This window comes from Aeromonas sp. FDAARGOS 1410 (genome assembly GCF_019048745.1).
GTDB lineage: Bacteria > Pseudomonadota > Gammaproteobacteria > Enterobacterales > Aeromonadaceae > Aeromonas > Aeromonas jandaei.
The window spans coordinates 707,139-755,000 of record NZ_CP077401.1 but is presented as its reverse complement, the minus strand read 5'-3'; the positions used below and the strand labels follow the sequence as shown (position 1 = coordinate 755,000).

Below are 47,862 nucleotides of genomic sequence, written 5' to 3'. Positions count from 1 at the left end.
CGCTGACCAGCAACCTCAAGGGCAGCTTTGATACGCGCTTGCTTCTTAGCCTTCTCACGAACGCAGATCACGTCCTCAGGGGAAACCTGGAAAGAAGGAATGTTCACAACGCGGCCGTTTACCATGATGGCCTTGTGGCTCACCAGCTGACGAGATTCAGCGCGGGTAGCACCGAAGCCCATGCGGTATACGACGTTGTCCAGACGACCTTCCAGCAGCTGCAACAGGTTTTCACCGGTGTTACCCTTTTGACGGGCAGCGTCGCGGTAGTAGTTGCGGAACTGTTTTTCCAATACGCCGTAGATACGACGAACTTTTTGTTTCTCGCGCAGTTGCACACCGTAGTCGGACAGACGCGGCTTACGAGCGCCGTGCTGACCAGGAGCGGTGTCAATCTTGCACTTAGAATCAATCGCGCGAACACCAGACTTCAGGAAGAGGTCTGTGCCCTCACGACGGCTAAGCTTAAGCTTAGGACCGATATATCTTGCCATCTTCTTTCTCCAACAATCCTAGACCAAGTAGCTACCAGCGTTACACGCGGCGCTTCTTGGGAGGACGACAACCGTTGTGCGGGATCGGAGTCACATCAGTAATGTTAGTGATGCGGAAACCAGCCGCGTTCAGGGCGCGGATGGAAGACTCACGACCGGGACCCGGACCTTTGACCATGACTTCCAGGTTCTTGACGCCATATTCTTTGGCCATCTCACCAGCGCGTTCAGCAGCTACCTGAGCAGCGAACGGGGTGGACTTACGAGAACCACGGAAACCGGAACCACCAGAAGTAGCCCAAGACAGAGCGTTGCCCTGACGGTCAGTAATGGTCACGATTGTGTTGTTGAAAGATGCATGAACGTGCGCAATACCGTCGCTCACTTGCTTTTTAACGCGCTTGCGAGCACGAGTCGGAGTTTTAGCCATTTTCTACCTTCCCGTTACTTCTTGATAGCCTTGCGCGGACCCTTACGGGTACGAGCGTTGGTCTTGGTACGTTGACCACGAACAGGCAGGCTACGACGGTGACGCAAACCACGGTAGCAACCCAGATCCATCAAACGCTTGATGTTCATGGAAATCTGACGACGCAGGTCACCTTCAACGGTGAATTTACCTACTTGTTCACGCAGACTCTCGATCTGAGCTTCGTCCAGGTCTTTAATTTTCACATTCTCAGCGATACCGGCTGCGGCACAGATGGCCTTGGAGCGGGTACGACCGACGCCATAAATAGCAGTCAAAGCGATGACTGCATGCTTATGGTCAGGAATGTTAATGCCAGCGATACGGGCCACTATTCACTCCTACATATAGTAGATTACGACCACCACAAAGCCCGTGAGCGGATACGTGGCGGTCAACCAATACACAACAAAAGTTGGCTGGCTATATTAGCCAGCACAACTATTTGTTGCAAGTACTAACCGTAAAAAATTAGCCTTGACGCTGTTTATGCTTAGGCTCGCTGCAAATCACACGCACCACACCGTGACGCTTGATGATTTTGCAGTTACGGCAGATTGCCTTAACGGAAGCACGAACTTTCATTGCTTAACTCCGTAACTACGCCGACCTTTAGCGGCCGTAGCCCTTCAGGTTGGCCTTCCTCAGGACATCACCATATTGATGAGACATCATATGGGTCTGAACCTGAGCCATGAAGTCCATGATAACCACCACGATAATCAGCAGCGAGGTGCCACCGAAGTAGAACTGTACGTTCCAGGCAGTCATCAAGAACTGGGGTACCAGACAGATAAAGGTTATATAGAGAGCACCTGCCAATGTCAGGCGAGTCATAACCTTATCGATATAACGTGCTGTCTGCTCGCCCGGGCGAATCCCCGGGATAAAGGCTCCACTCTTCTTCAGGTTATCTGCTGTCTCGCGGGGGTTGAACACCAGCGCGGTATAGAAGAAGCAGAAGAAGATAATGGCTGCTGCATAGAGCATCTCGTAAAGCGGCTGACCCGGCTGCAGGACCATAGAGACCTGTTGCAGGATGTCGGCTACTTTACCCTCGCCCTGACCAAACCAAGAGGTAATGGTCCCCGGGAAGAGGATGATGCTGGATGCGAAAATCGCAGGAATCACACCGGCCATGTTGACTTTCAACGGCAGGTGCGTGCTTTGCGCGGCGAATACCTGGCGGCCTTGTTGACGCTTGGCATAGTTAACGACGATACGACGCTGACCACGCTCCACGAACACCACAAAGTAAGTCACTGCGAAAACAATCAAGCCCAGCAACAACAACAGCAGGATGTGCAATTCCCCTTGACGTGCCTGTTCGGCCGTAGCGCCAATGGCATGCGGCAGACCGGCAACGATACCTGTGAAAATAATCAACGAGATACCATTACCAATCCCACGCTCGGTAATCTGCTCACCCAACCACATCAAGAACATGGTACCGGTGACCAGACTCACAACCGCTGTGAAATAGAAGCCCAGACCCGGATTAGTCACGAGTCCATGCATCATATTCGGCAGACCGGTTGCAATACCAATGGCCTGGAAAGTTCCCAAAACCAGCGTGCCCCAACGGGTATATTGGCTAATCTTGCGACGGCCGGATTCACCCTCTTTCTTGAGTTCAGCAAGAGCGGGATGAACCACAGTCAGCAGCTGGATAATGATCGACGCCGAAATGTACGGCATGATCCCCAACGCAAGAATAGAAGCACGCGAGAGTGCACCACCACTGAACATGTTGAACATCTCAATGATGGTGCCCTTCTGTTGCTGGAACAACTCGGCCAGTACGGCGGCGTCAATACCAGGAATCGGCACATAAGAGCCTGCACGGAAAACGATAATCGCCCCGAGAACGAAGAGCAGACGGCTCTTCAGTTCACTCAGACCACCCTGTGCTTTAACATCCAATCCTGGTTTCTTAGCCATTGTACTGATTATTCCTCGATTTTACCGCCAGCGGCCTCGATGGCTGCGCGTGCACCTTTGGTGACGGACAGACCACGAACGGTCACAGCACGGTCAATGTTGCCAGACAGAACAACTTTAGCGAACACGATGTTTTTAGTAATAACACCGGCTTGCTTCAGAGTGCTCACGTCGACCACATCACCTTCTACCAGGGCGATTTCGTTCAGGCGCACTTCGGCAGAAACCAAAGATTTGCGAGAGAAGAAACCGAACTTCGGCAGACGGATTTTCAAAGGCATCTGGCCGCCTTCGAAACCGTTGCGAACTTTGCCGCCACCGGAACGAGAGGTTTGGCCTTTAACACCACGACCACCAGTCTTGCCCAGGCCGGAGCCGATACCACGGCCACGACGATGTTTTTCAGGCTTGGAACCAGCGGCCGGAGACAGAGTGTTCAGACGCATGCTTAGCCCTCCACCTTAACCATGTAATAAACCTGGTTGATCATACCGCGTACGCAGGGAGTATCTTCCAGCTCAACGGTGTGACCAATGCGACGCAGACCCAGACCACGCAGAGTCGCCTTGTGCTTGGGCAGACGGCCGATAGAGCTGCGAGTTTGAGTTACTTTTACAGTGTTAGCCATGTCGCATTACCCCAGAATTTCTTCAACGCGCAGACCACGCTTGGCAGCGATCTGTTCCGGTGATTGACCGTGAACCAGAGCGTCTACAGTTGCGCGAACAACGTTGATTGGGTTGGTGGAACCGTAGGTCTTAGCCAGCACGTTGTGGATACCAGCAACTTCCAGAACAGCACGCATAGCGCCGCCTGCGATGATACCAGTACCTTGAGAGGCCGGCTTCATGAACACGGTGGAACCAGAGTGAACACCTTTCACCGGGTGGTGCAGGGTGCCGTTGTTCAGCTCAACCTTGTTCAGGTTACGCTTGGCCTGTTCCATTGCTTTTTGAATAGCAGCCGGAACTTCACGGGCTTTACCGTAACCGTAACCTACACGGCCGTTACCATCACCCACCACGGTCAACGCGGTGAAGGACATGATACGACCACCTTTAACAGTTTTCGAAACACGGTTTACTGCAATCAGCTTTTCTTGCAGTTCGCCGGCTTGAGATTCGACTTTAGCCATCTTCGACTCCTAGCTTAGAACTGAAGACCAGCGTCACGTGCAGCAGCTGCCAGAGCAGCGATACGGCCGTGATACTTGAAACCGGAACGATCGAAAGATACGTTCTGAACGCCTTTGGCAATAGCACGCTCAGCGATAGCTTTACCTACAGCGGTAGCAGCATCTGCGTTACCGGTGTATTTCAGAGCTTCACTGATGGCTTTCTCTACTGTGGAAGCAGAGGCCAGAACTTCGGAACCGTTGGCTGCAATAACCTGCGCATAGATATGACGCGGGGTACGGTGAACAACCAGACGGGTAGCTCCCAGTTCCTGCATCTTTTTCCGAGCACGAGTAGCACGACGGAGACGAGCTGCTTTCTTGTCCATAGTGTTACCTTACTTCTTCTTAGCTTCTTTAGTACGCACTTGCTCGTTGGCATAGCGTACACCCTTGCCCTTGTAGGGCTCCGGAGCGCGGTAAGCACGGATATCGGCGGCGACTTGGCCAACCAGCTGCTTGTCAACGCCACGCAGAACGATTTCGGTCTGGGACGGGCACTCAGCGGTTACACCAGCCGGCAGCTCATGCTCTACCGGGTGAGAGAAGCCCAGAGCCAGAGCGACAGCATTGCCCTTGATGGAGGCTTTGTAACCTACACCAACCAGCTGCAGCTTGCGCTCGAAGCCTTGGGTAACACCGATTACCATGTTGTTGACCAATGCACGGGCAGTACCGGCCTGAGCGTCAGCACCAGCGATGCCGTCGCGCGGGGCGAACTTCAGTACATTGTCTTCTTTGGTCACTTCTACACCGGCGTGAATAGAACGAACCAGGGAACCTTTACCACCTTTGATGGACAGTTCCTGACCGTTCAGAGTCACTTCTACGCCAGCAGGAATAGTGACGGGTGCCTTAGCAACGCGAGACATTTCCGACCTCCTATTAAGCGACGTAGCAGATGATCTCACCACCCATGCTTGCTTTGCGAGCAGCACGGTCGGTCATCACACCTTTAGACGTGGACACGATAGCAACACCGAGACCGCCCATAACTTTCGGCAGATCAGTAGTGCGCTTGTAAATACGCAGGCCGGGACGGCTCACGCGTTGGATCAGTTCTACAACCGGCTTGCCCTGGAAATATTTCAGTTCAATTTCCAGTTCCGGCTTCACGTCACCAGCTACGGTGTAGCCAGCGATGTAACCTTCTTCTTTCAGCACTTTGGCAATAGCCACTTTCAGCTTGGAAGAAGGCATGGAAACCGCAACTTTGCTCGCCGCCTGACCGTTACGGATGCGGGTCAGCATATCCGCGATCGGATCTTGCATGCTCATAGTCTAACTCCCGAGATTCTTTACCAAGAGGCCTTTTTCAGGCCCGGAATTTCGCCCTTCATGGCATGCTCACGCACCTTGATGCGAGACAGGCCAAACTTGCGCAGGAAACCGTGCGGACGACCAGTAATGTTGCAACGGTTACGCTGACGGGACGGACTGGAATCACGGGGCAGCTGTTGCAGTTGCAGAACAGCATCCCAACGCGCTTCTTCAGAAGCGTTCATATCAACGATGATAGCTTTGAGCTCGGCACGCTTGGTCGCGTACTTGGCTACCAGCTTGGCACGCTTTGCTTCGCGCGCTTTCATGGATGTTTTAGCCATAACCCTAACCTTACTTGCGGAATGGGAAGTTAAAGGCAGCCAGCAGAGCACGGCCTTCTTCATCGGTATTCGCGGAAGTGGTGATGGTGATATCCAGACCACGGACGCGATCGACTTTGTCATAGTCGATTTCCGGGAAGATGATCTGCTCACGCACGCCCATGGAGTAGTTACCACGACCGTCGAACGCTTTAGCGTTCAGGCCACGGAAGTCACGGATACGCGGTACGGAGATGCAGATCAGCCGTTCCAGGAACTCCCACATACGCTCGCCACGCAGGGTTACTTTACAACCTATCGGGTAGCCTTCACGAATCTTGAAGCCCGCAACAGATTTGCGAGCTTTGGTGATCAGCGGCTTCTGACCGGAAATGGCAGCCATATCGGCAGCAGCATTTTCCAGCAATTTCTTGTCAGAGATCGCTTCACCAACACCCATGTTCAGGGTGATTTTCTCGATCCGAGGGACTTGCATGATAGTCTTGTAACCGAACTGCTTGGTCAGTTCACTTACTACATCGGATTTGTAGTAATCATGCAGTTTCGCCATCGTTAAACTCCAATTACTTCACAAGTTCGCCGGTGGATTTGAAGAAACGAACTTTTTTGCCGTCTTCAATCCGGAAACCAACGCGGTCAGCTTTGCCAGTGGCAGAGTTGAACAGCGCTACGTTAGATACATCGATGGGGGCTTCTTTGGTGACGATACCGCCAGCCTGACCCAGTGCGGGTACCGGCTTCTGGTGTTTCTTCACCTGGTTGATGCCTTCCACGATTACCTTACCTTTAGCAATCAGAACTTGAGTGACTTTGCCACGCTTGCCCTTGTCTTTGCCGGTAAGAACAATCACTTCGTCTTCGCGACGGATTTTAGCTGCCATCGTTCGACTCCTTACAGTACTTCGGGTGCCAGGGACACAATCTTCATGAACTTCTCATTACGCAGTTCACGGGTCACCGGGCCAAAAATACGAGTACCGATCGGCTGTTGGTTGTTGTTAAGCAACACAGCCGCATTGTTGTCGAAACGGATGACTGAGCCGTCCGGACGACGAACGCCTTTACGGGTGCGTACGACCACCGCGTTATACACATCACCTTTCTTCACTTTACCGCGAGGAATAGCTTCCTTGATGGAAACTTTGATGATGTCGCCGATGCCGGCGTAACGGCGGTGCGAACCACCCAGAACCTTAATACACATTACACTGCGAGCGCCGGAGTTGTCGGCAACACCCAGCATACTTTGCATCTGGATCATCTTAGTGCTCCGCTTTGTTTACTTCTTATCCCTTTCGGGATCTGGCTGCCTTCAAAAGGCGCGAAACTATAACACAGGATTTTTAGAAAAGGTAGCCTAAAAAACAAACGGCCCCTGAAAGGGGCCGTTTGGGCTAAAAAGTACCGATTAGGCCTTTTCTACAACGGCAACCAGGGTCCAGGACTTGGTCTTGGACAGCGGGCGGCACTCGCGGATTTCCACGAGGTCACCAGCTTTGCACTCGTTGTTTTCATCATGTACGTGCAGCTTGGTAGTGCGCTTGATGATCTTACCGTAGATCGGGTGCTTTACCTTGCGCTCGATGGCAACAGTGATGGACTTGTCCATCTTGTCGCTGATTACACGACCCTGCAGAGTACGGATTTTGTCAGTCATTACGCACCTGCCTTCTCAGTCAGTACAGTCTTGATACGTGCGACGTCACGACGCACTTGTTTCAGAGTGTGAGTCTGAGCCAGTTGGCCGGTGGAAGCTTGCATGCGCATGTTGAATTGCTCACGCAGCAGGCCCAGCAGCTCCTGGTTCAGTTCTTCGACGCTCTTTTGACGCAGATCTTGGGCTTTCATCACATCACCGTCTTAATTACGAAAGTGGTCTGAACAGACAGCTTGGCTGCGGCCAGGGCGAACGCTTCACGCGCCAGAGCCTCAGGTACACCGTCCATCTCGTACAGAACCTTGCCAGGCTGGATCGGGCAAACCCAGTATTCCACGTTACCCTTACCTTTACCCATACGAACTTCGAGGGGCTTTTCGGTAATCGGCTTGTCCGGGAACACACGGATCCAGATCTTACCCTGACGCTTAACGTGACGGGTCATGGCACGACGGGCTGCTTCGATTTGACGAGCAGTCAGCTGACCACGAGATGTCGCCTTCAGGCCAAAGGTACCGAAGGATACTTCGTTACCAGAGGTGGCCAGACCGCGGTTACGACCTTTGTGGGTCTTGCGGAATTTAGTACGCTTTGGTTGCAACATTTACCGAATCTCCTTACTTGGCAGCGCGGCGCTTGTTGTCACGCTTGGGCTTCGCAGGAGCTTGCTCTTGAGCAGCGGCAGCGTTGACAGCAGCCAGACCGCCCAGAACTTCGCCCTTGAAGATCCAAACTTTAACGCCGATCACACCGTAAGTGGTGTGGGCTTCAGAAGTTGCGTAGTCGATGTCGGCACGCAGGGTGTGCAACGGCACACGACCTTCACGGTACCATTCGGTACGCGCGATTTCAGCGCCGCCCAGACGACCGGAAACTTCCACTTTGATGCCCTTGGCACCCAGGCGCATTGCGTTCTGTACGGCGCGCTTCATAGCACGACGGAACATTACACGACGCTCCAGCTGGGAAGTGATGCTGTCGGCAACCAGTTTGCCATCCAGCTCCGGCTTGCGGACTTCGGAAATGTTGATCTGAGCAGGCACGCCAGCAATAGTGGCTACAGCTTTGCGCAGCTTCTCAACGTCTTCGCCTTTCTTACCGATCACAACACCCGGACGAGCGGTGTGAATGGTCACACGGATGCTCTTGGCCGGACGCTCGATGGTGATCTTGGACAAGGACGCGTTTTTCAGTTCCTTGGTCAGGAACTGGCGTACTTGAAAATCGCTGTACAGGTTGTCAGCGAAGTCTTTGGTGTTCGCGAACCAGGTAGAATTCCAAGGCTTGGTAATACCCAGGCGAATGCCATTAGGATGTACTTTCTGACCCATTGCTTATCTCCCAGCCTTAGCGTCGGATACCACTACGGTGATGTGAGCGGTACGCTTGAGGATACGATCCGCGCGACCTTTGGCACGAGGACGGATGCGCTTCATGGAGGGACCTTCGTCGACCATGATAGTAGCAACACGCAGGGCGTCGATGTCGGCGCCTTCGTTGTGCTCAGCGTTTGCAATGGCAGATTCCAGCACTTTCTTCACCAGAACAGCAGCCTTTTTCGGGCTGAAGGTCAGGATGTTCAGAGCCTTGTCTACGGACAGACCACGTACTTGATCGGCTACCAGACGAGCTTTCTGGGCAGAAGTACGGGCATAACGGTGTTTAGCGATAGCTTCCATCATTTATCCCTTAGCGCTTCTTAGCCTTCTTATCAGCAGCATGGCCGCGATAAGTACGAGTCGGTGCGAATTCACCCAGTTTGTGACCGATCATTTCTTCGGTAACGAAAACCGGAACGTGCTGACGACCATTATGGACAGCGATGGTCAAACCGATCATGTTCGGGATGATCATTGAACGACGGGACCAGGTTTTAACCGGCTTTTTATCCCCGCTTTCCACCGCTTTCTCTACCTTCTTCAGCAAGTGCAGGTCAATAAATGGACCCTTCTTGAGAGAACGTGGCATGGTGATTCCTCTATGTTAACAATTACTTGTTACGACGACGTACGATGTACTTGTCGGTACGCTTGTTCTTACGGGTCTTGAAGCCTTTAGCCTTCTGGCCCCATGGGGACACAGGCTGCATGCCCTTGTTACGACCCTCACCACCACCGTGCGGGTGGTCAACCGGGTTCATCGCCATACCGCGAACGGTCGGACGAATACCACGCCAGCGGTTTGCACCGGCTTTACCCAGTTGACGCAGCATGTGCTCGGAGTTACCGACTTCGCCGATGGTAGCGCGGCATTCGGCCAGAACTTTACGTACTTCGCCGGAACGCAGACGCAGAGTTACATAGTTACCTTCACGAGCCAGGATCTGGATGAAAGTACCAGCGGAACGAGCCAGCTGGGCACCTTTACCAGGCTTCATCTCAACAGCGTGAACGGTAGAACCGACCGGGATGTTGCGCATCGGCAGGGTGTTACCTACCTTGATTGCGGCATCAGCACCAGAAGCGATTGCATCACCAGCTTTCAGGCCTTTCGGAGCCAGGATGTAACGACGCTCACCGTCTGCATACAGCACCAGGGCGATGTTTGCGGTACGGTTCGGATCGTATTCCAGGCGCTCAACTTTAGCCGGGATACCGTCTTTGTCGCGCTTGAAGTCGATCAGACGGTAGTGCTGCTTGTGACCACCGCCGATGTGGCGAGTGGTGATGCGGCCGTTGTTGTTACGACCACCGGTTTTGTCTTTCTTGTCCAGCAGAGCTGCAAAGGGCTTACCCTTGTACAGTTCCTGGTTGACGATCTTGACGACGTGGCGGCGGCCCGGAGAAGTAGGCTTGCACTTAACGATTGCCATTTTTCAGAACTCCTCTTACTCGGCTGCGCCCATGAAGTCGATATCCTGACCAGCTTTCAGGGTCACATAAGCCTTTTTCCAATCGGAACGACGGCCTACGCGTGCACCTGCGCGCTTGGTCTTACCCTTCATGTTCAGGGTACGGACGGTCTCAACTTCGACCTCGAACAGTTTCGCAACTGCAGCTTTGACTTCCGCCTTGGTGGCATCAACAGCAACTTTGAACACGATAGTGTTCTGCTTTTCTGCAACCATGGTGCTCTTTTCAGAGATGTGCGGAGCCTTCAGAACTTTCAGCAGACGCTCTTCACGGATCATGCCAGCATCTCCTCGATTTGCTTAACTGCGTCAGCAGTCATCAGAACCTTGTCGAAAGCGATCAGGCTGACCGGGTCGATACCGGCAACGTCACGCACGTCAACTTTGTACAGGTTGCGAGCAGCCAGGAACAGGTTCTCATCGACTTCAGCAGTCACGATCAGAACGTCAGTCAGTTCCATTTCTTTCAGCTTGGCGATCAGTTCTTTGGTCTTCGGAGCTTCGATGCCGAACTTCTCAACAACGATCAGGCGCTCTTGACGTACCAGCTCGGACAGAATGCTACGGATAGCGCCGCGGTACATCTTCTTGTTTACTTTCTGGCTGTGATCTTGCGGCTTAGCAGCAAAAGTCACACCACCGGAACGCCAAATGGGCGAACGGATGGAGCCAGCACGGGCACGACCAGTACCCTTCTGACGCCACGGCTTTTTGCCGCCACCAGACACTTCAGAGCGAGTCAGCTGCGCACGAGTACCCTGACGGGCACCAGCGGCATAAGCAACGACAACCTGGTGAACCAGAGCTTCGTTGAATTCGCGCCCGAAGGTAGTCTCGGAAACTTCAAGAGCGCTCTTGGCGTCTTTCATTACCAATTCCATTACTATCTCCTCAGACGTTACGCTTTGACGGCAGGTTTAACGATCACGTTGCCGTTGGTTGCACCCGGTACTGCACCTTTGATGAGCAGCAGGTTGCGTTCAGCGTCAACACGAACCAGTTCCAGGTTCTGAGTCGTTACACGCTCAGCACCCATGTGACCAGCCATCTTTTTGCCCTTGAATACACGGCCCGGGGTCTGGTTTTGACCGATGGAGCCAGGTACACGGTGGGACAGAGAGTTACCGTGGGTCATATCCTGGGTACGGAAGTTCCAGCGCTTAACAGTACCGGCAAAACCTTTACCCTTGGATGTGCCGGTAACGTCTACCAGCTTAACGTCAGCGAGAAGATCTACTTTCAGCTCGCTACCAACAGTGAAAGTTTCACCGTTGTTCAGGCGGAATTCCCACAGACCGCGACCGGCTTCTACACCAGCTTTGGCGAAGTGGCCAGCTTCCGGCTTGGTTACGCGGCTAGCTTTCTTGGAGCCAGTGGTAACCTGAATAGCGTTGTAGCCGTCGGTTTCTACAGATTTGACCTGAGTTACACGGTTAGCTTCAACTTCGATAACAGTCACCGGGATAGAAACGCCATCTTCAGTGAAGATGCGAGTCATACCCACTTTGCGACCTACAAGACCGATTGTCATTGTTATCAACCTCTTTCCGTAATTAACCCAGGCTGATCTGGACGTCTACACCAGCTGCCAGATCCAGACGCATCAGGGCGTCTACGGTCTTGTCAGTCGGCTCAACGATGTCTACCAGACGCTTGTGAGTGCGGATCTCGTACTGATCACGCGCGTCTTTGTTGACGTGCGGGGAGATCAGAACGGTGAAACGCTCTTTGCGAGTCGGCAGCGGGATAGGACCGCGAACCTGCGCGCCAGTGCGCTTAGCAGTTTCAACGATTTCCGCAGTGGACTGATCAATCAGACGATGATCAAAAGCCTTCAGGCGGATACGGATTCTTTGGTTCTGCATTGACAGAGCTCCAATAGATAAAAGAACATAAATCAACACCGCCCGACCGAGATTTCTCCCGCCAGAGGTGTGATTTTTCACGTTTCTCCCCATATCGGGGAGACTGTATGGCTGGTTCCCACAAAGGGGACACTCAGCAAGCAGACATATCGTCTGGCTGGCCTCATGGGCAAGCGGAGGGGATTATACGGATTTTTCAAATTTGCGCAAGTGAAGGCGAACAGATTGTGCGCAATTTTATGTGACAGATGGATCTCGCACTCACCACCTCTCCTCCCCTGCCGGCAGCACTGACGACAAGCCGGCAAGCAGACTGATAGACTGGGCTCCGCCTTCGTCAATGGAACGACTTCCACATGCTCAAAGATCAAAAGAAAGCCTATCAATATGGCCTTTGTGCCGTTGCGCTCTGGTCGACGGTCGCCAGTGCCTTCAAGATATCGCTCACCTACTTTGAACCGGTGCAACTACTGCTGGTCGCGGCGTTTACCTCGACACTGACACTGACAGCCATCGTGGCCAAGCAGGGTAAACTGGGTCTGCTGGGCAGCTACATCAAGGCACGCCCGCTTTACTATCTGGCGCTGGGTGTACTCAATCCCTTCCTCTATTACCTGCTGCTGTTCAAGGCCTATGACCTGCTGCCTGCCCAGCAGGCGCAGACCCTCAACTACACCTGGGCCATCACCCTCAGTCTGCTGGCCGTTCCCTTCCTCGGTCAGAAACTGCGTCGTCGCGATGGCGTCGCCATCGTGCTTGGCTACTTTGGCGCGTTGGTGATCGCCACCAAGGGGGATATATTCGGCCTGCAGTTCGACAGCCCGCTCGGCGTAACGCTGGCACTGGTGTCGACTCTGATCTGGGCCAGCTACTGGATCCTCAATACCCGCAATCAGGGGGATCCCGTTGTCAGCTTGCTGCTTGGTTTCATCATCAGCCTACCCTTTATCGTCGTTGCGACCTGGCTGCTTTCCGATTTTGCCATGACAGCCTGGCAGGGATGGGCAGGTGCCATCTATGTAGGGCTGTTCGAGATGGGTTTCGGTTTCGTGCTCTGGTTGATGGCGCTGCGCCACGCTACCAACACAGCCCCCATCAGCAACCTTATCTTCATCTCGCCGTTTGCCTCGCTGGTGCTGCTCAACTTGCTGATCGGCGAAACCATTCACCCCGCCACCCCGATCGGGCTGGCCCTGATCGTCGCGGCCCTGCTTATCCAGCAGCTGAAATATGGCAAGCGCTATCGCAATACCGCCAAGCCACAAGCCTGACCAAGCAGAAGGGGCGTATCTCTCGATACGCCCCTTCTCTCAATCCATCCACTCCTGCGGCTGGTTCTTGGGTAACCGCAGCTCGACCAGCAAGCCACCCAGCTCGGATCGTCCCAACCTGATGGTGCCGTGATGCTGGGCCATGATCTTGGCTACGATGGCCAGTCCCAAGCCGCTCCCTCCCACGGTGCGAGCCACATTCCCCTGAGTAAAGGGCTTGAGTACCCGGGTGTAGTCCTGCTCCGGGATACCCGGGCCATCATCGGACAAGCGCAGGCGAACCCAGTGACCATCGTCTTTCAGCTCGGCATGCAGGCTGCCTGCCCCATAGCGTAGCGAGTTGCCTGCCAGATTGGTCAGCACCCGCCGCATGCTGATAGGGTTGCAAACGACCCTTACCGCATCCTTCGGCAGGGCAAGGTCAACTTCGAGCCCCTGTTCGGCGTGCATCAGCAAAGTGTCGTGTACCAGCTGGGTCAAATCGGCCGGTGAAAACTGCTGACCTTCATCGGGACGGATGTAGTCGATGAACTGGTCGATGATGGCATTCGATTCATCGATATCGGAGTTGATACTCTCCTTGAGGTACTCGTCCCCCGACGACATCATCTCGGTCGCGAGGCGAATGCGGGTCAGCGGGGTGCGCAGATCGTGGGAAACCCCCGCCATCATCATGTTGCGCTCCTCGATCAGGCTCTTGATGGAGTGCGACATATGGTTGAAGGTGCGGGTCAGACGGCGTACTTCACGGGACCCCTGCTCGCCCAGCGCCTCGGGGAACTCCCCTTTGGCCACCGCAACGGCCCCCTCCTCCAGATCCTCCAGCGGACGAACCAGCTGACGGGCAAAACGCCAGGCGGCAAAGAGGGTGATCACCAGCAGCACGCTCATATAGAGGATAAGCGGCTCGATATCGTCATCTTCAATCTCGGTCAGCGGGATCCTGACCCAGGTCTTGTTGGCCTGGGGAGGCTGGATCCAGATGATGTAGTGATCCTGGATCTCGACCCGCACCTTGGTCTTGCCACCAAGCTCGCGACTGATGTTCTCTTCCAGATAGGCATAGGGCTTGGAGTCGTTGAGTCCATGCTGCTCCGCTTCGCTCTGGGTGTAGATATCGCTGCCGGTCGCCACATAGACCAGCGCCTCGGCGTCATCGCTCAGCGCCAGCTGATTGCTCTCGACCGGAAAGATGAGTTTGACCTGATTGGCCAGCAGGTGACTGATCTGCTTGACCGTCGGGGCCAGCAGATAGTTGTAGAAGGTAACGTAGGAGACTGCTTGATAGACGATCAGCACGGCCGCCAAAAACCAGAGCATGCGTGAAAACATGCTCCCGACTTTTTTCATGCTCTTTCACCATCAGGCACAAAGACGTAGCCCAGACCCCAGACAGTCTGCAGATAACGCGGCTGGGTCGGATCCTGCTCCAGCAGACGGCGCAGGCGCGACACCTGCACATCGATGCTGCGCTCGGTGGCGGTGTATTCGCGGCCTCGGGCCAGATTCATCAGCTTGTCGCGGGAGAGCGGCTCGCGCGGGTGGCTCACCAGCACCTTGAGCACGGCAAATTCACCACTGGTCAGCGCCATCGGCTCGCCATCGCGGCTCAGCTCGCGGGTCGCGAGATTGAGCTGATAAACCCCGAAGTTGACCACCTTCTCGGCGGCGGAAGGAGCACCGGGCAACTCGACGGTATGACGGCGCAGCACGGCACGGATCCGGGCCAGCAGCTCGCGCGGATTGAACGGCTTGGGCAGGTAATCATCCGCCCCCATCTCGAGCCCGACGATGCGATCGACATCATCCCCTTTGGCAGTCAACATCAAGACTGGGATCTGGTTGCCCCCTTCGCGCAGACGACGGCAGATGGAGAGACCATCTTCGCCGGGCAACATCAGGTCGAGCACCATCAGGCTGAAGTTTTCACGGGTCAGCAGACGATCGGCCTGCTCGCCGTTGGCAACGCCACGCACCACGAACCCCTGTTCGGTGAGGTAGCGCTCCAGCAGGGAGCGTAATTTCAGATCGTCGTCCACCACCAGGACCTTGTATTGCTGCTGACTCATTGGATTGCCTCATCGCCTTAATCTGCCTCCAATACTAGGGCGGGGCACTGCGGGAGCAAAGCATAAATATGTTACCGGTTATTGCTTGATGGTTGCGGAAGCGGAAGTCAATCGAACGAAAATCGTATTGGCCATATCTTGTCGCAGCCACCCGGATACCATGATTTCACTCGACAGCAGAGGGACAAAAGCTAATATTCCCGTGCAGTTAGCACCACCTCTCTATCAGACCAGGTCAGAGATCATCATGAAGACAAAGCTGATCACCCGCGAAGGTTACAACAAACTGAAGGAAGAGCTCGATTTCCTGTGGCGTCAGGAGCGACCCGAGACCACCCGCAAGGTAGCTTGGGCGGCCAGCCTCGGTGATCGCAGCGAGAATGCCGACTACCAGTACAACAAGAAGCGGTTGCGGGAGATCGACCGGCGGGTTCGTTACCTGCGCAAGTGTCTGGAAGAGCTGGGGATTGTCGATTACGCCCCCGCTCAGGAGGGCAAGGTCTTCTTCGGTGCCTGGGTCGAGGTGGAGAACGACGAGGGCGAGACCAAGCGCTTTCGCATCGTCGGCTATGACGAGATCTTCGAGCGCAAGGATTACATCTCCATCGACTCCCCCATGGCCCGCGCCCTGCTCAAGAAAGAGGTGGGCGACGAAGCCATCGTGCGCACGCCAGTCGGTGACGTCTGCTGGTATGTCAACGACATCAGTTACCCGCGCTAGCCCGTCTCCGATGCCAGCCATGTGGTTGGCATCCCCTCCTGCGCGCCCTATAGTGCTGGCACTTGGCGCCATTGAGCCAGACCCGACCACAGAGGTTCTTAACAGAAACCATGACACAGACTATCGAACATCTGATCGCAGCCGAGCTCAATGCTCGCCCGCAACAAGTCGAAGCCGCTGTACGCCTGCTGGATGAAGGCGCGACCGTGCCCTTCATCGCCCGTTACCGCAAAGAGGTGACCGGCGGTCTGGACGACAGCCAGCTGCGTACCTTGGAGAGCCGCCTCGGCTACCTGCGCGAACTGGCGGATCGCCGCCAGGTGATCCTGCGCTCCATCGAGGAGCAGGGCAAACTGACCCCCGAGCTGACCCGCGAGCTGAACGAAGCCGACAGCAAGACCCGGCTGGAAGACCTCTATCTCCCCTACAAACCCAAACGCCGCACCAAGGGGCAGATGGCCATCGAGGCGGGGCTGGAACCGCTGGCAGACCTGCTGCTGAGCGATCCGATGAAAGAGCCCGAGCAGGAGGCGGTTCGCTTCCTCAACGCCGAGCAGGGGATCACCGACAGTAAAGCGGCTCTCGATGGCGCACGCTACATCCTGATGGAGCGCTTTGCCGAGCAGGCCGACCTGCTGGAGAAGCTGCGCGACTACCTGTGGCAAAACGCTACCCTGCGCGCCCGCGTGGTGGCTGGCAAGGAGCAGGAAGGGGCCAAGTTCAAGGACTACTTCGAGCACGACGAACCGCTGCACAAGGCCCCCTCCCACCGGGTGCTGGCCATGCTGCGCGGTCGCAACGAGGGTGTGCTCAATCTGGCGCTGGTCGCGGGTGACGATGAGGGTGCCAGCCCTTGCGAAGGGATTATTGCCCATCACCTCAAGCTCAACCTGCAAAATCGCCCGGCCGACAAGTGGCTGCAAGGGGTAGTGAGCTGGACCTGGAAGATCAAGCTATCGCTCCAGATGGAGACCGAACTGATCGGTCGCATCCGCGAGTCAGCAGAGGACGAGGCGATCAAGGTATTTGCCATGAACCTCAAGGATCTGCTGATGGCGGCTCCGGCCGGCATGCGTTGCACCATGGGGCTGGATCCCGGCATCCGTACCGGCGTCAAGGTGGCCGTGGTCGATGCCACCGGCAAGCTGGTCGATACCGCGACCATCTATCCGTTCGAACCCAAACGCCAGATTGACCAGAGCCTCAAGACCCTGAGCGAGCTGTGCCAGAAGCACAAGGTCGAACTCATCAGCATTGGCAACGGCACCGCCTCGCGGGAGACCGACCGCCTGGTGAGCGATCTGTTCGAACGCTATCCGGCCGCCAAGGCTCAGAAAATTGTAGTAAGCGAAGCGGGAGCCTCGGTCTATTCCGCCTCCGAACTCGCCTCTCTGGAGTTCCCGGATCTCGACGTCTCACTGCGCGGCGCCGTCTCCATCGCCCGCCGTCTGCAGGATCCGCTGGCCGAGCTGGTCAAGATCGATCCCAAGAGCATAGGTGTGGGTCAGTACCAGCACGATGTCGGTCAGAGCCAGTTAGCCCGCCGGCTCGATGCCGTGGTCGAGGATTGCGTAAACGCGGTCGGGGTGGATGTGAACACCGCTTCGGTCGCCCTGCTCAACCGGGTATCCGGCCTCTCCCAGACCCTGGCCCAGAACATCGTCGCCTACCGTGACGAACACGGCGCCTTCCAGAATCGTCAGCAACTACTGAAAGTGACCCGGCTCGGCCCCAAGGCGTTCGAACAGTGTGCCGGCTTCCTGCGCATTCGCGGTGGCAGCAACCCGCTGGACGGCTCGGCGGTACACCCGGAATCCTACCCTGTGGTAGAGCGGATCCTCGCCAGGCTGGAACAGACCGTGGATAGCCTGCTCGGTAACAGCAGCCTGCTACGCACTCTCAAACCCGCCGACTATACAGACGAGCAGTTCGGTGTACCCACCGTCACCGACATCATAGGCGAACTGGACAAGCCGGGCCGCGACCCGCGCCCCGAGTTCAAAACCGCGACCTTCAAGGAAGGGGTGGAGAAAATCAGCGATCTGGTGCCCGAGATGGTGCTGGAGGGGGTGGTCACCAACGTCACCAACTTTGGCGCCTTCGTCGATATCGGCGTCCATCAGGACGGGCTGGTGCACATCTCTTCCCTCACTGACCGCTTCGTCAAAGATCCCCGCGAGGTGGTCAAGGCGGGCGACATCGTCCGGGTGAAGGTGCTGGAAGTGGACGTGCCGCGCAAGCGGATCAGCCTGACCATGCGCCTTGACGAAAAGGCCGGTCAGCCTGCACGCAAACCGGCCGAGCCGCGCCACTCCGGTAACACCAAGCCGAAACAGGCGCCCCGGCAGAGTGCTCCGACCGAGGGAGCCATGGGCAACGCCTTCGCGGCAGCCCTCTCCAAGCTGAAGAAATAAGCGCCCCAGAAATGCAAAAAGCCCCGCGAGGGGCTTTTTTGTCACTGTTACTCAGCGTTATTGGGCCAGTGCGGCCAGAATGGCGTCAGCCTCCTGATGGGCTGCCAATACTTCCCGCAGCCGGTTGAAGGCCTTGCAGGCCTCCTGCGGGTATTTGCCGTAGGAGACCACCCCTGTGTGGCTCCAGCCTGCAGCAAGCATCACTTTCTTCTTGAAACTGGTGCCCTCGGTGCCACCACCACCCAGCTGCATCAGAAATTGCTCCATCTGCAGATGGGCCGGCGGTACACGGGAGAAGGTAGTGAAATCTTCCGGTTTGACTTCATCGAAATGCATGACAGCTCCTGTAAAAATAGGATGGGCCTGATCTTCAGGTTAGTTGCAAAAATGGGGTGTGCTGCCGAAAGTTGCTGGCACTGCGTCAGATGCGCAGACTAAGTGACTGGTTTGCAGCCGGGCTCACAGACTGCTGATAGCGGTTGGCGATCACCTGATTGCGCTTGTCCATGTAAGCGCTCAGCACCCCGTCCGCACTATTGCTGCGTTCGGCTATCAGCTCTTTGCGTGCTTTGGCTTCACTGGCAGCGGCACTGCGCGCGACCGACAGATCCTGAGCTGATGGCTCGGCAGGGGCCAGCGCTGCCGAACGGATTTGCTGCATCTTGGTGATGGTGGCAGCAGGATCACCGGGCACTGCGCTGGTGTCTATCTGGACTTCACCACCGGTCGCATAGCGCTTGCCATCCGGCCCCTGAGTAAACTGGTAGGTCGGCATTCCCGCATAGCTACCGCCGGCAGAGTGGTGCGCCTGTTCATGGGTGCGCACCTCCTGATCCCGATCGACCAGATCCTGAACCTGTTGCTCGTGCCGCCTTTGCTGTTCCTGATCTTTATTATTCGGGTCTTGTTGCTTGCGCTGACCATCCTCCCCCGTCGCCTCGACAAAACGGTGGTCGAGGGGGTTTTGCACTGTGGATTGGTTACCTTCCCGGCTGCTCTGGGTGGCAGGGTTGGTGTTGGTCGCCTGACCGGCTTTGGATTTCTCTTTCTGGGAGCCGACTTCAGATTCGGCAACGGAAGCCTGGCTCGAGCGAGCCTGCGGGATCAGTTCTGCCCGGCGATTATCCGTCCGGGCCGCTTCCACCTGAGGTTGCAGCTGTGTCGGGATAAGAGGGGGCAGACTGACATTGATGTTCATCTCACACCCGGATGTCGATCAGGGTTCCCATCATGTCGCTGGCAGTCTTCATCACCTTGGCGGACGCTCCGGCTTGCAGCTCGGCAGACTTGAGGTTTATGAGCTCGTCCGGCACTTGCACCTGATCCCCGCTTGGCGTGTTGAGACGGGCAAGCTGGCCGGATGCCCGATCGGCAACCTGCTCGGCTCGCTGGAATCCCAGCAGGCCACTGTTAAAGGCGGATTCAATACGCATGGCGTTACTCCTCTGATCACAGCCTAATTATCCGCCAGACCAGAGGATTAATGAAGCTTTGCGGCTATTTTTTAGCCAACAAAATCTCGAAGGATTTCAATGAATTCGTCAGGATGAGAAATAAAAGGTGCATGTGAGGCCTTGCTGAAGGTGACACTTCGACTAGCGGGATAGCGTTCATCCAGCAGAGGAATGGCTGCTTTGGGCACCAGTGAATCCAGCCGACCATAGATGCGCAGCCAGGGCAACGCCAGGGATACCAGGTCATCGCGCAGATCAATATCAGCCAGCAAACCGAGCCCCGCCTCCAGTGCTGCGAACTCGGGAGCAGGTCGTTCCGCAAGCCAGTGGCGCAACTGGCGGATGTCATCCCGGGCATGTTCGCTGCCCATCGCCTGGATCGCCAGAAAGCGCTCTATGGTCTGGCGAAAATCCCCTGCCAGCATCTGGTTGAAACCGGTCAGCACCTTGGGGGCAATTCCGGGCCACTCGTCCCGTGCCATAAAGCAGGGGGAGCTGGCCACGGTGACAAGGGAGTGCAACCGCTCGGGATGAGTCAGCGCCAGCTGGCTCGCCACCAGACCTCCGAGTGACCACCCCACCAGATGACACTTCTCTGGCAACACGGTGGCGACCTGCTCCGCCAGCCATGGCAGGTTATAGTCGACCCCCTCGGCCAACGGGCTGTTGCCAAAGCCGGGCAGATCCACCAGATGAACCCGGTAATGTACCGCCAGCTGCTGGGCGATGCCGTGCCACACTGCGCCGTTCATTCCCCATCCGTGCAACAGCACCAGATCGGGTCCCTGACCAAACTGCTCTACCGATACGCTCATCTAGACTCAAGATCCCTGTTCATGCTCTTGGGGTCAGCATGTTAAAGCGCCTGCTTGCCAAAGCAAGTCCACTGTTCGGCAGCCACGCCGACTGGCAGGGAAGCTGCCTGCTCTGTCGGCAGCCTTGTGATGAGGAACCTTTGCTATGCAGCTGGTGTCGACAGTCCCTGCATCAGCCACAGCAGCGCTGTCGACTCTGCGCAGCACCGCTGCCGGAAGAGATACAGACCGGGGTAGTGTGTGGCCGCTGCCAACGCAGGCCACCGCCATGGGAGAGACTCCAGGTGATCGGTGACTATCAGACACCCTACCCGGCCCTGATCCCGCGCCTGAAGTATTCGGGGCAAATCCTGCTGGCCCCCCTGTTGGCCCGCTTGCTGGCAGATCATCTCGATTGCGATGACCTGCCGGAGGCGATTATTCCAGTCCCCCTGCACTGGTGGCGTCAGTGGTGGCGCGGCTTCAACCAGGCGGAGGAGATCGCCAGTCACCTGAGCCAGCTAACCGGAATTCCTTGCGATAACCGGCTGCTGCGCAGGATCAGAGCGACGCCACAGCAGACCAAGCTCAGCGCAGGGCAGAGACGGCGCAATCTGCGCGGCGCATTTCACATTGCGCCACACCACTATCGCCATATCGCCCTGCTCGATGACGTGGTTACCACCGGCGCCACCGCCGGCCAGCTCACCCGCCTGCTTCATGAGAGCGGGGTCACAAAGGTGGAGGTCTGGGCCATCTGCCGCACCCAGAGGCATCTCAAGTAGCCATCGGCATGCTACCCAAGCCTTGCTAACCGCGTTATCATGAATACCCTAGTCGTACACTCAGGTTTATGAGGATAGTGATGATCAGCATTTCCGACGCCGCCCAGGCCCATTTCCGTAAACTGCTGGAAAAACAGCCTGATGGCACCAATATCCGGGTGTTTGTGGTCAATCCGGGAACCCAGAATGCCGAGTGTGGCGTATCGTATTGCCCACCCGATGCCGTGGATCCGGAAGATCAGCACCTGCCTTTCAGCGGTTTCGACTGCATGGTCGATCCCCTGAGCGCCCCCTTCCTGGTGGATGCCACCATCGATTTCGTGACCGATCAGATGGGCTCCCAGCTCACCCTGAAGGCGCCGAACGCCAAGATGCGCAAGGTTGCCGACGATGCACCGCTGATCGAGCGCATCGAGTACACTCTCATCTCCGAGGTGAACCCCATGCTGGCCGGTCACGGCGGCAAGGTGACCCTGACCGAGCTGACTGAAGATGGCTACGCCATTCTGCAGTTTGGCGGCGGTTGCAACGGCTGCTCCATGGTCGATTACACCCTGAAAGAGGGTATCGAGAAGCAGCTGCTGGAGAAATTCCCGGGCGAACTCAAGGGTGTCAAAGACGCCACCGAGCACCAGCGCGGCGACCACTCCTACTACTGATTTGTTGCCCTTGCGGCGCAAAGAAAAGGCCCCGCCATCCGGCGGGGCCTTTTGCATGGGCAATCGGCAGATTACTCGTCCTTCTTGTCGCGCGACAGCAGGGCGATGGCGGCCTCTTTCGGGTTTTTCCCCTCGTAGAGCACCTTGAAGATCTGTTCGCAGATGGGCATCTCGACGCCGCAGCGCGCCGCCAGCAGATGCACCTCCTTGGTGTTGCGATACCCTTCCACCACCTGACCGATCTCGGTCATGGCGGTATCGACATCTTTACCGGCGCCAAGCGCCAGTCCGAAGCGACGGTTGCGCGACTGGTTATCGGTACAGGTGAGCACCAGATCCCCGAGCCCGGCCATCCCCATAAAGGTTTTGGCATCGGCGCCGAGCGCGGCGCCCAGACGTTGCATCTCCACCAGACCCCGGGTGATGAGCGCGGTTCTGGCATTGGCGCCAAAACCCAACCCGTCGGAGAGACCGGCACCGATAGCGATGACGTTCTTCACTGCCCCACCCAGTTGCAGACCGACGAAATCCGGATTGGTATAGACCCGGAACGAGCGGCCACAGTGCAGCAGATGGGAGAGATCATCGGCGAAATCATCGTGAGTCGAGGCGACCGAGATGGCGGTCGGCATACCGGCAGCCAGCTCCTTGGCGAAGGTGGGGCCGGAGATGACCGCCAGCGGCATCTCGTCACCCAGCACCTCGCGGGCCACATCCTGCAGCAGGCGGCCGCTGTCAGGCTCCAGCCCCTTGGTGGCCCAGGCGATACGGGTATCGGGGCGCAGGAAGGGTTTGACCTGAGTCAGCACCTGGCCGAATACGTGGCTCGGCACGACCAGCAGCAGCACGGGGGCAGCCTGTACCGCACGTTGCAGATCCGCAGTCAGCTGCAGATCGGCAGGAAAAGGGACATCCGGCAAAAATGCCTTGTTGCAGCGATCCTGTTCCAGCTCGGCGACATGGGCGGGGTCATGACCCCACAGCAGGGTCGGATGACCGTTGCGCGCCAGAGAAATGGCAAGGGCGGAGCCGTAAGACCCCGCCCCCAGGACCGAGATAGCGATCTGGTCAGCCATTATCAGGCTTCCGCAGTCGCCTGCTGGGCCTGAGCTTGCGCCATGTGCTGGGCAAACAGCGCATCGAAGTTGACCGGTGCCAGGTTCAGCTGCGGGAAGGAACCCTTGCTCACCATGTTGGCCACGGCTTCGCGGGCATACGGGAACAGGATGTTCGGGCAAAAAGCAGCCAGGCAGTGGGCCAGTTGCGGCTCCGGCAGGTTGCCGATGGTGAAGATACCGGCTTGCTGAACTTCGCACAGGAAGGCAGTTTCGGTTTCCAGCTTGCAGGTGACGGTCAGGGTCAGCACCACTTCGTAGACGCTGTCAGCCAGGATGTTGGTCTTGGTGTCCATATCCAGCTTGACGTCCGGCTGCCACTCTTTCTGGAAGATGTGCGGGGTGTTGGGCGCTTCGAAAGAGACATCCTTGGTGTAGACACGCTGGATGTGGAATTCCGGTTGTACTTCCTGGTTGTTGATCTCGTCAGCCATTTCGTTTGCTTCCTTTTATATGGATAAGTGGGCACAGGCCCTGCTTGAATCAGCGTTAATCAGCGCTTCTTGGTGACCGGCAGATTTTCTGCACGCCACTGGGCCATGCCACCGCCGAGCACATATACCTGCTGGAATCCGGCCTTGCTCAGTTGACGACCTGCGCCGCCCGCAGTCATTCCCGACTCGCACACCACTATGATGGGGGCATCTTTATGCTTTTCAACCGGACCCAGGTTATTGCTCTGGATCTGGGTGAGGGGCAGGTGCTGGGCACCGGCCAGATGGCCCTTGGCGTACTCTTCCTGACTGCGAATATCCACCACGGTGGCGTTTTCACGGTTGATCAACAGGGTCGCGGTGTGGTTGTTGACGGTTTTTACCGGAGAAAAACGGGCACGCACAGTGGTGTAAACCAGAGTGCCTGCCAGGCCGAACCAGGCTGCGGTCAGCAGCGGGTTGCGAGCCGCGAAATCCAAATACTCTTGCATCTTCTACTATCCAGGGATCAAGACAAGGGCCCGAGTATACATGGGGGAATAGCCAAGATCAGCCATCTTGGCGGGAAAGCGCGAGCAGGCTCCCATCACGATTCGGTATGTTGCGCCCCTGAAACGGCGCTGTGCGGAGCCGATGGGGTCGCCCTTGGCTATCAGGTGACTATTTCGGCAGATGTAGTAATATTACGCTAGTTTCATTTCCCGCATTTTTTCCAATCCGAGAGGACATAGTCTTATGTCAACAGCTAAGAAACCTTTGGTTCTGGTCATCATGGACGGTTGGGGCTACAGCACCAAGCAGGAGTTCAACGCCGTCGCTGCCGCCAAGACTCCCAACCTCGATCGTCTGGCCCGTGATTACACCAGCACCCTGATCTCCGGCTCCGGCCTGGACGTCGGTCTGCCGGATGGCCAGATGGGCAACTCCGAAGTGGGCCACGTCAACATCGGTGCCGGTCGCATCGTCTATCAGGAGCTGACCCGCATCTCCAAAGACATTCAGGACGGCCCCTTCTTCGAGAACGTGGAGCTGGCCAAGGCTGTTGACGCTGCCGTGAGCAACGGCAAAGCCGTTCACATCATGGGTCTGATGTCTCCGGGTGGCGTACACAGCCACGAAGAGCACATCATGGGCATGATCGAGATGGCCGCCAAACGTGGCGCCGAGAAGATCTACTTCCACGCCTTCCTGGATGGCCGCGACGTACCGCCGCGCTCCGCCCAGTCCTCCATAGAGCTGTTCGACGCCCTGTTTGCCAAGCTGGGCAAGGGCCGTTTCGCCTCCATGATCGGCCGTTACTACGCCATGGACCGCGACAACCGTTGGGATCGCGTGCAGCAAGCCTATGACCTGATGACCCAGGGCAAGGGCGAGTTCACCGCCGAAAGCGCCACCGAAGCGCTGGCTGCCGCCTATGCTCGCGACGAGAACGACGAGTTCGTCAAGGCCACCCGTATCGGTGAAGCTGCCCCGATGGTTGACGGCGATGCTTTGATTTTCATGAACTTCCGTGCCGACCGCGCCCGTGAAATCACCCGTGCCTTCGTTGACAGCGACTTCACCGGCTTCGCCCGTGCTGCCCAGCCGAAGCTGAACTTCGTGATGCTGACCGAATACGCGGCCGACATCAAAACCGCCTGTGCCTACCCGCCGACCGCTCTGGTCAACACCCTGGGTGAGTGGCTGGCCAAGCAGGGCAAGACCCAGCTGCGCATCTCCGAAACCGAGAAGTACGCTCACGTCACCTTCTTCTTCAACGGTGGCGAAGAGGCCTGCTTCACTGGCGAAGATCGCGAAATCGTCGCCAGCCCGAAAGTGGCTACCTATGACCTGCAGCCGGAGATGAGCTCCGAAGAGCTGACCGACAAGCTGGTTGCTGCCATCAAGAGCGGCAAGTACGACGTCATCATCTGTAACTACCCGAATGGCGACATGGTTGGTCACACCGGTGTGTTCGATGCCGCCGTCAAAGCCTGTGAAGCCGTTGACCACTGCATCGGTCGCGTTACCGACGCCCTGGCCGAAGTGGGTGGCGAGTGCCTCATCACTGCCGACCACGGCAACGCCGAGAAGATGATGGACGAAGAGACTGGTCAGGCTCACACCGCCCACACCAATCTGCCGGTTCCGCTCATCTACTTCGGTCGTAAAGCCGAGGTTGCCGAAGGTGGCAAACTGTCCGATCTGGCCCCCACCATGCTGACCCTGATGGGTCTGCCGGTGCCGCCGGAAATGACTGGCAAGCCCCTGATGATTCTGAAATAATCCTTCCCCATGCGGGGATGCGAAGTTATTTCACCAAAAACCAGTCGCGTCGGCCTGTTGGCCGGCGCGCTGTTTTTTTGCCTGTCGTTTGGCGCCAGCAAACCGGTTTTGGCCGCCAATCAGCAGCTGGGCGCCATGCAGTCCCAGATCAAGGAACAACAGCAGACCATCAAGCTCAGCAAGCAGGAGCTGGCCAAGCTCAACGCCCAGCTCAAAGCTGACGAGCAGGCCATCTCGGCCGCTGCCGCCAAGCTCGATGAAACCAGACAGCAACTCAAGCAAAACCAGCAGAAGCTGGCCAATCTGCAAAAAGACAAGCTGGCGCTGGAGCAACAAGCCAAACATCAGAAGCAGCTGCTGGCCAAGCAGGCGGAAAGCGCCTTCACCGCCGGCAGTCACGATTACCTCAAACTGCTGCTCAATCAGCAGGATCCGGCCAAACTGAGCCGCTCCCTCGACTACTACGACTACCTCAACAAGGCGCGCATCGAAGCCATCGAGGCGCTGCGTGCCACCCGTGACAAGCTGGCGAAAAACCAGCAAGCCACCAAAGAGACCGAAAGCAAGCTGCAAGCCCTGCTGAGTGAACAGCAGGAGCACCACCAGACCCTGCTGGCCAGCCAGCAGAGCCGGGCCAAGGTGCGCAACCAGCTGCAGCAGTCGGTCGAGGATGACGAACAGAAGCTGACCCAGCTGGTCAAGGCGGAGAAAGCGCTGAAGGCCCGACTGGAAGAGCTGCGTCGCAAACGGGAAGAGCAGGAGCGCCGCGAACGGGCCGAACGGGAGCGGCTGGCCAAGCTGAAGGCGGAACAGGAGCGTCAGCGCCGTCTGGCGGAACAGCGCCGTGCCGAACAGCAGCGTCAGGATCAGGCGAGCCAGCAGGAGGTCGCCAGCACCAAGCCGGAGCGCGGTTCCGGCATCAGCAGCGCCGGCCACTACACCGGGCTCAAAACCAACGGCAGCCTGCGCTGGCCGGTACAGGGGCCGATCCTCATCGCCTACGGCTCGCCGCGCACCGCCGAACTGAAGTGGAAAGGCACCCTGATCGGCGCCAGCGAAGGAACCCAGGTCAAGGCGGTCGCCCCGGGTCAGGTGGTTTACGCCGACTGGCTCGACGGCTTCGGTATGCTGCTGGTGATCGACCACGGCAGCGGCTACATGAGCCTCTACGGTCACAACCAGTCGCTGCTGCGTCAGGTGGGCCAGAATGTGGAACAGGGCGAACCGGTGGCGCTGGTCGGCGACAGCGGCGGACAGGACAGGCCCGGCCTCTACTTCGAGATCCGCTATCAGGGCGAGGCGATCAACCCGACCAAGTGGCTGGGCAAGCGCTCGTAACGCCGCGCACCAGCCCACATCAGCCAAAAGCCTGCCCTGCGCAGGCTTTTGTCAATCAAGGGGAAAAAGCTCCTCCCCTCTTTGGTGAAAAATTACATATTTTTCAGTCAGCTCAGGGGAAGACGATCAAACCGACCTGCTCCAGCAGTGTCTGCTGCTGATCCTCGTTAATCATCACCCCCTGCAGATCGATCCGGCGCAGATCCAGCCCCGGCAGATCGCACTGGCGCAGGTCGCAACCCTGCAGGCTGAAGCTGCTCCAGTCGATCTGGCCAAACTCGGAACCACTGAGGTCAGACCCTGCCAGCGAGGCGCCGAACAGGTTGGCCCCCTGCCAGCGGTTGCCACTGAGCTCGCACTTCTCCAGCAGGCAGCCTTCGAAACTGGCATAGCTGAAGTTGTTACCGGTCAGGTGCGCCTCGCAGAAGTAGCTTTTGGCGGTGATCCGGTTGGCAAAGCTGGCGTGGGCAAAGTTGATGCCTACCGCCTGACAGTCGCGCAGCTCCAGCCCCAGACACTGGCTGCGACTGCAATCGACCATGGTGAGATCGCAGCGCAGAAAGCTCGCCTCACGCAGATCGCAACCCTGCATCAGACAGCTCTGCTCGCTCTCCCGATCGTAGAAGCTGCAATCGACGAAGCGGCTCTCGCCAAGATCGAGCCAGGAGAAGTCACAGCCGATAAAACGACACTCCGAGAAGTGCTCCCCCTCCACCTCCTCCTGCGTGAAACGCACCTGTGCGAACTGCTTGCCTTTTACCATCGGAAATCTGCCTCTTTACGGTTTCATATGCTGACTTTCGCCGCCAAAAACGGTAATGTTACAAGTAACATTCATCCTGGATACCGTCATGAGCCCCACTCGCAAGCGCCGCCCCACCCTGCAGGATATCGCCGACCTGACCGGGGTCACCAAGATGACCGTCAGCCGCTATCTGCGCGATCCGCAGACCGTAGCCGAGGGCACCCGCGAGCGGATCGCCGCGGCGGTGGAGGAGCTGGGCTATATCCCCAACCGGGCGCCGGACATTCTCTCCAACGCGACCAGCAGGGCGATCGGTATCCTGATCCCTTCCCTCTCCAACCAGGTCTTCTCGGCGGTGATCCACGGCATCGAAGCGGTGACCCGACCGGCGGGCTACCAGACCCTGCTCGCCCACTACGGCTACAGCCCGGAGCGGGAGGAGGAGCAGATCGCCTCGCTGCTCTCCTACAACGTGGATGGCCTGATCCTCTCCGACAGCCGCCACACCGAGCGCACCCGCAAGATGATCGCCACTGCCGGCATTCCGGTGGTGGAGACCATGGATCTCCCCCCCGACCCCATCGACATGGTGGTCGGCATGGATCACAAGGCGGCCGCCCGGGCCATGGTATCAGAGATGCTGCGCCGGGGCCGACGTCAGGTGGTCTATCTCGGCGCCCGTCTCGACGTGCGGACCCAGCTGCGGATGGAGGGCTACTATCAGGCGATGCAGGACTTCGGCCTCACCGGCCAGCACCTGCTGACCGAGCAATCCTCCACCTTTACCCTCGGCGGAGAACTGCTCGATCAGGCGCTGGCGCGCTACCCCGACCTCGACGGCATCTTCTGCACCAACGATGACCTGGCCGTCGGCGCCCTGCTGCAGTGTCAGAGCCGCTGGATCCCGGTGCCGCAACAGATTGCCATCGCCGGTAGCAACGCCCTCGACATCGGTCATGCAATGACCCCCAAGCTGGCCAGTATCGTCACCCCCCGCGAAGAGATCGGCCGCGAAGCGGCCACCATGCTGCTCGCCCGCCTCGGCGGCAAACCGCCAGCCGAGAGCCGCAAGGATATGGGCTTCACCCTCTATGAGGGGGAAAGCCTCGGCTGATCCCTTGCCATCATGGCGCGTTGGCCCGTCATGATGGCGCATCCTGCCACCACTTCTCACCATCCTCTGCTCTATGCTGGCCCGGCATTCCAGCCACATGTCAGGAGCAGAAGATGAACAACACCGAACGATTGCAAGCCTGCCTGCAGCGCGTTGTCTGCGATCCCCGCTTTACCCTGGCCGAGCTCGACCAGTGGTTCACCCCGGATTACTGCCAGCAGGTGAACGGCGAGCAGCTCGACTACGCCGCCTTTCGCCAGCACATCGCGGCGCTCAGAGATCATCTGGCCGAAGCCACCATCGAGTTTGTCGCCACCATCGCGCAAGGGGACAGGGTGCACTCGACCCATGTGGTACGAGCCACCCGCCACGATGACGCCCCGCTGGTCTGCAAGGTGAGCGGTCTCTTCACCTTTCGCGACGGCAAGATCTGCCAAACCGACGAGGTGACCTGCCTGTTGAGCGGCAGCGAGCAGGATGCCGACATAGGTTCACGACGCTGAGTCGCGCCGGGCGAAACGCTGGAGCGCGCGGGAGAAGGCGGCGGGGTCTTCGTAACCGAGCAGGTCGGCAATCTGCGCCGATGTGAACCCCTGATACTGCAACTGGCGGGCCCGCCCCATCACCACCTGCTCGCGCCACTGGCGGAAGGTACAGCCCAGCTGCTGGAGGAAAAGCCGGTTGAGGGTGCGCAGCGAAGCGCCGCAATCCATGGCCAGCTCGGCAAGCGTGGTGTTGATGGAGGGCGCCTGACAGAAGCGCTCCAGCACCCGCAGCAGGCGCGGGTCGAGGTTGGCCGCCAGCGCAGGCTGGGCCGCTTGCGGGGCAGCTCGCGCCAACTCGTCGCCAATCACCGTCAGATAGGCCTCCCGCTCGGCCCCCTCCCCCAGCTCGCCGAGGCGGGCAAAGAGGCCGGCCAGCAGCGGTGTCACCTGGCGCAGACCAAAAGGGGCTGATACGGACGATGGGGTATAGACAAGCGAGAGGCGAGAGTGGCGCAGCACGCGAAATTCGTGCTCCCAGCCCGCCGGAATAAAGCAGAGCTGGCCGGCAACCAGCAACTCGCTGGCAGCACCGCCGGTGATAACGCCGCCACCGTCGTGCATGTAGCAATACTGGGCCTGCGGATGGCTGTGCAGCGGAGTGAAGTGCCCTTGCGGGCAGGAGCGATGGAGAAAGGACATATCGGCCAGCCGGATAAGAAACCGACCACGACCATAAGGGAGCAGACGGCCCCCTGTAAATGGCTTTTCCGCCGTCAGAATGGCCAAAAGAAGCAGGCCACCCGAGGGTGGCCTGTTCGATTTATCTACACGACTTGTGCTTAGCGTTTAACCAATTCAACCGCTTCGCGGGAGAGGCGAGTCACCTCTTCCCAGTTACCGCTCTTGACCGCATCGGCCGGCAGCATCCAGGAGCCGCCGACGGTGGCCACGCACTTGAGTGCCAGATAGTCGGCCACGTTTTTCGGGCCGATACCGCCGGTCGGGCAGAACTTCACTTGGGGCAGCGGCGCGGCAATGGCAGAGAGCGCCTTGGTGCCGCCGTTCGCTTCGGCCGGGAAGAACTTCAGGTGGTCGTAGCCCGCTTCCAGCGCCTGCATCACTTCAGACGGAGTAGCCACGCCCGGGATCAGCGGTGCAGTGCTCTTGGCGGCGTGAGCCAGCAGACCCGGGGTCATCCCCGGGGAGATGACGAAGCGGGCACCGGCAGCAACGGCGGCGTCAAACTGCTCGCAGTTGAGCACGGTACCGGCACCGACCATGGCATCCGGCATCGCCTTGGCGATGAGGGCGATGGCATCGAGCGCCACCGGGGTGCGCAGGGTGATTTCGAAGACAGAGATGCCGCCGTCGAGCAGCGCCTTGGCCATCGGCAGGGCCTGATCCAGCTCGTTGATAACCATCACGGGTACCAGCGGGGAGGCGGCAAACACCTCGGCCGGGGTCACTTTCCAGTTCTGCATAGCTCTTCCTTAGTCAAAGATGGTGGCGCCACACTCGGCGCTCGATACCGCGCGACGCATCACGCTGAACAGTTCACGGCCCCACCCCTCTTGTTCCGGAGTGAGGTCAATCTCGGCCTGGGTACGGCCACTCAAATCGGTCAGGCAGTCGAGGCTGCCGTTTACCGCGTCAACCCGCAGCAGATCGCCATCGGCAAGCAGGCCGATGGCCCCGCCGTGCAGCGCTTCCGGGGTGACGTGGATGGCGGCCGGGATCTTGCCGGAAGCACCGGAGAGACGGCCGTCGGTGACCAGCGCCACCTTGTAACCCGCCTTCTGCAGGTTGCCGAGCACCGGCATCAGCTTGTGCAGCTCCGGCATGCCGTTGGCGGCCGGGCCATTGTGGCGCACCACGATCACGGCGTCCTGATTGAGATCGCCCGCCTTGTAGGCCGCTTCCACCGCATGCTGGGAGGAGAAGACCCGCGCTGGCGCTTCAATCACCCGATACTCGGGAGCCACGGCGGAGACCTTGACCACGGCGCGGCCCAGATTGCCTGCCAGCAGCTTGGTGCCGCCGGTGGCCTGGAATCGGCTACCGGAAGGCGACAGCACGCTCGCATCGCCGCTCTCGCCGACCTGCTGCCATACCAGCTGGCCATCAACCAGTGCCGGACGGCTGAGGTAATCCTGCATCTCGCCAAAGACCGGAGTGGCGTCCATGTGGATCAGCCCCTCTTCGGCCAGACGGCGCATCAGGCCGGGCACGCCGCCCGCCTGTTCGAAGGCGTTGACGTCGGCCGGGCCGTTCGGGTACATGCGAACCAAGAGCGGCACCACGTCGGAGAGATCGCTGATGTCATCCCAGGTCAGCACCAGACCGGCCGCACGAGCCAGCGCCACCATGTGGATGCTGTGGTTGGTGCTGCCGCCGGAGGCGAGCAGGGCCACCAGACCGTTGACCAGCGAGCGCTCGTCCAGCACTTCGCTCAACGGGCGATAGGCCGGGGAACCCGGGATCATGGCGCTGATGCGGCGGGCCGCCTCAATGGTCAGAGCATGGCGCAGTTCGCTGTGCGGGTGGACGAAAGCTGAGCCCGGCAGCATCAGGCCCATGGCCTCGAACACCAGCTGGTTGGTGTTGGCAGTGCCGTAGAAGGTGCAGGTGCCCGCCGCGTGGTAGGCGCCGCACTCCATCTGCAGCAGGGCGTCGCGGCCCACTTCACCGGCGGCGTACTGCTGGCGAACCTTCACCTTCTCGTCATTGCTGATACCGCTCGCCATCGGGCCGGCAGGAACAAACGCCGTCGGCAGATGGGCGTGGGAGAGGGCCCCCATGATCTGGCCCGGGGCGATCTTGTCGCAGATGCCGAGCAGCAGGGTGGCATCGAAAGTGTTGTGAGAGAGCGACAGCGCGGTTGCCTGAGCGATCAGGTCGCGGGAGAAGAGGGACATGTCCATTCCCGGCTGACCCTGGGTCACGCCGTCGCACATGGCGGGCACGCCGCCAGCAACCTGAGCACTGTGGCCAAGCTCGGCCAGCGCGCCCTTGATGATATCCGGATAGCCCTGATAGGGCTGATGGGCGCTCAGCATGTCGTTGTAGGCGGTGACGATGCCGACGTTGGCGCGGGTCATGTCGAGGATGCGACCCTTCTCGTCACTGCTGCAGGCGGCCACGGCGTGGGCCAGGTTGCCGCAGGCCAATGCGGCGCGGGTCTTGCCCTGCTCGGCCTGACGCTGGATGCGGGCCATAAAGGCCTGACGGCGGGCGGCACTGCGCTCGCGAATGCGGGCAGTGACGTCGGAAATTACCTTATGAATCATTGGGCTTGCTCCAATGCTGTGACGGCGCGGTCAACCACCTGTTCGAAGGTGCCGTCGATATCGATGTGGAATACACCGGCTTCGCCATCCGGGCGCTCCAGAGTATCGAACTGACTTTGTACCATGCTTTCGCGCATGAAGTGGCCCTTGCGGGCACGCATCCGCTCGAGGATCAGCGGCTGGCTGCCGTCGAGGAAGATGAAGCTGACCGACTCGTTGCCTTCGCGGATCTGGTCGCGGTACTTCTTCTTGAGGGCGGAACAGACGATGATGCCGGTCTCGTTCTTCTGCTCGAGACTGTAGGCGGCGTCGCGGATCCGCTCCAACCAGGGGGCGCGATCCTCATCGTTGAGGGGGTTGCCGCCAGCCATCTTCTGAATGTTGGCCTTGGGGTGGAGATCATCACCATCGATGAACTTGGCGCCCAGCGCTTCTGCCACTTTGAGGCCCACGCTGGATTTACCGCTGCCACATACACCCATCACGATAATGCACTTACCCGCCATAATTTGACCTCTGTCCCACTTTTCAAAAAACCAGCTGTTGATGGGTTCTAATCTAGCACGTTACCGGTAACATGTTACCGGTAACGATTAAAAATGTGAAGTCTGCCACAGACTGAGCAAACCCATAGTCACCTGGGCATATGATGTTGAGCCCTTGCCATAAATCTAAATAAATCATAAAGATATGGTTTGTCGACGGATCGACAGGGTGTCACTACCGAACTTGGATTAAGGAACGCATAACAATGTCTGACCTCTCCCTGATCATGACGGCCGCCGGCTCGATCGTGCTGCTGCTCTTCCTGGTGATGAAGGCTCGTCTGCACGCCGTCGTCTCCCTCATTCTGGTCTCCATGGTGGCCGGTCTTGCCGCCGGCATGAACCCGGCAGACATCGCCGCCACCATCCAGAAAGGGATGGGCGGCACCCTCGGCTTCGTCGCCGTGGTGGTGGCGCTGGGTGCCATGTTTGGCAAGGTGATGGAAGTGACCGGCGCTCTCGACCGGGTGGCTCACACCCTGCTCGGCAAGTTCGGCGTCAAGCGCGCCAACTGGGCCATGGCCCTGACCGGCTTTGTCTGCGCCCTGCCGCTCTTCTTTGACGTGGCCGTGGTGCTGCTGATCGGTGTCGCCTTCGCCATTGTCCGTCGCGGCGGCGGCAGTGTGGTGAAGATCGGTATCGCCCTGCTGGCGGGTATCGCCACCTGTCAGGCCTTCCTGATCCCGGCGCCGGGCCCGATCCTGGTGGCTTCTCAGCTGGGTGCCGACTTCGGCTACATGATCCTGTTCGGCCTGATCGCCGCCGTACCGGCGCTGATCCTGGCTGGCCCGCTGTTCGGTGACTTCATCAGCAAGATCGTCGATGTGCCGCTGCCTGCCGATGCCCAGAACAGCGTCCACGATGACAGCAAATCTCTGCCCTCCTTCGGGCTGGCCATGGGTCTGATCGGCCTGCCGCTGCTGATGATCGGCCTCAAAACCATCGTCGGCCGCTTCGTCGAGGCGGGCTCTACCCTGCACAACTGGCTGGAGTTCATCGGTCACCCCTTCACCGCCATCATGGTCGCCTGTCTGGCCGCCTTCTATCTGCTGGGTATTCGCCGCGGCATGTCCCGTGACGAGGTGATGAGCGTCTGCAACAGCGCCATCCAGCCGGCCGGCGTCATCATTCTGGTTACAGGTGCCGGTGGCGTCTTCAAGCAGGTGTTGGTTGATTCCGGCGTGGGTGCCGCCCTTGGCAACATGCTGGCCGACTCCGGTCTGCCCATCGTCGCACTGGCCTTCATTCTGGCCGCCGCGGTACGGGTGATTCAGGGCTCCGCCACCGTCGCCATGCTGACCGCCTGTGGTCTGGTGCTGCCGATGCTGGAGCCGCTCGGCCTGAACGGTGCCCAGCTGGCTGCCGTCACCATCGCTATCGGCGGCGGTGCCATCGTGCTCTCCCACGTCAACGACTCCGGTTTCTGGCTGGCCAACCGCTACCTCGGCCTCTCCGAGAAGCAGACCCTGCAGACCTGGACCGTGATGGAGACCATCATCGGCACCACCGGCGGCGTGATGGCGATGATCATTTACAGCTTCCTCTGATCACTGCCGATACGCACAAAAAAGGCCTCACTTGTGAGGCCTTTTTCATCTTTCTGACGATTCTTTCTTTGGCTGAGAGGGCGAGATTGCTAGAATCGCCTATTCATCGCTCCGAGTGGAACGCTTAACCCAGTGATTTCAGGTCTCTCTATGCATTCATCGGCCCATTATCGACAACTGCTGACACGCCTGCCCCAGATCGCCGTCGCGGCAGACCAGTTTGAAGTGCTCTACAGCGCCAAGGATTTCAAGCGCCGCATTCTTGCACTCATTGCCAGTGCTACCCAGCGCATCTATCTGGTCGCGCTCTATCTGCAGGATGACGACGCGGGTCGCGAGATCCTCACCGCCCTCTACGAGGCCAAGCAGCGCAACCCGGCTCTCGACGTCAAGGTGTTCGTCGACTTCCACCGTGCCCAGCGCGGCCTGATCGGCAAGGGCAAGCAGGGTGGCAACCACCTGATGTATCAGGAGATTGCTGCCCGCTACGAGCACAAGATCGAAATCTACGGCGTACCGGTGAAGGGGCGCGAGCTGCTCGGCGTGCTGCACCTCAAGGGCTTCATCTTTGACGATGCGGTGCTCTACTCCGGTGCCAGCCTCAACGACATCTACCTGCACCAGCAGGATCGCTACCGCTTCGACCGCTATCACCAGATCATCAGCCCGGAGCTGGCCCGCAGCATGGTCAACTACGTGGATGACCTGTTCGTGAAGAGCGACGCCGTGCAGCGGCTGGATCGCAGCGACGTGCCCAGCGCCAAACAGCTGAAAGGGCCGATCCGCCGCTTCAAGCTGAGCCTGCGTCAGGGGCAGTACCGCTTCGCCACCATGCCGGTCAACACCCAGGAGGTGGCCATTACCCCGATGGCGGGTCTGGGCAAGCGCAACAACCAGCTCAACCAGATGATCCGCAATCTGGTGCGCTCCACCGAGCGGGAGATCTTCATCTGTACCCCTTACTTCAACCCGCCCAAGGAGTTGAGCAAGGATATCGAGGATCTGCTGCAGCGCGGCTGCAAGGTAACGATTGTGGTGGGCGACAAGACCGCCAACGACTTCTTCATCCCGCCGGAGGAGAAGTTCTCCACCATCGGCGGCCTGCCCTATCTCTACGAGACCAACCTGCGCAAGTTTGCCGAGCGCAACCAGCATCACATCGATGATGGCCGCCTCAACCTGATGCTCTGGTGTTGCGAGCGCAACTCCTACCATCTCAAGGGGATCTTCGTGGATGACGAGTGGGCCCTGCTCACCGGCAACAACCTCAACCCGCGCGCCTGGGCGCTGGATCTGGAGAACGGCCTGCTGGTGCACGATCGTCGCCACCACCTGCGTCCCCAGTTCAATGCCGAGCGGGAGAACATTCTGGCCAACACCAAGCGGATCAGCCACTTCGATCAGGTAGAGCAGATCCACGACTACCCGGAGCAGGTGCGCAAGCTGCTGGGACGGATCCACCGGGTCAAGGCCCATCTGCTGCTCAAGCGGATCATCTGACCCAGGGGCGCGCAGCGCCCACCCAGCCCAACGGCAATCAGACCAAGGCCTCCCGTTTTCGGCAGGCCTTTGTTATATCCGCCATCTCCCCCGCGTTGGCGACCCAGCCAGCAGCAACTCGGCTTGCATCGGCCCCTCAACAACCCCTATCATCTGGACATATTTACAGTGTTTTCGGGCATCTAATTGATGAAATTGGATAAAATTCCTCTCGACAGCCTCAAGGGTGTCGGCAGCAAGATGCAGGAGAAGCTCGAGCGGCTGGGTCTGGCCACGGTACAGGACCTGCTGTTCCACCTCCCCCTGCGCTACGAGGACCGCACCCAGGTGTGGCCCATCGGCGATCTGCCGCCCGGCCTGCACGGCGCCGTTGAGGGGGAGATCCAGGACACTCAGCTGGTGATGGGGCGCCGTCGCATGCTGGTCTGCCGTATCAGCGATGGCACCGGCACCCTCACCCTGCGCTTCTTCAACTTCACCGCCGCCCAGAAGAACAGTCTGGCGACGGGCCGCCTGATCCGCTGCTTTGGCGAGGTGCGCCCCGGCAAATACGGGCTGGAGATGGCCCACCCCGAGTACAAGCTGCTCGGCGAGGAGCAAGCCGGCCAGACCGAAGAGGCGCTCACCCCCGTCTACCCGACTACCGAAGGGCTGCGCCAGCTCACCCTGCGCAACCTCACCGATCAGGCGCTGGCCCAGCTCGACCTTTATGGCGTCGAGGAGCTGCTGCCCGCCGGCCTCTATCCCCACCAGATTGAGCTGGCCGCTGCTCTGAAGCTGCTGCATCGTCCACCCCCCTCGGTGGCGCTGCCGCTGCTCGAAAGCGGTCAACATCCGGCCCAGCAGCGGCTGGTGCTGGAGGAGCTGCTGGCTCACAACCTCTCGGTACTCAAGGTGCGCGCTCAGGCACAAACCCAGCTGGCCCGCGCCCTCAAACCGGCTCCCGAGCTGGTTGAACAGCTGCTCGGCGCCCTGCCGTTCAAGCCCACCGGCGCCCAGAGCCGGGTGGTGGCCGAGATAAGCAAGGATCTGCAACAGAGTCACCCCATGATGCGGCTGGTGCAGGGTGACGTAGGCTCCGGCAAGACCCTGGTCGCAGCGCTGGCCGCCCTGCAGGCCATCGGCAACGGCTGTCAGGTGGGCTTGATGGCGCCGACCGAGCTGCTGGCGGAACAGCACGCCATCAACTTCGCCAAGTGGCTGGAGCCGCTCGGCATCGGAGTCGGCTGGCTGGCCGGCAAGCAGAAAGGCAAGGCGCGGGAAGAGGCGCTGGCCGCCATCGCCGATGGCAGCGTCAAGATGGTGGTGGGCACCCACGCCATCTTTCAGGAGCAGGTGGTGTTCCAGCGTCTGGCGCTGGTCATCATCGATGAACAGCACAGATTCGGGGTTCATCAGCGCCTCGCCCTGCGCGAGAAAGGGGAGCGGGAGGGGGTGCATCCCCATCAGCTCATCATGACCGCTACCCCCATCCCCCGCACCCTGGCGATGACCGCCTATGCCGACCTCGACACCTCGGTCATCGACGAGCTGCCGCCAGGCCGAACCCCCATCACCACGGTAGCGCTGCCCGACAGCCGTCGCGGCGACGTGATCGAGCGGGTCAAACTCGCCTGCACCGAGGGCAAGCAGGCCTACTGGGTATGCACCCTGATCGAGGAGTCGGAGGTGCTGGAGTGTCAGGCCGCCGAGGATACCGCCGCCGAGCTGCAGAACCTGCTGCCCGGCCTGCACATCGGGCTGGTACATGGCCGGATGCGCCCGGTCGAGAAACAGCGGGTGATGGAGGAGTTCAAGGCAGGCATACTGCAACTGCTGGTCGCCACCACCGTCATCGAGGTGGGGGTGGATGTGCCCAACGCCAGCCTGATGATCATCGAGAACCCGGAACGGCTCGGGCTGGCGCAGCTGCACCAGCTGCGCGGCCGGGTCGGACGCGGAGCGGTAGCCTCGCACTGCGTGCTGCTCTATCATGCCCCCTTGTCCAAAACGGCCCAGAGCCGGCTCGGGGTGCTGCGTGAGACCAACGATGGCTTCCTCATCGCTCAGCGCGATCTGGAACTGCGCGGCCCGGGGGAACTGCTCGGCACCCGCCAGACCGGTCTGGCCGATCTCAAGATCGCCGATCTGGTGCGGGATCAGCCGCTTATTCCACAGGTACAGAAGATGGCGCGCTTCCTCATGGATAGGCATCCGAGTCATGTCGAACCCTTGATACGGCGCTGGCTTGGCTTACGGGATCACTATTCCAATGCCTGACCTGCGGAATCACGCTGCCAACACCTGATCACTCAACCAATACAGGAGGAAAGCACTTATGAATTCCTGGCTACGCGGCCTGCTCTACACCTTTGCCTTCCTGCTGCTCTTTGTCTGGGTTGCCCTCGGTCTGTTCGACGCCGAGCGAGCCAAAGGCCCCATCGCCAGCTGGATCAGCCAGCAGACCGGCGTACCGGTCACCATAGGGCGACTGGTATTCAACCCGCTCCACCCCTACACCCTGCTGGCGGATCAGGTGCGCTACGGCGATGCCGTCTCCCTCGACAAGATCTATCTGGAGATAGAGAGCATCGACTGGCTGAGCCGCGATGTGCGGATCGCCCATCTCGACCTCATTCGCCCCGCCATCAAGCTGCCGCTGCCCAACCAGCTGCCCAGCCTGCCGGTGCACTCCCTCTCCATCGGTGACAGCACCATAGACAGGCTAAGCCTTGAGAGCGACGGGCTGACCCTGCGCGGCCTCAACGCCACCCTGAGCGACTGGGATCTGATCGATCCGAAACGCCAGCCACAAGCCAACCTGACCCTCAACATCGGCCAGCTGGAGACACCACAGTTCACCTTCGCCCGTCTCAGCCTGAAAGGGCGGCTGGAGGGAGAGGTACTGCGCAGCGACAAGCTGGTGACCAACCTGTTTGACGGCCTGCTGGAGAGCGGCATGGTGCTCGACTGGCCGGCACGAACCCTAGAACTGCACGATCTCAAGGCGCGCGGCATGCGGGTCGAGCTGGGGGATCTGGCACAGCACCAATTCCCGCTGCGGCAGGTGTCGCTGGATCGCGGCCAGTTCGACCAGGTGAGCATCAACTCCATCGAGCAGGAGCTCTCCTTCAACAACTTCAGTGGCCAGCTCACCGCCTTCAACTGGCAGGCGGGCAACCAGCCCACCGGCTATCTGAGCGGCACCCTGGGCGACATGGGCCGCGGCCTGTTCCAGCTGGAGGGGATCAAGGGCAAGCTCGCCTTCTCACCCCAGCAGCTCGACGGCGAACTGCAGGGCAAAGCCTATGAAGGGGAGTTCAATGTCGAGCTCTCCCTCGATACCCAGCAGCAGAAGCTGACCCTGAAAGACGTGGCGCTGAGCGGCATGGATATCAGCCTGCCGCAGGGTTGGTGGCAGGATTGGCAGGGCTGGCGCCCGCAGCAGGTGGATATCCGCAAGCTGGCGTTCGACAAGCTCAAGGTGCTCTCCTTCGACGATTCAATCCCTCTGTCGCTGACCGGCTGGCAGCTCTACCTGAGCGATCTCGCCCTGCGTGGCAATCAGCCCGGCCCGCTGCTGGGCCGTGCCCGTATCGAGAGCAAGTGGTTCGAGCTGGTATGGGATGGCCTCAGCGCCCGCAACGGTGAACTGGATGGCGAGCTGACCCCCAGCTCCTGGCAACTGGGCAAGCTCACCAGCTCGCTGCCGGATGAGGGCAGCCTCAGCATGAGTGGCCAATGGGCGCGCGAACCGGGCCAGAGCAGCACCCTGCAGTTGAAGGCGACCAAGCTCGATCTGGAGCAGTGGGGCAAGATGTTCGGCTCCCCTGTCTCCTTCTCCGGCAAGGCAGAGCTGAGTGCCGACCTGCTGGCGGAGCACGGCAGCGCACCGGGTGAGTGGCGCAGCACCCTGCAGGGCAGTTTCGCCCTCGACGCCAACGAACCCTTCTGGGACAAGGTGAAGATAGACCCGCTGCTGGATCAGTGGTTCAAGCAGGCAACGGCGCCGGCGCTCAATCCGGATCAGCTGTGGCAGGCGATGCAGGGTGGCGATACCCCCTTCTACCGCGTCAGGCTGCAGGGCAAGATCGACAAGGGGCAGCTACAGCTCGAACAGGCTGGCGCCTCCACCATCACTCACCTGCTGGGTGCGCAGGGCGGTATCGATCTGGTCAAGGAGCAGTGGCAACTCGATCTGGGAGTGCTCAACGGCAACCGCTGCGCCGAGCTTATCGGCCAGTGGCGCGGCCCGCTCACCGCGCCTACTCTGAGCTGGGATTTCAAGCAGAAGCCGGATGGCTGCGGCTGGGAGACCGGGGTGCGCTACCCGCCGCAGGGCAACAGCGCGCCGCTCTGGCGACCGGCTCCGGCGCCAAAAGCCCAAGCCCAAACCGGGCAGGCGACCAACAGCCAGCAAGGGTAAAACAAACAAGGCCTCATAATGAGGCCTTGTTTGTTTTGTGGCGAAGCGCGCCGTTAATGGCCCGGCCGCTTGACCGGCTGCACCACGTAGTGACCGAGGAACTCCGCCGCCAGCTTGCTGCCACTGAACAGCTGGATCTTGAGGCTGAAAGTCGCAGGCTCGCCCCGTTTGAGCGGCTGCAGCACGGCGGGCATCCCCTCGCGAGCCACCCGCGCCTCCGGCTCCTCATCGACCGGGCCATGATATTTGATGGTGCTCTCGGCCAGCACAGGTTCGCCCACCAGCCCCTCTTCTTTAAGTTGCAGCCAGATCAGCCCCCAACCCGCCAGCACACACTGGCTGTAGACACTGCCGGCAAACATGCTGCCGTGCACGTTGAGGTTGGCAGCCAGATTGGCCTTGAGGTGGAAGGTCTGGCCATCGTAGTGGCTGATGTGCATCCCCATCTTCTCGCTGATGGGCACCCCGCGCGACCAGCGGGTGGTGAGATCCTGACACCACTCCGGGCGGTACTGAATGGTCTGCAACGGGCTCAGGGATTTGATCATCTGGCGATGGGGAATACGGCCGAAGGAGACGGGGCCGCCCCCCACTTCGAGAAAACCGCACTTGCGATAGAACTCCACCGCCTCCTGACGGGCGTTCATCACCAGCCGTTTCACCTTCTCGCTGCGGGCCAGCTGCTCGAGATCCTCCACCATTCGGGCGCCAAGCCCTTGCCCGCGATATTCGGGACGCAGCGCCATAAAGCGGATCTGCGCCTCGTCGCCGCCGATAAAGAGGCGCCCCACCGCGATGGGGGTGCCATCGGGTGCCAGCATCAGCCGGTGAATGGCAACGGTGTCGTATTCGTCCCGCTCGGAACCGACGGGCAGATTGAAGGGTTTACGCAGAAGTTCCCAGCGCAACTGGTAATAGGCATCCAGCTCGGCGGCTGTCTGAGGGGTGACTACCCGATACATAGTTTCATCCTTGAGTTTGCGCCGACTGGCAGATGGAAGGGCTTACACAGACGTTTCCAGCGCAGCTTGCAGTAAGTACCCGGCTCGGCTGCCGTTTGGGGGGTGACCACCCGGTACATAGATCGATCCTTGAGTTACACTGGTCGGAAACCATCTTGCCGTGCAAATTCATGGACTTCAATCTGCAAGCGTACCAAGCCGACCACTTGTTGCACCTCAGCGTCAAACCCCAGCGCCGCCTCACCGTGCAGGAAAACAACCAGCACCGCTGGCTGGAGATAGACGGCGTGGTGCAATCCGCCATGTCGCTCGCCGACCCCGCCGCCCTCTGTCTGCCCCATCAGCAGGTCATCGCCTGCCTGCTGCCGGAACAGGCCGGGCAGATCCTCGAACTGGGGCTGGGTGGCGGCGATCTCACCCGCCATCTGAGTCAGCGCTGGCCCGATGCACGCCACGAGTGCGTCGATCTCGACGAAGAGGTGCTGACCGTTTATCAGCAGTTTTTCCTGCATCAGGAGAGCGATGAACGCGCCGCGCCGGCACTCCATCAAGCCGATGCCCTCGCCTTTCTGGAGCAGAGCGAGCAGCAGTACGACCTCATCCTGCTCGATCTCTTCAGTCAGGATGGCAACCCGCTGCTGCTGTTTCAGGAGCGGCTCTACCGGGCGCTGGCTCCCCGCCTCTGCGGCACTCTGGTCATCAACCTGTTGCCACGCACCGAACTGGAGCTAACCCACGCCCTGACACTGATAGAACAGTGGATTGGCCCGGCCACCCCCTATCCGGTCGCAGGGCTCATCAACGTGATCGTCCACGTCATACCGCGGGATCAGGCATCCTCAGACCTGTAGCCAGAAGGTAACCGGGCCGTCGTTGAGCAGCGCCACCTTCATGTCGGCGGCAAAACGCCCGGTTGCGGTCGGGATGCCGCTGGCAGCAGCCTTCGCCACGAAATAGTCATAGAGCCGCTCGGCCTCGCTCGGGTGAGCACCGCAGGAGAAGCTGGGGCGCATCCCGCTCTTGGTATCGGCCGCCAGGGTAAATTGGGAGACCACCAGCAGGCTGCCACCGATCTGGCTGACATTGAGGTTCATCTTGCCATTCTCGTCGGAGAAGACCCGATAGCCGCTCACCTTGTGCAGCAGCTTGTCGGCCTTGGCCTCGTCATCCCCCTGCTCCACCCCGAGCAGTACCAGCAGCCCCTGACCGATGGCGCCGGTCACCTCCCCCTCGACAGTCACGCTGGCCTCGGAGACCCGCTGAATCAGTGCAATCACATCCCTCTCCTCTCAAAACAGAACGACCGCCCCGGCTCGATTGCAGGGGCGGTCGTCGATGCTACCAATAAACCGGTGGCCAAGGCGATGGCTTAGCCCAGCTCCTCGCTCGCCGGCTTCTCGTACTCGCCGAGGCAGGCGGTAGTCTCCGCACCAAGCAGCACCACCAGCCAACTCAAATAGACCCAGACAAACAGGATCGGGATGGTAGCCAGCGCGCCGTAGATGGCCTGATAGGAGGGGAAGCTGGTGATGTAGATGGCAAAACCGCGCTTGGCCAGCTCGAACAGGGTCGCCGCTACCAGCGCGCCGATAAAGGCGTGGGCCAGCCGCACCTTGCAGTTCGGTACCACGGTATAGACCAGCAGGAAGGTAAGCACCGAGAAGAGGAACGGCAAGCCTCGCAGCAGCAGATAGCCGATGCCGAACAGGCTCTCGGCGCCAAACAGCCGCAGCGAGAAGATGTAGGAGGAGATGGCGATACTGGCCCCGATAAGCACGGGCCCCAGGGTGAGGATCATCCAGTACATGGCAAACGCCTGCGCCAGTGGGCGGCCCTGAGTCGAACGCCAGATGTAGTTGAGGTTCTTGTCGATGGCGGAGATCAGCATCAGCGCCACCACCACCAGTGCCCCGATCCCCACCGCAGTGGTGTTGGTGGCATTGGCAACGAAACCGTCGATGTACTCCTTGAGCACCTCTCCCGCCGTCGGTACAAAGTTGTGGTAGACGAACTGCTCCATCGCCTGCTTGAGACTCTGGAACACCGGGAAGGCGGACATCATGCCAAAGACCACGGCGATCATCGGCACCAGTGAAAGCAGGGTGACATAGGCCAGATAGCCGGCGGTCACCGTCAATCTGTCCTGCTGGAAACGGCCCCAGACAAACTGGGCAAAGTGGCGACCATCATGGCGCAAGAAGGAGAGGGCGTGGGCCAAACGGCCGCTGACAGGCTGCTGCATCTTGATTCTCGTTAGCGTCATAGTGGCAATATTGTGTCAGAGGAGAGCGCTGTTTGACCACCTTTGAACCCGATTTGCCCCCATCTCCCCCAACCGGTCACCCGGGTTACGCCTCCGGCTGTCGCCAGAAGCAGAGATAAAAACGGCCCCGCTATGGGGCCGTTTGCAACGCCGGATTACAGCATGTAGTCCGCAGGCAGCTCAATGCGGGCGACGCCGGAGGCCACCGCCGCCAGCGCTACGGCGCGGGCTACGCGCGGCAGCAGACGGGCATCCATCGGCTTGGGAATGACATAATCCTTGCCGAAGGCGAGCTCGCTCACCCCGGCGGCGGTCAGCACCTCGGCCGGCACCGGCTCCTTGGCCAGTGCGCGGATCGCCTCGACCGCGGCAATCTTCATGGCATCGTTGATGCGGCTGGCACGGGCATCTAGGGCACCGCGGAAGATGAAGGGGAAGCAGAGCACGTTGTTGATCTGGTTCGGGTAGTCGGAGCGGCCGGTGCCCATGATGAGGTCGCTGCGCACCCCGTGGGCCAGCGCCGGCTTGATCTCCGGGTCCGGGTTGGAGCAGGCGAAGATCACCGGATTGGGCGCCATCAGGGCGACCGCTTCGGCGGGCAGCACATCCGGGCCGGAGACACCGACAAACACATCCGCCCCTTCGATGACATCCATCAGGGTGCGCAGCGGGGTCTCGTTGGCGAAGCGCTGCTTGTACTTGTTGAGATCGCTGCGGCCGGTGTGGATAACACCCTGACGATCCAGCATGAAGATATTGTGCGCCCTGGCGCCACACTTGATCAGCAGATCCATGCAGGCGGTGGCGGCAGCCCCCGCCCCCATGCAGACGATGCGGCTGTCACTGATGAGCTTGCCCTGGATCTCCAGCGCATTGAGCAGACCGGCGGCGGTGACGATGGCGGTACCGTGCTGGTCATCATGGAACACCGGAATATCGCAGCGCTCGATCAGCGCCTGCTCGATCTCGAAGCACTCAGGTGCCTTGATATCTTCCAGATTGATGCCGCCGAAGGTATCGGCGATTGCCGCCACCGTGTCGATGAACTGCTGGCTGGTCTCGTGCTTCACCTCGATGTCGATGGCGTCGATGCCGGCGAAGCGCTTGAACAGCAGGGCCTTGCCTTCCATCACCGGCTTGGAGGCGAGCGGCCCCAGATTGCCCAACCCCAGAATGGCGGTGCCGTTGGAGATGACGGCCACCAGATTGCCCTTGCCGGTATAACGGTAGGCATCGGCCGGGTTGGCGGCGATCTCGCGCACCGGCTCGGCGACACCCGGGCTGTAGGCCAGCGCCAGATCGCGGGCGGTTTCGGCAGGCTTGGTCAGGGCGATGGCAATTTTGCCCGGTACGGGCTGGGCGTGGTAATCGAGTGCTTCTTGACGCAGATCGGACATGGGGGACCCCGATGTGGTTGGTGCAAATGAGGTGCCGGCAGGGGGCACGCAGAAGGGCGGGGATCATAAAAGAAAGCGGTGGGCATGCCCAGCAGATCATGCTGCCATTAGCCAGATCAGACCAGTTTGTTTAGCACCATCCCCCAGCCATAGATACCACTTTAGTTATAGATCCTGCATTACAGGTGAAAAAATGGCGGCAAGTTGCCCTGCCGCCATCATGTGACCCTGCGTGCCGATTACTGACCCGAGTAGACCGGCAGCAAGTTCGCCATCGCGAGGAAGTGGAACAGTGCGGTCGCCAGTCCGAACAGGATCAGCAGCCAGGCCACCAGCTTGCCACCCGGGGTGACGAAATGCGGGGCTGCGCTGCCACTGGCAGCCCGGGCGCGGAACTTCAGCACCAGCAGCGCCGGAATAAGACAGGTCCACACAGTGGCCACTGCGCCGGCATAACCGATGGCCAGCAGGAAGCCAAACGGGAAGAGCAGCGAGAGCAGCAGCGGTGGCAGGAAAGTAACAGCCCAGCTCTTGCAGCGACCGGCACGGCTGTTGTCGAACTTGAACAGATCCGCCAGATAGTCGAACACCCCAAGCCCCACCCCGATAAAGGAGGAGAGGATGGCCGCCATGGAGAAGCCGTTGATAGCGCTGGCCACCCGCTCCGACTCGATGACGCCGGAGAGCGCCTTCAGCAGCACGTTCACATCGCCGCCCTGGGCAATCACGGGGGCAAACTCCTGACGGGGCAGGTTGCCGAAGATCCCCAGCAGCCAGAGCACATAGAGCGCCAGCGCGATCAGGGTTCCCCCCAGAATCGCCCACTTTGCCTGCCGCTCGTTCTGGTAGTAGGCGCGCAGGGAGGCGACCGAGTGGTGATAGCCAAACGAGGTGAGCGCCACCGGCAGCATCGCCATGGCATAGGGGGCGTAGTGACTCTCACCACCAGCCAGATCGAGCAGGGTCGGCAGCTTGATATGGCCGAGCAGACCGGTCACACCGAGGGCGAAGCTGATGATCATGAAAGCGATCAGCACCACAGAGATGCGGTCAACGGCGCGGGTCGAGTGCCAGACCACCAGCGAAAACACTGCCACAAACAGCACGGAAGCGAGCTTGCTGTCGATCCCCAGAATCCCCTGCAGGATGGCACCCGAGGAGGTGATGTAGGCGTAGAGCAGAATGCCGCCGACAAAGTAGACCGAGAGATTGTTGAAGAAGTTGAGCCGCTCCCCCAGCAGTTCGCGGGTCACGGTATTGAAGGAGACGCGCATGTCGTGGTGCTGGAAGGCTTCCAGCAGCATCCAGCCGGAGAGGGTCATCATCACCATGGTGACGGTCAGTGCCAACACCGACCAGAGGGTCCAGGCCCCCGCCCCCGAACTCGGCAGACCGAGCATGCCAGCCCCCACGCAGACGCTGGCGATAATGCAGGCGCCCCCCAAAATTGACGGTTTTTTCTTCATAATCCCTTCTTTTTCTGACTGGTTATCTATCCGCGGTAAACAAGACCGCGGCATGATGCCAGCCTTTGCCCGGGGAAGCACCTCAATATGGGCCAAAGGGAGGGCCTGACGTGTACAGCCAGCGCCATCCGAGCGAAGAAAGGAGGCTCAATCCATTACGGGGATCCCGGCTTTCGCCTCCGCCTCTCTGGCGATAGCCTCGGTCATCCCCTGAAAGATGAAGAGGTGGAACGGCAGCATGGCGAGCCAGTAAGCCAGCCCCCAGGCGCCCTGCGGATGCCAGTGAGCGGTGACCCGGATGCGGGTCAACCCGGACTCCTCCGGCAGGATGTTGAACTCCAGCCGGCCGACGCCCGGGGCCTTCATGTTGAACAGCAGATCGAGCCTGCGCCCCTCATCCACCCCGAGGATCTGCCAGGAGTCGAGCATGTCACCCTTCACGAAGCGATCGGGATTGGTGCGACCCCGGATGCGTGCCGGGCCGCCGATCAGGTGATCCATCCATTCGCGCACCACCCACAGCTGGTTCATGTAGAAGTAGCGCTTCTCGCCCCCCAGCCGCTGCAACACCTGCCATACCACCTCGGGGGAGGCGAGACAGATGGCATCGCCGCTGGCAGTACGGTCATAGAAGCCATATTCGGGATGGCGCCAGCGCAGGCCGAGCGGCGTCTCCTGCCCCTGCTGCTCGGCCCCCAGCTTCTGCTCCAGCGCCAGACTCTCCGCCAGTGCCTCGTCGAAGCTGAGCAGGGTCTGTGGCAGCAGGGCACGC

At 59.5% G+C, this 47,862-nt stretch carries 60 protein-coding genes (2 of these 60 running past the window's edge); 14 read left to right on the top strand and 46 right to left on the bottom strand.

The window, feature by feature from the left end; all coding sequences use genetic code 11:
- The 26 genes from rpsD to rpsJ all read right to left on the bottom strand — a co-directional run.
- A protein-coding gene (rpsD, locus tag I6L40_RS03580) for a 30S ribosomal protein S4 (protein WP_005342696.1) crosses the window boundary here: on the bottom strand, window positions 1–494 show its 5' portion. The gene continues 127 nt to the left of window position 1, outside the view; only the first 494 of its 621 coding nucleotides appear in the window; the start codon lies at window positions 492–494; the stop codon falls past the left edge of the window.
- Between the two features lie 40 nt (window positions 495–534).
- Window positions 535–924, bottom strand: coding sequence for a 30S ribosomal protein S11 (rpsK, locus tag I6L40_RS03575; RefSeq protein ID WP_005307993.1), 390 nt, complete (start codon window positions 922–924; stop codon window positions 535–537).
- 14 nt (window positions 925–938) lie between these two features.
- Window positions 939–1,295 (bottom strand): 30S ribosomal protein S13, encoded by a 357-nt coding sequence (rpsM, locus tag I6L40_RS03570; protein ID WP_005307991.1) that lies wholly within the window; start codon window positions 1,293–1,295, stop codon window positions 939–941.
- A 139-nt stretch (window positions 1,296–1,434) separates the two neighbouring features.
- Window positions 1,435–1,548, bottom strand: coding sequence for a 50S ribosomal protein L36 (rpmJ, locus tag I6L40_RS03565; protein ID WP_005319705.1), 114 nt, complete (start codon window positions 1,546–1,548; stop codon window positions 1,435–1,437).
- Window positions 1,549–1,575: 27 nt separating this feature from the next.
- Entirely contained in the window at window positions 1,576–2,904 is a 1,329-nt protein-coding gene (secY, locus tag I6L40_RS03560) for a preprotein translocase subunit SecY (protein ID WP_005340602.1), read from the bottom strand.
- A gap of 8 nt (window positions 2,905–2,912) precedes the next feature.
- The gene (gene rplO / locus I6L40_RS03555; protein ID WP_033115582.1) at window positions 2,913–3,350 is read right to left on the bottom strand and encodes a 50S ribosomal protein L15; all 438 of its coding nucleotides are present in this window, start codon (window positions 3,348–3,350) and stop codon (window positions 2,913–2,915) included.
- Between the two features lie 2 nt (window positions 3,351–3,352).
- On the bottom strand, window positions 3,353–3,532 hold the full coding sequence (gene rpmD, locus I6L40_RS03550) for a 50S ribosomal protein L30 (protein WP_005307985.1): 180 nt from the start codon (window positions 3,530–3,532) through the stop codon (window positions 3,353–3,355).
- Between the two features lie 6 nt (window positions 3,533–3,538).
- Entirely contained in the window at window positions 3,539–4,039 is a 501-nt protein-coding gene (gene rpsE, locus I6L40_RS03545; protein ID WP_005342686.1) for a 30S ribosomal protein S5, read from the bottom strand.
- A gap of 14 nt (window positions 4,040–4,053) precedes the next feature.
- Window positions 4,054–4,407, bottom strand: a complete 354-nt coding sequence (rplR, locus tag I6L40_RS03540; RefSeq protein ID WP_005340606.1) for a 50S ribosomal protein L18 — start codon at window positions 4,405–4,407, stop codon at window positions 4,054–4,056.
- Between the two features lie 9 nt (window positions 4,408–4,416).
- Window positions 4,417–4,950: a 50S ribosomal protein L6 gene (gene rplF, locus I6L40_RS03535; protein ID WP_033115583.1), complete on the bottom strand. Its 534-nt coding sequence runs from the start codon at window positions 4,948–4,950 to the stop codon at window positions 4,417–4,419.
- 13 nt (window positions 4,951–4,963) lie between these two features.
- Window positions 4,964–5,356 (bottom strand): 30S ribosomal protein S8, encoded by a 393-nt coding sequence (gene rpsH, locus I6L40_RS03530; protein ID WP_033115584.1) that lies wholly within the window; start codon window positions 5,354–5,356, stop codon window positions 4,964–4,966.
- A gap of 20 nt (window positions 5,357–5,376) precedes the next feature.
- Complete coding sequence (rpsN, locus tag I6L40_RS03525; RefSeq protein WP_005340609.1) at window positions 5,377–5,682, bottom strand: 30S ribosomal protein S14; 306 nt, start codon at window positions 5,680–5,682, stop codon at window positions 5,377–5,379.
- Window positions 5,683–5,692: 10 nt separating this feature from the next.
- Entirely contained in the window at window positions 5,693–6,232 is a 540-nt protein-coding gene (gene rplE, locus I6L40_RS03520) for a 50S ribosomal protein L5 (protein WP_033115585.1), read from the bottom strand.
- A 13-nt stretch (window positions 6,233–6,245) separates the two neighbouring features.
- Window positions 6,246–6,563 (bottom strand): 50S ribosomal protein L24, encoded by a 318-nt coding sequence (gene rplX / locus I6L40_RS03515; RefSeq protein WP_005307977.1) that lies wholly within the window; start codon window positions 6,561–6,563, stop codon window positions 6,246–6,248.
- Window positions 6,564–6,574: 11 nt separating this feature from the next.
- Complete coding sequence (rplN, locus tag I6L40_RS03510; RefSeq protein ID WP_005307975.1) at window positions 6,575–6,943, bottom strand: 50S ribosomal protein L14; 369 nt, start codon at window positions 6,941–6,943, stop codon at window positions 6,575–6,577.
- A gap of 147 nt (window positions 6,944–7,090) precedes the next feature.
- The gene (gene rpsQ / locus I6L40_RS03505; RefSeq protein WP_005307966.1) at window positions 7,091–7,339 is read right to left on the bottom strand and encodes a 30S ribosomal protein S17; all 249 of its coding nucleotides are present in this window, start codon (window positions 7,337–7,339) and stop codon (window positions 7,091–7,093) included.
- Window positions 7,339–7,530, bottom strand: a complete 192-nt coding sequence (gene rpmC / locus I6L40_RS03500) for a 50S ribosomal protein L29 (protein WP_005307965.1) — start codon at window positions 7,528–7,530, stop codon at window positions 7,339–7,341. The genes rpsQ and rpmC overlap by 1 nt, the downstream gene beginning before the upstream one ends.
- On the bottom strand, window positions 7,530–7,943 hold the full coding sequence (rplP, locus tag I6L40_RS03495; RefSeq protein ID WP_005340612.1) for a 50S ribosomal protein L16: 414 nt from the start codon (window positions 7,941–7,943) through the stop codon (window positions 7,530–7,532). Before rplP ends, rpmC begins: the two co-directional genes overlap by 1 nt.
- A gap of 13 nt (window positions 7,944–7,956) precedes the next feature.
- Entirely contained in the window at window positions 7,957–8,670 is a 714-nt protein-coding gene (rpsC, locus tag I6L40_RS03490; protein WP_005307962.1) for a 30S ribosomal protein S3, read from the bottom strand.
- A 3-nt stretch (window positions 8,671–8,673) separates the two neighbouring features.
- Entirely contained in the window at window positions 8,674–9,018 is a 345-nt protein-coding gene (gene rplV, locus I6L40_RS03485) for a 50S ribosomal protein L22 (RefSeq protein WP_005319741.1), read from the bottom strand.
- 10 nt (window positions 9,019–9,028) lie between these two features.
- Window positions 9,029–9,307, bottom strand: coding sequence for a 30S ribosomal protein S19 (rpsS, locus tag I6L40_RS03480; protein ID WP_005307960.1), 279 nt, complete (start codon window positions 9,305–9,307; stop codon window positions 9,029–9,031).
- Window positions 9,308–9,329: 22 nt separating this feature from the next.
- On the bottom strand, window positions 9,330–10,151 hold the full coding sequence (gene rplB, locus I6L40_RS03475; protein ID WP_041209710.1) for a 50S ribosomal protein L2: 822 nt from the start codon (window positions 10,149–10,151) through the stop codon (window positions 9,330–9,332).
- Between the two features lie 15 nt (window positions 10,152–10,166).
- Entirely contained in the window at window positions 10,167–10,466 is a 300-nt protein-coding gene (gene rplW / locus I6L40_RS03470) for a 50S ribosomal protein L23 (RefSeq protein WP_342690021.1), read from the bottom strand.
- The gene (gene rplD, locus I6L40_RS03465) at window positions 10,466–11,071 is read right to left on the bottom strand and encodes a 50S ribosomal protein L4 (protein WP_005340616.1); all 606 of its coding nucleotides are present in this window, start codon (window positions 11,069–11,071) and stop codon (window positions 10,466–10,468) included. Before rplD ends, rplW begins: the two co-directional genes overlap by 1 nt.
- Window positions 11,072–11,088: 17 nt before the next feature.
- Window positions 11,089–11,721: a 50S ribosomal protein L3 gene (gene rplC, locus I6L40_RS03460; protein WP_005307947.1), complete on the bottom strand. Its 633-nt coding sequence runs from the start codon at window positions 11,719–11,721 to the stop codon at window positions 11,089–11,091.
- A 22-nt stretch (window positions 11,722–11,743) separates the two neighbouring features.
- A complete protein-coding gene (gene rpsJ, locus I6L40_RS03455; protein WP_005307944.1) occupies window positions 11,744–12,055 on the bottom strand; it encodes a 30S ribosomal protein S10 in 312 nt (103 codons plus the stop codon).
- A gap of 356 nt (window positions 12,056–12,411) precedes the next feature.
- Here rpsJ and I6L40_RS03450 point away from each other — a divergent pair, with 356 nt between their 5' ends.
- Window positions 12,412–13,326, top strand: coding sequence for a DMT family transporter (locus I6L40_RS03450; protein ID WP_071914031.1), 915 nt, complete (start codon window positions 12,412–12,414; stop codon window positions 13,324–13,326).
- 39 nt (window positions 13,327–13,365) lie between these two features.
- Here the strand turns inward: I6L40_RS03450 and envZ are convergent, their stop codons facing one another.
- Together envZ and ompR are read right to left on the bottom strand one after the other, a co-directional pair.
- The gene (gene envZ, locus I6L40_RS03445) at window positions 13,366–14,676 is read right to left on the bottom strand and encodes a two-component system sensor histidine kinase EnvZ (RefSeq protein WP_203132378.1); all 1,311 of its coding nucleotides are present in this window, start codon (window positions 14,674–14,676) and stop codon (window positions 13,366–13,368) included.
- Window positions 14,673–15,395 carry a two-component system response regulator OmpR gene (ompR, locus tag I6L40_RS03440; protein WP_033115589.1) on the bottom strand — a complete coding sequence of 241 codons (723 nt, stop codon included), beginning with the start codon at window positions 15,393–15,395 and terminating at the stop codon, window positions 14,673–14,675. The genes envZ and ompR overlap by 4 nt, the downstream gene beginning before the upstream one ends.
- Window positions 15,396–15,642: 247 nt before the next feature.
- On the opposite strand from ompR, the gene greB reads away from it, so the two are divergent.
- Together greB and I6L40_RS03430 are read left to right on the top strand one after the other, a co-directional pair.
- Complete coding sequence (gene greB, locus I6L40_RS03435; RefSeq protein ID WP_033115590.1) at window positions 15,643–16,116, top strand: transcription elongation factor GreB; 474 nt, start codon at window positions 15,643–15,645, stop codon at window positions 16,114–16,116.
- Window positions 16,117–16,226: 110 nt separating this feature from the next.
- Window positions 16,227–18,530 (top strand): Tex family protein, encoded by a 2,304-nt coding sequence (locus I6L40_RS03430; protein ID WP_216995003.1) that lies wholly within the window; start codon window positions 16,227–16,229, stop codon window positions 18,528–18,530.
- 57 nt (window positions 18,531–18,587) lie between these two features.
- On the opposite strand, the gene I6L40_RS03425 is transcribed toward I6L40_RS03430, so the two are convergent.
- From I6L40_RS03425 to bioH, 4 genes are all read right to left on the bottom strand, one after another.
- Entirely contained in the window at window positions 18,588–18,866 is a 279-nt protein-coding gene (locus I6L40_RS03425; RefSeq protein WP_033115592.1) for a hypothetical protein, read from the bottom strand.
- Between the two features lie 85 nt (window positions 18,867–18,951).
- On the bottom strand, window positions 18,952–19,728 hold the full coding sequence (locus tag I6L40_RS03420) for a putative metalloprotease CJM1_0395 family protein (protein ID WP_216995002.1): 777 nt from the start codon (window positions 19,726–19,728) through the stop codon (window positions 18,952–18,954).
- Window position 19,729: 1 nt separating this feature from the next.
- Window positions 19,730–19,963 carry a flagellar biosynthesis protein FlgE gene (locus I6L40_RS03415; RefSeq protein WP_216995001.1) on the bottom strand — a complete coding sequence of 78 codons (234 nt, stop codon included), beginning with the start codon at window positions 19,961–19,963 and terminating at the stop codon, window positions 19,730–19,732.
- A gap of 71 nt (window positions 19,964–20,034) precedes the next feature.
- Window positions 20,035–20,799: a pimeloyl-ACP methyl ester esterase BioH gene (gene bioH / locus I6L40_RS03410; RefSeq protein ID WP_156854286.1), complete on the bottom strand. Its 765-nt coding sequence runs from the start codon at window positions 20,797–20,799 to the stop codon at window positions 20,035–20,037.
- 38 nt (window positions 20,800–20,837) lie between these two features.
- Here bioH and I6L40_RS03405 point away from each other — a divergent pair, with 38 nt between their 5' ends.
- Together I6L40_RS03405 and nfuA are read left to right on the top strand one after the other, a co-directional pair.
- Window positions 20,838–21,563, top strand: a complete 726-nt coding sequence (locus I6L40_RS03405) for a ComF family protein (protein ID WP_216995000.1) — start codon at window positions 20,838–20,840, stop codon at window positions 21,561–21,563.
- 80 nt (window positions 21,564–21,643) lie between these two features.
- Window positions 21,644–22,222, top strand: coding sequence for a Fe-S biogenesis protein NfuA (gene nfuA / locus I6L40_RS03400; RefSeq protein ID WP_033115597.1), 579 nt, complete (start codon window positions 21,644–21,646; stop codon window positions 22,220–22,222).
- Window positions 22,223–22,293: 71 nt separating this feature from the next.
- Here the strand turns inward: nfuA and gpsA are convergent, their stop codons facing one another.
- Genes gpsA through I6L40_RS03385 form a run of 3 tightly spaced genes read right to left on the bottom strand, consistent with a single transcriptional unit; the run spans window position 22,294 to window position 24,262 of the window.
- Complete coding sequence (gene gpsA, locus I6L40_RS03395) at window positions 22,294–23,298, bottom strand: NAD(P)H-dependent glycerol-3-phosphate dehydrogenase (RefSeq protein WP_042029482.1); 1,005 nt, start codon at window positions 23,296–23,298, stop codon at window positions 22,294–22,296.
- A 2-nt stretch (window positions 23,299–23,300) separates the two neighbouring features.
- Window positions 23,301–23,771: a protein-export chaperone SecB gene (gene secB / locus I6L40_RS03390; protein ID WP_033115599.1), complete on the bottom strand. Its 471-nt coding sequence runs from the start codon at window positions 23,769–23,771 to the stop codon at window positions 23,301–23,303.
- A 59-nt stretch (window positions 23,772–23,830) separates the two neighbouring features.
- Window positions 23,831–24,262: a rhodanese-like domain-containing protein gene (locus I6L40_RS03385; protein ID WP_033115600.1), complete on the bottom strand. Its 432-nt coding sequence runs from the start codon at window positions 24,260–24,262 to the stop codon at window positions 23,831–23,833.
- A gap of 244 nt (window positions 24,263–24,506) precedes the next feature.
- Between I6L40_RS03385 and gpmM the strand changes: the two genes are divergently transcribed.
- Both gpmM and envC read left to right on the top strand, forming a co-directional pair.
- Window positions 24,507–26,036: a 2,3-bisphosphoglycerate-independent phosphoglycerate mutase gene (gene gpmM, locus I6L40_RS03380; protein WP_043850650.1), complete on the top strand. Its 1,530-nt coding sequence runs from the start codon at window positions 24,507–24,509 to the stop codon at window positions 26,034–26,036.
- Between the two features lie 9 nt (window positions 26,037–26,045).
- Complete coding sequence (envC, locus tag I6L40_RS03375; RefSeq protein ID WP_041209720.1) at window positions 26,046–27,374, top strand: murein hydrolase activator EnvC; 1,329 nt, start codon at window positions 26,046–26,048, stop codon at window positions 27,372–27,374.
- A 112-nt stretch (window positions 27,375–27,486) separates the two neighbouring features.
- Here the strand turns inward: envC and I6L40_RS03370 are convergent, their stop codons facing one another.
- Entirely contained in the window at window positions 27,487–28,137 is a 651-nt protein-coding gene (locus I6L40_RS03370) for a Qnr family pentapeptide repeat protein (RefSeq protein ID WP_071914016.1), read from the bottom strand.
- 88 nt (window positions 28,138–28,225) lie between these two features.
- Here I6L40_RS03370 and I6L40_RS03365 point away from each other — a divergent pair, with 88 nt between their 5' ends.
- Window positions 28,226–29,233, top strand: coding sequence for a substrate-binding domain-containing protein (locus I6L40_RS03365; RefSeq protein ID WP_033115604.1), 1,008 nt, complete (start codon window positions 28,226–28,228; stop codon window positions 29,231–29,233).
- A gap of 113 nt (window positions 29,234–29,346) precedes the next feature.
- Complete coding sequence (locus tag I6L40_RS03360) at window positions 29,347–29,736, top strand: nuclear transport factor 2 family protein (protein ID WP_216994999.1); 390 nt, start codon at window positions 29,347–29,349, stop codon at window positions 29,734–29,736.
- On the opposite strand, the gene I6L40_RS03355 is transcribed toward I6L40_RS03360, so the two are convergent.
- The 4 genes from I6L40_RS03355 to I6L40_RS03340 form a co-directional block, all read right to left on the bottom strand.
- The gene (locus I6L40_RS03355) at window positions 29,725–30,417 is read right to left on the bottom strand and encodes an AraC family transcriptional regulator (RefSeq protein ID WP_216994998.1); all 693 of its coding nucleotides are present in this window, start codon (window positions 30,415–30,417) and stop codon (window positions 29,725–29,727) included. The two genes, I6L40_RS03360 and I6L40_RS03355, sit on opposite strands and share 12 nt — an antisense overlap.
- A 140-nt stretch (window positions 30,418–30,557) precedes the next feature.
- Window positions 30,558–31,199, bottom strand: coding sequence for a bifunctional 4-hydroxy-2-oxoglutarate aldolase/2-dehydro-3-deoxy-phosphogluconate aldolase (locus tag I6L40_RS03350; RefSeq protein WP_216994997.1), 642 nt, complete (start codon window positions 31,197–31,199; stop codon window positions 30,558–30,560).
- 9 nt (window positions 31,200–31,208) lie between these two features.
- Window positions 31,209–33,005: a phosphogluconate dehydratase gene (gene edd, locus I6L40_RS03345; RefSeq protein ID WP_216994996.1), complete on the bottom strand. Its 1,797-nt coding sequence runs from the start codon at window positions 33,003–33,005 to the stop codon at window positions 31,209–31,211.
- Window positions 33,002–33,511: a gluconokinase gene (locus tag I6L40_RS03340; RefSeq protein ID WP_005340649.1), complete on the bottom strand. Its 510-nt coding sequence runs from the start codon at window positions 33,509–33,511 to the stop codon at window positions 33,002–33,004. Before I6L40_RS03340 ends, edd begins: the two co-directional genes overlap by 4 nt.
- A 245-nt stretch (window positions 33,512–33,756) precedes the next feature.
- On the opposite strand from I6L40_RS03340, the gene gntU reads away from it, so the two are divergent.
- The 4 genes from gntU (at window position 33,757) to I6L40_RS03320 (ending at window position 41,002) form a co-directional block, all read left to right on the top strand.
- Window positions 33,757–35,097 carry a gluconate transporter gene (gene gntU, locus I6L40_RS03335; protein ID WP_019445052.1) on the top strand — a complete coding sequence of 447 codons (1,341 nt, stop codon included), beginning with the start codon at window positions 33,757–33,759 and terminating at the stop codon, window positions 35,095–35,097.
- Between the two features lie 150 nt (window positions 35,098–35,247).
- Complete coding sequence (pssA, locus tag I6L40_RS03330) at window positions 35,248–36,597, top strand: CDP-diacylglycerol--serine O-phosphatidyltransferase (protein ID WP_216994995.1); 1,350 nt, start codon at window positions 35,248–35,250, stop codon at window positions 36,595–36,597.
- A 189-nt stretch (window positions 36,598–36,786) separates the two neighbouring features.
- Window positions 36,787–38,856: an ATP-dependent DNA helicase RecG gene (gene recG / locus I6L40_RS03325; RefSeq protein WP_071914008.1), complete on the top strand. Its 2,070-nt coding sequence runs from the start codon at window positions 36,787–36,789 to the stop codon at window positions 38,854–38,856.
- Window positions 38,857–38,914: 58 nt separating this feature from the next.
- Window positions 38,915–41,002, top strand: a complete 2,088-nt coding sequence (locus I6L40_RS03320; protein WP_216994994.1) for an AsmA-like C-terminal region-containing protein — start codon at window positions 38,915–38,917, stop codon at window positions 41,000–41,002.
- A gap of 53 nt (window positions 41,003–41,055) precedes the next feature.
- Here I6L40_RS03320 and I6L40_RS03315 read toward each other — a convergent pair whose 3' ends face one another.
- Window positions 41,056–41,964 (bottom strand): bifunctional GNAT family N-acetyltransferase/hotdog fold thioesterase, encoded by a 909-nt coding sequence (locus I6L40_RS03315; RefSeq protein WP_201931148.1) that lies wholly within the window; start codon window positions 41,962–41,964, stop codon window positions 41,056–41,058.
- Between the two features lie 170 nt (window positions 41,965–42,134).
- On the opposite strand from I6L40_RS03315, the gene I6L40_RS03310 reads away from it, so the two are divergent.
- Window positions 42,135–42,815: a spermidine synthase gene (locus I6L40_RS03310; RefSeq protein ID WP_216995407.1), complete on the top strand. Its 681-nt coding sequence runs from the start codon at window positions 42,135–42,137 to the stop codon at window positions 42,813–42,815.
- Here I6L40_RS03310 and dtd read toward each other — a convergent pair.
- From dtd to I6L40_RS03285, 5 genes are all read right to left on the bottom strand, one after another.
- A complete protein-coding gene (dtd, locus tag I6L40_RS03305; protein WP_216994993.1) occupies window positions 42,804–43,241 on the bottom strand; it encodes a D-aminoacyl-tRNA deacylase in 438 nt (145 codons plus the stop codon). The genes I6L40_RS03310 and dtd overlap by 12 nt on opposite strands.
- A gap of 92 nt (window positions 43,242–43,333) precedes the next feature.
- Complete coding sequence (locus I6L40_RS03300; RefSeq protein WP_041209731.1) at window positions 43,334–44,206, bottom strand: virulence factor BrkB family protein; 873 nt, start codon at window positions 44,204–44,206, stop codon at window positions 43,334–43,336.
- Between the two features lie 176 nt (window positions 44,207–44,382).
- Window positions 44,383–45,624 carry a malic enzyme-like NAD(P)-binding protein gene (locus tag I6L40_RS03295; RefSeq protein WP_071913998.1) on the bottom strand — a complete coding sequence of 414 codons (1,242 nt, stop codon included), beginning with the start codon at window positions 45,622–45,624 and terminating at the stop codon, window positions 44,383–44,385.
- A 239-nt stretch (window positions 45,625–45,863) separates the two neighbouring features.
- Window positions 45,864–47,090, bottom strand: a complete 1,227-nt coding sequence (locus I6L40_RS03290) for an aromatic amino acid transporter (RefSeq protein WP_216994992.1) — start codon at window positions 47,088–47,090, stop codon at window positions 45,864–45,866.
- Between the two features lie 147 nt (window positions 47,091–47,237).
- Window positions 47,238–47,862, bottom strand: partial view of a DUF2867 domain-containing protein gene (locus I6L40_RS03285; protein WP_071913994.1) — the 3' portion only. Its footprint extends 809 nt past the window's final position; only the last 625 of its 1,434 coding nucleotides appear in the window; its start codon lies beyond the right edge, outside the window; the stop codon is at window positions 47,238–47,240.

What these genes read in the sequence shown, in the direction of transcription:
- I6L40_RS03360 (WP_216994999.1), top strand. Translation starts at nt 29,347, where the DNA reads ATGAACAACACCGAACGATTGCAAGCCTGCCTGCAGCGCGTTGTCTGC.
- rpsQ (WP_005307966.1), bottom strand. Translation starts at nt 7,339, where the DNA reads ATGACTGACAAAATCCGTACTCTGCAGGGTCGTGTAATCAGCGACAAG.
- rpsH (WP_033115584.1), bottom strand. Translation starts at nt 5,356, where the DNA reads ATGAGCATGCAAGATCCGATCGCGGATATGCTGACCCGCATCCGTAAC.
- rplX (WP_005307977.1), bottom strand. Translation starts at nt 6,563, where the DNA reads ATGGCAGCTAAAATCCGTCGCGAAGACGAAGTGATTGTTCTTACCGGC.
- I6L40_RS03450 (WP_071914031.1), top strand. Translation starts at nt 12,412, where the DNA reads ATGCTCAAAGATCAAAAGAAAGCCTATCAATATGGCCTTTGTGCCGTT.
- I6L40_RS03295 (WP_071913998.1), bottom strand. Translation starts at nt 45,624, where the DNA reads ATGTCCGATCTGCGTCAAGAAGCACTCGATTACCACGCCCAGCCCGTA.
- I6L40_RS03340 (WP_005340649.1), bottom strand. Translation starts at nt 33,511, where the DNA reads ATGGCGGGTAAGTGCATTATCGTGATGGGTGTATGTGGCAGCGGTAAA.
- I6L40_RS03405 (WP_216995000.1), top strand. Translation starts at nt 20,838, where the DNA reads ATGTTAAAGCGCCTGCTTGCCAAAGCAAGTCCACTGTTCGGCAGCCAC.
- edd (WP_216994996.1), bottom strand. Translation starts at nt 33,005, where the DNA reads ATGATTCATAAGGTAATTTCCGACGTCACTGCCCGCATTCGCGAGCGC.
- pssA (WP_216994995.1), top strand. Translation starts at nt 35,248, where the DNA reads ATGCATTCATCGGCCCATTATCGACAACTGCTGACACGCCTGCCCCAG.
- greB (WP_033115590.1), top strand. Translation starts at nt 15,643, where the DNA reads ATGAAGACAAAGCTGATCACCCGCGAAGGTTACAACAAACTGAAGGAA.
- rpsE (WP_005342686.1), bottom strand. Translation starts at nt 4,039, where the DNA reads ATGGCTAAAGTCGAATCTCAAGCCGGCGAACTGCAAGAAAAGCTGATT.
- I6L40_RS03430 (WP_216995003.1), top strand. Translation starts at nt 16,227, where the DNA reads ATGACACAGACTATCGAACATCTGATCGCAGCCGAGCTCAATGCTCGC.
- I6L40_RS03310 (WP_216995407.1), top strand. Translation starts at nt 42,135, where the DNA reads ATGGACTTCAATCTGCAAGCGTACCAAGCCGACCACTTGTTGCACCTC.
- I6L40_RS03290 (WP_216994992.1), bottom strand. Translation starts at nt 47,090, where the DNA reads ATGAAGAAAAAACCGTCAATTTTGGGGGGCGCCTGCATTATCGCCAGC.
- ompR (WP_033115589.1), bottom strand. Translation starts at nt 15,395, where the DNA reads ATGAGTCAGCAGCAATACAAGGTCCTGGTGGTGGACGACGATCTGAAA.
- envC (WP_041209720.1), top strand. Translation starts at nt 26,046, where the DNA reads ATGCGGGGATGCGAAGTTATTTCACCAAAAACCAGTCGCGTCGGCCTG.
- I6L40_RS03300 (WP_041209731.1), bottom strand. Translation starts at nt 44,206, where the DNA reads ATGCAGCAGCCTGTCAGCGGCCGTTTGGCCCACGCCCTCTCCTTCTTG.
- rplE (WP_033115585.1), bottom strand. Translation starts at nt 6,232, where the DNA reads ATGGCGAAACTGCATGATTACTACAAATCCGATGTAGTAAGTGAACTG.
- rplB (WP_041209710.1), bottom strand. Translation starts at nt 10,151, where the DNA reads ATGGCAATCGTTAAGTGCAAGCCTACTTCTCCGGGCCGCCGCCACGTC.
- I6L40_RS03365 (WP_033115604.1), top strand. Translation starts at nt 28,226, where the DNA reads ATGAGCCCCACTCGCAAGCGCCGCCCCACCCTGCAGGATATCGCCGAC.
- rpsN (WP_005340609.1), bottom strand. Translation starts at nt 5,682, where the DNA reads ATGGCTAAAACATCCATGAAAGCGCGCGAAGCAAAGCGTGCCAAGCTG.
- I6L40_RS03425 (WP_033115592.1), bottom strand. Translation starts at nt 18,866, where the DNA reads ATGCATTTCGATGAAGTCAAACCGGAAGATTTCACTACCTTCTCCCGT.
- I6L40_RS03350 (WP_216994997.1), bottom strand. Translation starts at nt 31,199, where the DNA reads ATGCAGAACTGGAAAGTGACCCCGGCCGAGGTGTTTGCCGCCTCCCCG.
- rplR (WP_005340606.1), bottom strand. Translation starts at nt 4,407, where the DNA reads ATGGACAAGAAAGCAGCTCGTCTCCGTCGTGCTACTCGTGCTCGGAAA.
- I6L40_RS03320 (WP_216994994.1), top strand. Translation starts at nt 38,915, where the DNA reads ATGAATTCCTGGCTACGCGGCCTGCTCTACACCTTTGCCTTCCTGCTG.
- rplF (WP_033115583.1), bottom strand. Translation starts at nt 4,950, where the DNA reads ATGTCTCGCGTTGCTAAGGCACCCGTCACTATTCCTGCTGGCGTAGAA.
- gntU (WP_019445052.1), top strand. Translation starts at nt 33,757, where the DNA reads ATGTCTGACCTCTCCCTGATCATGACGGCCGCCGGCTCGATCGTGCTG.
- rpsS (WP_005307960.1), bottom strand. Translation starts at nt 9,307, where the DNA reads ATGCCACGTTCTCTCAAGAAGGGTCCATTTATTGACCTGCACTTGCTG.
- rplD (WP_005340616.1), bottom strand. Translation starts at nt 11,071, where the DNA reads ATGGAATTGGTAATGAAAGACGCCAAGAGCGCTCTTGAAGTTTCCGAG.
- I6L40_RS03370 (WP_071914016.1), bottom strand. Translation starts at nt 28,137, where the DNA reads ATGGTAAAAGGCAAGCAGTTCGCACAGGTGCGTTTCACGCAGGAGGAG.
- rpmJ (WP_005319705.1), bottom strand. Translation starts at nt 1,548, where the DNA reads ATGAAAGTTCGTGCTTCCGTTAAGGCAATCTGCCGTAACTGCAAAATC.
- secY (WP_005340602.1), bottom strand. Translation starts at nt 2,904, where the DNA reads ATGGCTAAGAAACCAGGATTGGATGTTAAAGCACAGGGTGGTCTGAGT.
- rpmD (WP_005307985.1), bottom strand. Translation starts at nt 3,532, where the DNA reads ATGGCTAACACTGTAAAAGTAACTCAAACTCGCAGCTCTATCGGCCGT.
- recG (WP_071914008.1), top strand. Translation starts at nt 36,787, where the DNA reads ATGAAATTGGATAAAATTCCTCTCGACAGCCTCAAGGGTGTCGGCAGC.
- rpmC (WP_005307965.1), bottom strand. Translation starts at nt 7,530, where the DNA reads ATGAAAGCCCAAGATCTGCGTCAAAAGAGCGTCGAAGAACTGAACCAG.
- rpsC (WP_005307962.1), bottom strand. Translation starts at nt 8,670, where the DNA reads ATGGGTCAGAAAGTACATCCTAATGGCATTCGCCTGGGTATTACCAAG.
- gpsA (WP_042029482.1), bottom strand. Translation starts at nt 23,298, where the DNA reads ATGGCTGACCAGATCGCTATCTCGGTCCTGGGGGCGGGGTCTTACGGC.
- secB (WP_033115599.1), bottom strand. Translation starts at nt 23,771, where the DNA reads ATGGCTGACGAGATCAACAACCAGGAAGTACAACCGGAATTCCACATC.
- I6L40_RS03355 (WP_216994998.1), bottom strand. Translation starts at nt 30,417, where the DNA reads ATGTCCTTTCTCCATCGCTCCTGCCCGCAAGGGCACTTCACTCCGCTG.
- I6L40_RS03385 (WP_033115600.1), bottom strand. Translation starts at nt 24,262, where the DNA reads ATGCAAGAGTATTTGGATTTCGCGGCTCGCAACCCGCTGCTGACCGCA.
- rplP (WP_005340612.1), bottom strand. Translation starts at nt 7,943, where the DNA reads ATGTTGCAACCAAAGCGTACTAAATTCCGCAAGACCCACAAAGGTCGT.
- rplV (WP_005319741.1), bottom strand. Translation starts at nt 9,018, where the DNA reads ATGGAAGCTATCGCTAAACACCGTTATGCCCGTACTTCTGCCCAGAAA.
- rpsJ (WP_005307944.1), bottom strand. Translation starts at nt 12,055, where the DNA reads ATGCAGAACCAAAGAATCCGTATCCGCCTGAAGGCTTTTGATCATCGT.
- rplN (WP_005307975.1), bottom strand. Translation starts at nt 6,943, where the DNA reads ATGATCCAGATGCAAAGTATGCTGGGTGTTGCCGACAACTCCGGCGCT.
- rplO (WP_033115582.1), bottom strand. Translation starts at nt 3,350, where the DNA reads ATGCGTCTGAACACTCTGTCTCCGGCCGCTGGTTCCAAGCCTGAAAAA.
- gpmM (WP_043850650.1), top strand. Translation starts at nt 24,507, where the DNA reads ATGTCAACAGCTAAGAAACCTTTGGTTCTGGTCATCATGGACGGTTGG.
- rpsK (WP_005307993.1), bottom strand. Translation starts at nt 924, where the DNA reads ATGGCTAAAACTCCGACTCGTGCTCGCAAGCGCGTTAAAAAGCAAGTG.
- nfuA (WP_033115597.1), top strand. Translation starts at nt 21,644, where the DNA reads ATGATCAGCATTTCCGACGCCGCCCAGGCCCATTTCCGTAAACTGCTG.
- I6L40_RS03315 (WP_201931148.1), bottom strand. Translation starts at nt 41,964, where the DNA reads ATGTATCGGGTAGTCACCCCTCAGACAGCCGCCGAGCTGGATGCCTAT.
- rplC (WP_005307947.1), bottom strand. Translation starts at nt 11,721, where the DNA reads ATGACAATCGGTCTTGTAGGTCGCAAAGTGGGTATGACTCGCATCTTC.
- envZ (WP_203132378.1), bottom strand. Translation starts at nt 14,676, where the DNA reads ATGAAAAAAGTCGGGAGCATGTTTTCACGCATGCTCTGGTTTTTGGCG.
- I6L40_RS03415 (WP_216995001.1), bottom strand. Translation starts at nt 19,963, where the DNA reads ATGCGTATTGAATCCGCCTTTAACAGTGGCCTGCTGGGATTCCAGCGA.
- I6L40_RS03420 (WP_216995002.1), bottom strand. Translation starts at nt 19,728, where the DNA reads ATGAACATCAATGTCAGTCTGCCCCCTCTTATCCCGACACAGCTGCAA.
- bioH (WP_156854286.1), bottom strand. Translation starts at nt 20,799, where the DNA reads ATGAGCGTATCGGTAGAGCAGTTTGGTCAGGGACCCGATCTGGTGCTG.